The sequence below is a fragment of the Enorma shizhengliae genome (genome assembly GCF_009676995.1).
GTDB lineage: Bacteria > Actinomycetota > Coriobacteriia > Coriobacteriales > Coriobacteriaceae > Enorma > Enorma massiliensis.
Window position 1 is genome coordinate 1 of record NZ_VTFZ01000011.1, and the last position, 57671, is coordinate 57671.

Annotated in this window: 52 protein-coding genes and 1 pseudogene (1 of these 53 running past the window's edge); 17 read left to right on the plus strand and 36 right to left on the minus strand. The window is 57.3% G+C overall.

What is annotated here, in order from left to right:
- The first annotated feature begins 314 nt into the window (after positions 1-314).
- Entirely contained in the window at positions 315-1586 is a 1272-nt protein-coding gene (locus GJE22_RS08105) for an ATP-binding protein (protein WP_144688712.1), read from the plus strand.
- Positions 1587-1654: 68 nt separating this feature from the next.
- Here GJE22_RS08105 and GJE22_RS08110 read toward each other — a convergent pair whose 3' ends face one another.
- Both GJE22_RS08110 and GJE22_RS08115 read right to left on the minus strand, forming a co-directional pair.
- Positions 1655-1930, minus strand: coding sequence for a DUF4160 domain-containing protein (locus tag GJE22_RS08110; protein WP_144688713.1), 276 nt, complete (start codon positions 1928-1930; stop codon positions 1655-1657).
- The gene (locus tag GJE22_RS08115; protein WP_144688714.1) at positions 1923-2183 is read right to left on the minus strand and encodes a hypothetical protein; all 261 of its coding nucleotides are present in this window, start codon (positions 2181-2183) and stop codon (positions 1923-1925) included. The genes GJE22_RS08110 and GJE22_RS08115 overlap by 8 nt, the downstream gene beginning before the upstream one ends.
- A 127-nt stretch (positions 2184-2310) precedes the next feature.
- Between GJE22_RS08115 and GJE22_RS08120 the strand changes: the two genes are divergently transcribed.
- On the plus strand, positions 2311-3021 hold the full coding sequence (locus GJE22_RS08120; RefSeq protein ID WP_144688715.1) for a hypothetical protein: 711 nt from the start codon (positions 2311-2313) through the stop codon (positions 3019-3021).
- A gap of 24 nt (positions 3022-3045) precedes the next feature.
- Here GJE22_RS08120 and GJE22_RS08125 read toward each other — a convergent pair.
- The 11 genes and pseudogenes from GJE22_RS08125 to GJE22_RS08175 form a co-directional block, all read right to left on the minus strand.
- Positions 3046-3354, minus strand: a pseudogene (locus GJE22_RS08125) (peptide chain release factor-like protein); the annotation flags it as partial.
- Between the two features lie 179 nt (positions 3355-3533).
- Positions 3534-5696 carry a Tex family protein gene (locus GJE22_RS08130; protein ID WP_144688717.1) on the minus strand — a complete coding sequence of 721 codons (2163 nt, stop codon included), beginning with the start codon at positions 5694-5696 and terminating at the stop codon, positions 3534-3536.
- A 108-nt stretch (positions 5697-5804) separates the two neighbouring features.
- Positions 5805-6761: a tRNA dihydrouridine synthase gene (locus GJE22_RS08135; protein WP_144688718.1), complete on the minus strand. Its 957-nt coding sequence runs from the start codon at positions 6759-6761 to the stop codon at positions 5805-5807.
- 292 nt (positions 6762-7053) lie between these two features.
- Positions 7054-7593 carry an InlB B-repeat-containing protein gene (locus tag GJE22_RS08140; protein ID WP_144688719.1) on the minus strand — a complete coding sequence of 180 codons (540 nt, stop codon included), beginning with the start codon at positions 7591-7593 and terminating at the stop codon, positions 7054-7056.
- Complete coding sequence (locus tag GJE22_RS08145; RefSeq protein WP_144688720.1) at positions 7550-8065, minus strand: hypothetical protein; 516 nt, start codon at positions 8063-8065, stop codon at positions 7550-7552. The genes GJE22_RS08140 and GJE22_RS08145 overlap by 44 nt, the downstream gene beginning before the upstream one ends.
- A gap of 9 nt (positions 8066-8074) precedes the next feature.
- Complete coding sequence (locus tag GJE22_RS08150) at positions 8075-8236, minus strand: MerR family transcriptional regulator (RefSeq protein WP_154324157.1); 162 nt, start codon at positions 8234-8236, stop codon at positions 8075-8077.
- An 81-nt stretch (positions 8237-8317) separates the two neighbouring features.
- The gene (locus GJE22_RS08155) at positions 8318-8680 is read right to left on the minus strand and encodes a NifB/NifX family molybdenum-iron cluster-binding protein (RefSeq protein WP_144688721.1); all 363 of its coding nucleotides are present in this window, start codon (positions 8678-8680) and stop codon (positions 8318-8320) included.
- Positions 8681-8751: 71 nt separating this feature from the next.
- Positions 8752-9420, minus strand: coding sequence for a DUF4867 family protein (locus tag GJE22_RS08160; protein ID WP_144688722.1), 669 nt, complete (start codon positions 9418-9420; stop codon positions 8752-8754).
- 228 nt (positions 9421-9648) lie between these two features.
- Positions 9649-11445, minus strand: a complete 1797-nt coding sequence (locus GJE22_RS08165) for a HAMP domain-containing sensor histidine kinase (RefSeq protein WP_186297448.1) — start codon at positions 11443-11445, stop codon at positions 9649-9651.
- Between the two features lie 132 nt (positions 11446-11577).
- Positions 11578-12267, minus strand: a complete 690-nt coding sequence (locus GJE22_RS08170) for a response regulator transcription factor (RefSeq protein WP_218957903.1) — start codon at positions 12265-12267, stop codon at positions 11578-11580.
- Positions 12268-12425: 158 nt separating this feature from the next.
- Positions 12426-12947: a hypothetical protein gene (locus GJE22_RS08175; RefSeq protein WP_144688724.1), complete on the minus strand. Its 522-nt coding sequence runs from the start codon at positions 12945-12947 to the stop codon at positions 12426-12428.
- Positions 12948-13134: 187 nt separating this feature from the next.
- Here GJE22_RS08175 and GJE22_RS08180 point away from each other — a divergent pair, with 187 nt between their 5' ends.
- Complete coding sequence (locus tag GJE22_RS08180; protein WP_144688725.1) at positions 13135-13803, plus strand: MBL fold metallo-hydrolase; 669 nt, start codon at positions 13135-13137, stop codon at positions 13801-13803.
- A gap of 50 nt (positions 13804-13853) precedes the next feature.
- Here GJE22_RS08180 and GJE22_RS08185 read toward each other — a convergent pair whose 3' ends face one another.
- The 4 genes from GJE22_RS08185 to GJE22_RS08200 all read right to left on the minus strand — a co-directional run bounded on the left by GJE22_RS08185 (position 13854) and on the right by GJE22_RS08200 (position 16279).
- Positions 13854-14339 carry a hypothetical protein gene (locus GJE22_RS08185; RefSeq protein ID WP_144688726.1) on the minus strand — a complete coding sequence of 162 codons (486 nt, stop codon included), beginning with the start codon at positions 14337-14339 and terminating at the stop codon, positions 13854-13856.
- Between the two features lie 74 nt (positions 14340-14413).
- Complete coding sequence (locus GJE22_RS08190) at positions 14414-14728, minus strand: hypothetical protein (protein WP_144688727.1); 315 nt, start codon at positions 14726-14728, stop codon at positions 14414-14416.
- Between the two features lie 182 nt (positions 14729-14910).
- Complete coding sequence (locus tag GJE22_RS08195) at positions 14911-15468, minus strand: hypothetical protein (protein ID WP_144688728.1); 558 nt, start codon at positions 15466-15468, stop codon at positions 14911-14913.
- Between the two features lie 145 nt (positions 15469-15613).
- Positions 15614-16279, minus strand: coding sequence for a hypothetical protein (locus GJE22_RS08200; RefSeq protein ID WP_144688729.1), 666 nt, complete (start codon positions 16277-16279; stop codon positions 15614-15616).
- Positions 16280-16474: 195 nt separating this feature from the next.
- Between GJE22_RS08200 and GJE22_RS08205 the strand changes: the two genes are divergently transcribed.
- The 4 genes from GJE22_RS08205 (at position 16475) to GJE22_RS08220 (ending at position 20157) form a co-directional block, all read left to right on the plus strand.
- The gene (locus GJE22_RS08205; protein WP_144688730.1) at positions 16475-16912 is read left to right on the plus strand and encodes a hypothetical protein; all 438 of its coding nucleotides are present in this window, start codon (positions 16475-16477) and stop codon (positions 16910-16912) included.
- 29 nt (positions 16913-16941) lie between these two features.
- Positions 16942-17547: a hypothetical protein gene (locus GJE22_RS08210; protein WP_144688731.1), complete on the plus strand. Its 606-nt coding sequence runs from the start codon at positions 16942-16944 to the stop codon at positions 17545-17547.
- A gap of 320 nt (positions 17548-17867) precedes the next feature.
- Positions 17868-18845 carry a DUF4268 domain-containing protein gene (locus GJE22_RS08215; RefSeq protein ID WP_144688732.1) on the plus strand — a complete coding sequence of 326 codons (978 nt, stop codon included), beginning with the start codon at positions 17868-17870 and terminating at the stop codon, positions 18843-18845.
- Between the two features lie 187 nt (positions 18846-19032).
- Positions 19033-20157, plus strand: coding sequence for a hypothetical protein (locus GJE22_RS08220; RefSeq protein ID WP_144688733.1), 1125 nt, complete (start codon positions 19033-19035; stop codon positions 20155-20157).
- Between the two features lie 467 nt (positions 20158-20624).
- Here GJE22_RS08220 and GJE22_RS08225 read toward each other — a convergent pair whose 3' ends face one another.
- From GJE22_RS08225 to GJE22_RS08250, 6 genes are all read right to left on the minus strand, one after another.
- Positions 20625-21785 (minus strand): IS256 family transposase, encoded by a 1161-nt coding sequence (locus GJE22_RS08225; RefSeq protein ID WP_144688734.1) that lies wholly within the window; start codon positions 21783-21785, stop codon positions 20625-20627.
- Positions 21786-22271: 486 nt separating this feature from the next.
- A complete protein-coding gene (locus GJE22_RS08230; protein ID WP_144688735.1) occupies positions 22272-25337 on the minus strand; it encodes a metallophosphoesterase in 3066 nt (1021 codons plus the stop codon).
- A gap of 624 nt (positions 25338-25961) precedes the next feature.
- On the minus strand, positions 25962-29225 hold the full coding sequence (locus tag GJE22_RS08235; protein WP_144688736.1) for an N-6 DNA methylase: 3264 nt from the start codon (positions 29223-29225) through the stop codon (positions 25962-25964).
- A gap of 5 nt (positions 29226-29230) precedes the next feature.
- Positions 29231-31093 carry an Eco57I restriction-modification methylase domain-containing protein gene (locus GJE22_RS08240; protein WP_144688737.1) on the minus strand — a complete coding sequence of 621 codons (1863 nt, stop codon included), beginning with the start codon at positions 31091-31093 and terminating at the stop codon, positions 29231-29233.
- Between the two features lie 6 nt (positions 31094-31099).
- Positions 31100-32860 (minus strand): DNA methyltransferase, encoded by a 1761-nt coding sequence (locus GJE22_RS08245; protein ID WP_154324158.1) that lies wholly within the window; start codon positions 32858-32860, stop codon positions 31100-31102.
- Between the two features lie 225 nt (positions 32861-33085).
- Complete coding sequence (locus tag GJE22_RS08250) at positions 33086-34789, minus strand: ATP-dependent nuclease (protein WP_144688739.1); 1704 nt, start codon at positions 34787-34789, stop codon at positions 33086-33088.
- A gap of 385 nt (positions 34790-35174) precedes the next feature.
- Here GJE22_RS08250 and GJE22_RS08255 point away from each other — a divergent pair, with 385 nt between their 5' ends.
- From GJE22_RS08255 to GJE22_RS08285, 7 genes are all read left to right on the plus strand, one after another.
- Positions 35175-35411, plus strand: coding sequence for a hypothetical protein (locus GJE22_RS08255; protein ID WP_144688740.1), 237 nt, complete (start codon positions 35175-35177; stop codon positions 35409-35411).
- A 185-nt stretch (positions 35412-35596) separates the two neighbouring features.
- Positions 35597-36196: a hypothetical protein gene (locus GJE22_RS08260; protein WP_144688741.1), complete on the plus strand. Its 600-nt coding sequence runs from the start codon at positions 35597-35599 to the stop codon at positions 36194-36196.
- Between the two features lie 165 nt (positions 36197-36361).
- Entirely contained in the window at positions 36362-36697 is a 336-nt protein-coding gene (locus GJE22_RS08265; RefSeq protein WP_144688742.1) for a type II toxin-antitoxin system RelE/ParE family toxin, read from the plus strand.
- Positions 36698-36757: 60 nt separating this feature from the next.
- Positions 36758-37879: a HigA family addiction module antitoxin gene (locus GJE22_RS08270; protein ID WP_144688743.1), complete on the plus strand. Its 1122-nt coding sequence runs from the start codon at positions 36758-36760 to the stop codon at positions 37877-37879.
- Positions 37880-38029: 150 nt separating this feature from the next.
- Entirely contained in the window at positions 38030-38377 is a 348-nt protein-coding gene (locus GJE22_RS08275) for a type II toxin-antitoxin system RelB/DinJ family antitoxin (protein ID WP_144688744.1), read from the plus strand.
- Positions 38374-38895 (plus strand): type II toxin-antitoxin system VapC family toxin, encoded by a 522-nt coding sequence (locus GJE22_RS08280; protein WP_144688745.1) that lies wholly within the window; start codon positions 38374-38376, stop codon positions 38893-38895. The genes GJE22_RS08275 and GJE22_RS08280 overlap by 4 nt, the downstream gene beginning before the upstream one ends.
- Before the next feature lie 216 nt (positions 38896-39111).
- The gene (locus GJE22_RS08285) at positions 39112-40494 is read left to right on the plus strand and encodes an ATP-binding protein (protein WP_144688746.1); all 1383 of its coding nucleotides are present in this window, start codon (positions 39112-39114) and stop codon (positions 40492-40494) included.
- A gap of 108 nt (positions 40495-40602) precedes the next feature.
- Here the strand turns inward: GJE22_RS08285 and GJE22_RS08290 are convergent, their stop codons facing one another.
- The 6 genes from GJE22_RS08290 to GJE22_RS10105 all read right to left on the minus strand — a co-directional run bounded on the left by GJE22_RS08290 (position 40603) and on the right by GJE22_RS10105 (position 45614).
- Positions 40603-42033, minus strand: a complete 1431-nt coding sequence (locus GJE22_RS08290; RefSeq protein ID WP_144688747.1) for an alanine/glycine:cation symporter family protein — start codon at positions 42031-42033, stop codon at positions 40603-40605.
- A gap of 167 nt (positions 42034-42200) precedes the next feature.
- On the minus strand, positions 42201-42998 hold the full coding sequence (locus GJE22_RS08295; protein ID WP_144688748.1) for an ABC transporter permease subunit: 798 nt from the start codon (positions 42996-42998) through the stop codon (positions 42201-42203).
- A gap of 9 nt (positions 42999-43007) precedes the next feature.
- Positions 43008-43925, minus strand: a complete 918-nt coding sequence (locus GJE22_RS08300) for an ABC transporter ATP-binding protein (protein WP_144688791.1) — start codon at positions 43923-43925, stop codon at positions 43008-43010.
- Positions 43925-44554 carry a TetR/AcrR family transcriptional regulator gene (locus tag GJE22_RS08305; RefSeq protein ID WP_218957904.1) on the minus strand — a complete coding sequence of 210 codons (630 nt, stop codon included), beginning with the start codon at positions 44552-44554 and terminating at the stop codon, positions 43925-43927. The genes GJE22_RS08300 and GJE22_RS08305 overlap by 1 nt, the downstream gene beginning before the upstream one ends.
- 235 nt (positions 44555-44789) lie before the next feature.
- Complete coding sequence (locus GJE22_RS10100) at positions 44790-45116, minus strand: hypothetical protein (RefSeq protein ID WP_235895862.1); 327 nt, start codon at positions 45114-45116, stop codon at positions 44790-44792.
- A gap of 30 nt (positions 45117-45146) precedes the next feature.
- The gene (locus tag GJE22_RS10105; protein ID WP_235895863.1) at positions 45147-45614 is read right to left on the minus strand and encodes a helix-turn-helix transcriptional regulator; all 468 of its coding nucleotides are present in this window, start codon (positions 45612-45614) and stop codon (positions 45147-45149) included.
- A gap of 251 nt (positions 45615-45865) precedes the next feature.
- Here GJE22_RS10105 and GJE22_RS08315 point away from each other — a divergent pair, with 251 nt between their 5' ends.
- Both GJE22_RS08315 and GJE22_RS08320 read left to right on the plus strand, forming a co-directional pair.
- Complete coding sequence (locus GJE22_RS08315) at positions 45866-46480, plus strand: TetR-like C-terminal domain-containing protein (RefSeq protein WP_144688749.1); 615 nt, start codon at positions 45866-45868, stop codon at positions 46478-46480.
- Positions 46481-46651: 171 nt separating this feature from the next.
- Positions 46652-48547, plus strand: a complete 1896-nt coding sequence (locus GJE22_RS08320; RefSeq protein ID WP_144688750.1) for an oleate hydratase — start codon at positions 46652-46654, stop codon at positions 48545-48547.
- Positions 48548-48786: 239 nt separating this feature from the next.
- On the opposite strand, the gene GJE22_RS08325 is transcribed toward GJE22_RS08320, so the two are convergent.
- On the minus strand, positions 48787-49266 hold the full coding sequence (locus GJE22_RS08325; RefSeq protein ID WP_144688751.1) for a hypothetical protein: 480 nt from the start codon (positions 49264-49266) through the stop codon (positions 48787-48789).
- Positions 49267-49482: 216 nt separating this feature from the next.
- Here GJE22_RS08325 and GJE22_RS08330 point away from each other — a divergent pair, with 216 nt between their 5' ends.
- Complete coding sequence (locus GJE22_RS08330; protein ID WP_019129019.1) at positions 49483-49869, plus strand: helix-turn-helix domain-containing protein; 387 nt, start codon at positions 49483-49485, stop codon at positions 49867-49869.
- A 97-nt stretch (positions 49870-49966) separates the two neighbouring features.
- Here the strand turns inward: GJE22_RS08330 and GJE22_RS08335 are convergent, their stop codons facing one another.
- The 6 genes from GJE22_RS08335 to GJE22_RS08360 all read right to left on the minus strand — a co-directional run.
- The gene (locus GJE22_RS08335) at positions 49967-51376 is read right to left on the minus strand and encodes a DHA2 family efflux MFS transporter permease subunit (protein ID WP_019129018.1); all 1410 of its coding nucleotides are present in this window, start codon (positions 51374-51376) and stop codon (positions 49967-49969) included.
- 2 nt (positions 51377-51378) lie between these two features.
- On the minus strand, positions 51379-51906 hold the full coding sequence (locus GJE22_RS08340) for a MarR family winged helix-turn-helix transcriptional regulator (RefSeq protein ID WP_019129017.1): 528 nt from the start codon (positions 51904-51906) through the stop codon (positions 51379-51381).
- A 608-nt stretch (positions 51907-52514) separates the two neighbouring features.
- Positions 52515-53996, minus strand: coding sequence for an RNA-binding domain-containing protein (locus GJE22_RS08345; protein WP_144688752.1), 1482 nt, complete (start codon positions 53994-53996; stop codon positions 52515-52517).
- Positions 53997-54523: 527 nt separating this feature from the next.
- The gene (locus tag GJE22_RS08350) at positions 54524-54904 is read right to left on the minus strand and encodes a hypothetical protein (protein WP_144688753.1); all 381 of its coding nucleotides are present in this window, start codon (positions 54902-54904) and stop codon (positions 54524-54526) included.
- Entirely contained in the window at positions 54882-56009 is a 1128-nt protein-coding gene (locus GJE22_RS08355; RefSeq protein WP_144688754.1) for a hypothetical protein, read from the minus strand. Before GJE22_RS08355 ends, GJE22_RS08350 begins: the two co-directional genes overlap by 23 nt.
- 658 nt (positions 56010-56667) lie before the next feature.
- Positions 56668-57671, minus strand: the 3' portion of a protein-coding gene (locus GJE22_RS08360; protein ID WP_144688755.1) for an ATP-binding protein. It continues 289 nt past the right edge of the window; 1004 of the gene's 1293 nt are visible here — the last part of the coding sequence; the start codon falls outside the window, past its right edge — the gene reads right to left on this strand; the stop codon is at positions 56668-56670.

Consider the following 57671-nt stretch of genomic DNA (forward strand, 5'->3'; position numbering starts at 1 on the left):
GCCGGGCATCTCCCCGGTCACCTCTCGCAGAAGAGGTGACCGTTCGCGCCCTTTATCCCATATCCGGTTTTCAAGGTTCCTATCAAAAGTCTCCGGAATTACCCTTGACTCCTAATAGCAGGTCTCTTGACACTCGATTATACCCAGCAGACTCCTTGCTGACCCTGACAGGGCGATGATTTAGGGCGAACAAACAAAGGGATTGATTTCCAACGAGGGCGAAAGCCGCAGACGCTCGACCTAGCTTCATCGCTTTTGCTATAATCCTCTCAAATCCGGAATTGATTCCGGATTTGAGAGGATTTGAGGCCAGCATGTATATTACCCGCGCGCTAGAACCGCTTGTTCGCAGATACTCAGAGCACTTCAAAGTTGTTGTAGTCACCGGTCCACGCCAAGTGGGCAAGACAACTATGCTTAAACACCTCATGGAAGAAGACGCTCACGCTGGCCACGAGCGAGCCTACGTGACTCTCGACAACACCGCCATCCTGCAAACGGCAAAGGAGGACCCTGCGCTCTTTCTCCAGCGCTATCGTCCGCCCGTTCTCATCGACGAAATCCAGAAGGCGCCGGAACTTCTCCCCTACATCAAGGAAATCGTCGACGCATCCGACCAGACCGGAACCGTCTGGCTCACCGGTTCCCAGCCATTCCATCTCATGAAGGAAGTCTCTGAATCGCTTGCGGGGCGCGTCGGCGTCATCGAGATGCTCGGCCTCTCCGGTGCTGAGATTTCTGGCGTTCCCTCTGAGCCATTCTCTCCTGGCAGGGATTACTTCGTGCGCCGTGCAACCGCATCTATGCAATATGACGTGATGGAAGCATACGATCGCATCTGCGCCGGCTCGCTTCCGGGCATTCGTTCCCTGCCGGAAGATCTGCGCGCAGGCGCTTACGAGTCATATCTCGACACATACATCATGCGCGATATCCGCGACCTCTCACGGATTGGCGACGAGTTGAAGTTTCGCCGCTTCATGACCGCCTGCGCCGCGCTCACCTCGAAGCCCGTGGTCTATGCAGAACTCGCGCGCATCGCAGACATCGACGAGAAAACGGCCAAAACATGGATCTCTTTGCTCGTAAGCTCGTATATCGTGAAGATTGTCGAACCGTATGCGAACAACTTGCTAAAGCGTCTATCCAAACAGCCGATCATGCATTTTCTCGACACCGGCTTGGCAGCGTATCTCACCGGCTGGACCAGTCCACAGGCTCTTGAAGCTGGCGCCATGAGCGGGCAGATCTTCGAGACCCATGCCTTTGGAGAGATCTACAAGAGCTTTCTCAACGCTGGGCAGCGAGCGCCACTCTACTTCTTCCGCAACAACGATAAGAAGGAAATCGACCTGCTTATGGAGCGTGACGGGACGCTCTTCCCCATCGAGGTGAAGAAAACGGCGTCGCCCTCGCGTAAAGACGCGCGCAACCTAAACGTCTTAGACCCAGTCACCGCACCCGACGTGGCACCAGAACTCTCGATGTTCAAACGCGAAATTGGGACAGGTGTCATCGTCTGCATGGTTCAGGACACATTCCCCGTAAGCGAACGGGCGTGGGCATTTCCGGCTTGGGCGATTTAGTGCACGCTGTTCCTCGCTGCGGGTGCACCCGATAACGAAGCACGCCATAGCACATCATGTGACATGAGCTACTTATAGAACGAGATAACCCCATGAAAGTAGTCGCACCAACGCCGGCAGATATCGGCATGGTTCGCCATGACGAAGTCCATTACATCGGCAAGCTCGCGCTTTGTAAGTTTGCTTCCATTACTTGCAAGCAAGCATCCACCGTTGCGAGTAAGCCATATCTTCGTGGCATGTGCTGAAGGATGCCCCTTTGCAACATGAACATGAACCGGCTCGCCATCTTCGCCAGTCCAGAAAAAGATTGCAAAGCCCTGGAACAGGAATAGCCTAGGCATAGGTCTTCGACGCCTCGCGTGCCAATCGAAGAATGAGTGGGGCATTGTTATGGATAAAAGAATCGAGGTACGCCAGATCCTCATCGTCGAAGCCATCGATGTCTGACCACTCAAACGCTGGAAGCATGCATCGCGCCGAATCGAAGCCAAGCTCAATCGGTCGCTCGATCGACACTTCGACTATACCGCCATCCAGCACATTGGAATATGCGACCTGTGTTCCATCTTCAAGTTCAACATAGTTGTAGAACATGGTGCACCTCCTTAGCGCATCGATAATTATACCCGTACATGGCTGTAGCTACGGAGCGCACCTTTTACACAGACCGCCCGGCCATTCTAGTCGGGACGGTATACCATCACATCAGGGAGGTTAGGCCATGAAAATACGCTACGTCGGCTCCCGCGCTGGGCTTAACCCAGATCGGGACGTCGAAATCGGACAGGTGTTTACCGTTCTCCAGGTTGGAGAGTCTTACTTCCTCGCAATCGACGAAGGCGGAGCCCCTACTACGCTCTATGAGGACGAAGTTGCACTCGTCAACCCGCCCCTGAATCCTCCGACGCCGGGAAAACCGGAGTGGATGGGGGTAGACGCCCGAGATTACTTCACCGATACGGTATATGCAAGCGCACAAACCATTAACCAAAGAATAGAAACTCGTGGCCAAATCCATGAACTCAGGCATGCGACGCCGGAAGATTTCGAACGAGATGACCCAGCCTACGTGGGACGTATAGAAATCTGGGCAAGCAGCCTTATTGGTGGAGGGCCAATCGAAACCGCCTATCTACTTGCCATGAATTCTGTCGGCGTTGGGGACAAGTTGTTCGCACACTTCGAATCCAATCCGAATGGAACTAAATACGTTCAATTCCGCGATGCCGACGGAACATTGCTTCCGTTCTCTCCCTACTACGATTTCAACAGCCTCACGCTTGAGCGCGCGTTCCTGCGCCTTAGGCGAGGCCAGCGCATTGTCTGCGAAGTAACCGAAATAAAGGCAATGACGGGCACCTGCGCACCGGCTTCACCAGACACGACATGGACCGTATACGACTTTGTTACCGATGCGCGCATTGTTGGATAGCACATGGAATGAGCCTGTCCGCTCCTACCACTCATCCCCGGCGCGGCCGCGCTGCCGCTTCAACTGGGACCGATGGTGCTTATCCGCCAGCCGGCGTTCGCGCGCGGCCTTGGACACCTTGGTCTTCTTGCGCACGCGCGGCGGCTGGGCGCGGCGCTTGAGGATCGACGCAATCTTCTGCAGGCAAAGCTGGCGGTTCTGGAACTGGCTGCGCGTCTCGCGCGCGGTCACGGTGATGCCCGTGGGGACATGCGTCATGCGCACCGCGGAATCCGTGGTGTTCACGCCCTGACCGCCCGGGCCCTTCGCCCGGAACACCTGCACCTCGCAGTCGCGCGCGAGCTCGTCGGCACTCTGTCGAGCGTAGCGCGCGTAATCTTGCCAGTTCACGATGCGCCCCCTCTCAGAAATGAGAAAACGAGCCCGGTTCGATTGATAAAACGAACCCGGTTCGTTTTATCACGCCCAAGCAACCGAGTGAGAAAACGAACCGGGTTCGTTTTATCACTCTGCTACTTCCCCTGCACCATGGTGAGCGAGATCTTGCCGCGGTCGCGATCGACCTTTTCCACCCACACCTTCACGGTGTCGCCCACGGCCACCACGTCGCTCGGGTGCTTTACGAAGCGCTTCGCCAGCTTGGAGATGTGCACGAGGCCGTCCTGGTGCACGCCCACATCCACGAAGGCTCCGAAGTCGACCACATTGCGCACGGTGCCGGTGAGCTCCATACCCGGCTGCAGGTCGTCGATGGAGAGCGCCGCGCGGCTGAACACGACCTCGGGCGCATCGTCGCGCGGGTCGCGGCCGGGCTTCTTGAGCTCGTCGACGATATCGATGAGCGTCATGAAGCCGCAGCCCAGCTCGCCCGCGAGCGCGCCCACGTTGCCCACGCGCTTATCGATGTCCGGGATGCCGCCCGCCGCGAGGTCCGCCGCCGTCACGCCGGCACGCTCGAGCACCTGCGTGGCAACCGCATAGCTCTCCGGGTGCACGCTCGTCGCATCGAGCGGGTTCTTACCGCCCGAGATGCGCAAGAACCCCGCGCACTGCTCGAAGGCCTTCGGCCCAAGCTTGGGCACCTTCTTGAGCTGGTTGCGGTCGGTGAACACGCCGTTCTCCTCGCGGTACGCCACGATGTTCTTCGCCACCGGCTGCGTGATGCCGGAAACGTAGCTCAGCAGGCTCGCGCTCGCTGTGTTCACGTCCACGCCCACGCGGTTCACCACGTCCTCCACCACGTTGCCAAGCGTGCGCGAGAGCTCGGCCTGATCGAGGTCGTGCTGGTACTGGCCCACGCCGATGGACTGCGGCGGAATCTTCACGAGCTCGGCCAGCGGGTCTTGCAGGCGGCGGCCCAGGCTCATGGCACCACGCGTGGTCACATCGAGCTCCGGATACTCCGCACTCGCCAGCTCGCTCGCCGAATACACGGACGCGCCGGCCTCGTTCACGATGGTATAGCGCAGATCGGGCGCCTGCTCGGCGATGAACTCGGAGACAACTTCCTCGGTCTCGCGGCTCGCCGTACCGTTGCCGATCACGATGGTGTTGATATGGTGCTTCTTCACCAGACGCGCCAGCTCGCGCTTGGTGCCCGCTACGTCATGGCGCGGCTTGGTAGGGTACACGACACCGTGATCGAGCAACTTGCCCGTCTCGTCCAGCACTGCGACCTTGCAGCCCGTGCGGAAACCAGGGTCAAGCGCGATCACGCGCGCGCCGCGCACCGGACGGGCCGAGAGCAGGCTCTCGAGGTTCTTGCCGAAGACCTTGATAGCGTCCGTCTGCGCACGGACCGTGAGCTTAGCGCGGAGCTCGCGCTCGAGCGAGGGCGCCATGAGGCGCTTGTAGCCGTCGGCGATGGCGGCGTCGAGCACCGGGGCGAAGGGGCCCTGACGGCGCGGCCAGCGGGAACCGAGGCGCGTAACGGCAACTTGCGCGTCCACGCCCACGCGCACGCGAAGCTTGCCCTCGCGCTCGCCGCGGTCGATGGCGAGGATGCGATGGTTGGGAATCTTGCGCGCCGGCTCGGAGAAATCGTAGTAGGGCTCGTACGGCGTCTTCTCGTCCGCATCCACCGCAGCCGCGACGATTTCACCCGTGCCCTCGGTGAAGGAACGCAGGTCGGCAACATTCTCCGGGTCCTCGGCAACCGTCTCGGCCACGATGTCCTGAGCACCCGCAAGGGCCTTTTCGGGCGTGTCGTAACCGGCCTCGGCCGCCTCGGCGGTAACGTATGCGGCGGCCGCGTCGATCGGAGTCGCACCGCCCTTGGGCGTGACCTGCATGATGATCATGTTGGCGAGCGGTTCGAGCCCCGCCTCGCGGGCCTTCTGCGCGCGCGTCTGGCGCTTCTTGCGGTAGGGCTTGTAGAGGTCCTCGACGCGCTGGAGCTGTGTGGCAGAGCGAATCTCGGCCTCGAGCTCGGGCGTGAGCTTGCCCTGGGCGTTGATGAGGATGATCACGTCCTCTTTGCGCTGCTCGAGATTGCGCAGGTAGGTGAGGCGGTCGCCCAGCGTGCGGAGCGCGACGTCGTCCATACCGCCCGTGGCTTCCTTGCGGTAGCGCGCGATGAAGGGAATCGTGTTGCCCTCGTCGATAAGGTCGATGGCCGCCTGAACGGCAGCAGGCTTGAGGTTCAGCTCTTCTGCGAGCGTGAGGGTTATGTCCATGCAATGACTCCAGACCATTCGATGTTGGAGTGACTAGGATACCCGCCCACGCGGACAGGGGCAACCGGACGGGACCGGTCGCCGGGATGCCCGGCAGGAAGCATCCGCCTAGAACCCCCCGAAGCGCGGCTCCGCGCTCAGCCCCTGCGTCTGGAACACGCGCTCGACCGCTTCCTCGTACTCCCCCACCTTGCGAGCTTTCCGCACCGCGCGATGCACGACCTGCGGGTCTGCGAAGGAATATTTGGCGTAGAACCACCATTCCTTCATGCGAAACACCGCGTTGCCGCCGATCTCTTCCTCATAGGCGCAGAAGAGCTTGTCGTGGAAGTGCTTGAGCTCGGCTGCTGTGGCAGCCTGCCCGCCGTTGAGCATGCGCGCCAGCGCGGGGTTGGAGAGGGTGCCGCGGCCGAGCATCACGTGGCGCGTCTCCGGATACGCCTCGAGTAACGCCGCCATGTCATCGGTCCCAAAGATGTCCCCGTTATACGCCACTGGAAACGGGGCCCGTCTGAGCGTCTCGCCGTAGAGCTCCAGGCGCGGAACGCCCTGGTAGCGATCTTTCTGAACACGAGGATGGACGATGAGCTCCTGGAGCGGGAAGCGGCAGTACAGCTCGAGGATCTTCTCGTATTCAGTGTCTTCCAGCACACCGACCCGCGTCTTGACCGAAATCGGAAGACGCGACCGGTCGCATACCTCCTGCAGGAACCCTTCGAGTTCCCCGAGGTTTCTGAGAAAGCCGGCACCCCTCCCCTTGGCAACGACCGTCCCGGAAGGGCACCCCAGGTTCAAGTTCACCTCCGCATAGCCCATATCGGCAAGCACCTGCGTCGCCCACACGAACTTGTCTGCATCGTTGGTGAGCAGCTGCGGAACTACGTCGAGACCTTGGTTGCGCTCCGGGTCGACCTCTTTATACGCCTTGCCGCCAAACGAAGAGCTTACCTGCGGCGGAGCGAGGAACGGAGTGTAGTAGCGGTCGAGGGCGCCGAAGCACTCCGCGTGGACCCTGCGAAATACGCTTCCCGTGATCCCCTCCATGGGGGCAAGCGAGAATAACATCGGCGTCGGCTCCCCTTTCCCTCCTGCCGCGGCACCTAAGCCGCATCGAGGGCGGCTACCATCAAATGGAGACATTGTAGCGCGGACTGCATACGGCGAAGAAGCGCTCGCCGCCTTGCCTAAACCGAAACCGGTTCAATGGCCCAGCATAGAGAGGCACGATGGAGCGTCTTGCGGAGAGTCTTGAAGTGAGACTTGGCATGCAGCGCACGGCAGACAATAAGGGCGGATGCCCGTTACCCAAGCATCCGCCCTAAAGTCTCATCTAGATAAAGGTTGTCGTACCGTCGCGTTAGCTCCTGTGCCGCCTTGCGAGCAGCCCGCCTGCGAGCACCGCAGCGCCAACAACCGCCGCCGCAGCCACCGCGAGCATGCTCATATCACCCGTAGCCGGAATGGCGGCCGCATCCTGCTCTAGCCCTTCAGACGAGCCGGGCTCGCTGGGTTCAGCCGGGCGCTCAGGATTGACGGGGGTCGTCTGGTCCGGATCCTGACTCGACTCCTTCTCGCCGCACACGGTGCAGACGCCGTCTACGAAGCTATGGCCGGCAGCAGGGATCTCCTGATAGGTCGAGTAGCCGCAGGCGCACTCGTCATAGGCAGCCCAGCCAGGGTCGGTGCAGGTGGGATCCTGTCCGTCGTGGTGCGCCAGACTATGCGCATCGTAGTTCGCAGTGAGCTCGACGGCACCCGCCGGCATCGTGAAGGTGGTCTGAGCTGCGGAGGGATCGTCGAAGGAGCCCACCGCAGCACCGTTCTGCGTCCAGCCGGAGAAATGCCCGTTCGCATCACGCGAACGCCCGCAGCCCGGGCGGCAGCACGTCCTGCGCATGAGGCAGTCCCTCGGGCGCAGGCAGATGCAGAAGCACGCTCGCGGCCTGGGCGATGAACGCCTCCGCGGCGCGGAGCTGTGGAGCCCCTTCCGATTCCGCCGCGATGGCGCCGCGCGCCGCCTCGAGCGCATCCTTCGCCCGGTCGATGTGTCCGAGCGGCAGGTTCGCATATGCGCAGATGAGGCAGGCTGAAAGGCGCGTGTCGAAATCCTCGCTCTCAAGGTGGCGCGTCGCCGCGGCGACGGCCTCTTCCGGCCTGCCGCTGAAGTAGCAGAGCTCTGCCCGCGCGATATCGCGGCGCGGTCCGGGCGCGAGTGAATCGACGAACTCCGCGCACGTCCCCGGCGCAAACGGCGTGTTCATGAGCGGCATGAGGTTCGCATGGGAACCGGGCACGCGACGTGGGCGGGGCATGGCGGCTTGCGGAGCGGAATCGGCGCGGCGCGGATCGTTCGGCTTGCGCGCGTTCACGGGAACGCCTCACGAGCGGCCGAACTTCACCGCGCCGTCGACGCGCCCCTCCGCGCAGAGCCGCTGCACGAGCCGCTCCGTCACATTCCACCGCTGGGCGGCATCCTTCACCGTCATGTATTCCACGGCAAGCCCTCCCTGCTGTCCCTGGGCGCGGGGTTCGTTCGCCACGCGCGCAAACCATTCGTTATTGCGAACACTATGGCACAGGAAGGGCGTTGATTCTATTCGCCTAACCGTACAGTTTGCAGGCTAGTGGTGACAGGCGTGCTCCTCGCCCATGACGGACAGGGTGCCTGCGGCGGCCATGTTCGCGACCTCGCCCACATTCGGGGTCTCGCTCTCGAAGTAAACCGTAATGCCCGCCTGAGCGAACCCCATCATGGGACGCATACCCATGCCTGCGGCAACGATCGCGTCGACGCCGTGCTCGGCAAGCAGGGAGACGGGTCGCATGCAGCCGCCTTCTTCGTGCGGCGGGTTGTCGATGACCTCCGTCGCGGTAATCGTGCCGTCTTCGACCGTCACCACGGTAAAGCAGTCGCAGTGGCCAAAATGACCCGAGCGATCGCACTCGAGCCCGCCCGCACCCATGGTTGGAATAGCGATCTTCATGAGGTTGCCCTCTTTCTTCTTGCAGGCACTTCGCTTTTGCGCCCGCACCCGTACCTTATGCTACTTGGCTACTACGCGATATCCTCCGCGATATCGATGCTCTCGCCCAGAAGACCCACGTGGGCGCCGGCGGCAGCCTTGTTGCTCTCCGCGTGCACGATGAGCCATTTATCGGCAGCCCACAGGAGCGGGGCATCGCCGGCGTTGGCAAGCGCAGAATCGAGCTCCGGCAGAGGGCCGTTCGTGCCCTGGGGCAACGCGACGAGCGTGCGGAAGCCCTCATCGCCTGTCTGACAAGGCGCGTAGTGCAGGGTGTCGGCAAAGACTTCGACGAGCACACCGGCGGGCACGCGGAACGCGCGCACGAGCGACATGTCGAGCGTGGCGTCGACGCCCATCCCCTCTATCTGGTGCTGCTTCGCAAGGAGCAGGATGAAGTCGTTCGCACCGAGGTTGAACTCGCTGGAGCGGTGGTACTCCAAGGCGTTGAGACGCGTGTTATGACCGCAGCACCAACCCAGTTGAGTGGGACGACCGCCGAAGAGAAGCCCCTTGAACGCAGGCGCGACCTCGAGCTCTTCGAGTGCGGTGGCGCTGGCCTCGTACTTCGTGCCGTCCTCCGGGCAAGGTGCGTACTCGGCGAGCGCGTGGACCACGGGCTCGGTGAACGCGGCGGGAACATCTGCCCACACGCGACCATAGTTGCGGAATGATTCGTCATAGATAGATTCGATGAGCATGGTGTCCCCCTTCTTCTGCTGGGATTCGACTGACATGCAGCGCGGACGGCGCACCCGCGCCGGCAACGTCGCATGCGTCGATTATCACACGATTCGCATGCACAGATTCACTCTACATCCCCGTTTATCGTCGATGTAGGTCAAATTCCTGTAAGTTATGCTTCTCAATGTCAGCTTTGGTGGCGCAGTTCAAAACAGATAGAGAGGAGGCGTCGAAGGGGCTCTCGGTTACGCCTCGATGCGAATCGCGATGCTCGCGCCGCCGAGTTCGGGGTCGATAAAGCGCGCATCGCCGCCATGCTGCCGCGCGATCGTCCGCACCACAGAAAGACCCAGCCCGGTACTGCCGCTCTTGCGTGAACGACCCTCTTCCAGGCGTACGAACCGACCGAACACGCGCTCGCGATCCTGTTCCGGGATACCCGGCCCATCATCGCTCACAACGATCTCGACGAATTCGCCGTCCGCGTTCTCAACATTGCGGCACGAGATCGCCACGCGACTTCGTGCATAGCGCGCTGCGTTGTCGAGCACGTTGCGCACCGCATGCGAAAGCGCCTCGTGATCTGCCGTGCACACCACCGGCTCCACACCGGAAACATCGACCTCGCACGACGCCCTCGCTTTCAAAGACGAGGCCTCTTCATAGAGCAGGTCGCACAGGTCGAGCTGCTGCTTGTCCAAACGCGACACGCCCTCATCCTGGCGCGCGAGCAACAGCAGGTTGCTCACAATACCGCCCAGACGCTCGTTTTCAGAGAGCAGGTCGTTTGCAAGCGTATCCGCGTCAACCGCGTCCGGATGGTCGCGCATGGTCTCGAGCATGACGCGAATAGCCGCCACCGGGCTCTTGAGCTCGTGCGATGCATCGGAGACGAAACGGCGCTGCTCCGCGACGGCAGCCTCGAGGCGCGCGAGCATATCATTGAACGTGGTTGCCAGCGGTTCCAGGTCGCGATCGTGCTCCGGCACGGGCAAGCGGCGGCTCAAGTCGCCGATGGATATCGTCGCGGCCTCCGCGCGCATGCGCTCGACCGGCGCGAGCGTGCGCGCGACGGCGAACCACGAGAGCACCGCGACTGCGCACAGGGAGCCAAGCATGGCGACGGCAAGTACGATGGCGACCGTCCTCATTGCCTCGCGCGCGGGAGCGAGCGACGTCAGCGCGGCGATGGTAACCACGCCATCGGGCGTCTGGACGCCGCGCTCCACCACGAGGATCGGTGCTTCGATACCGAGTGCCGTAGTGGCGTCGATGTGCATCTCCTCGACCGATACCGAAAGTTCCTGGGCAGACGATGCGCCCGCCTGCTCCGCCACGAAGGGAAGCCGCTGCTGTACGAAATGGCGTGCATGTGCATGGATGCGGCCGCGCGCCGAGGCGTCGCCGTCGTAGCCGGAGTCGCCCCCGTCGTCGTAGCCGGAGTTGCCCCCGTCGTCGTAGCCGGAAGCACCTCCGTCGTCGTAATTCGAGGCAGCTTGTTGCGGCTGCGACGGAGCGGGAGCAGACGAATACCCGCTGTTATAGTTCGAAGAGGCTGCCGGCGCGGAAGCTTGCGGACGTGACGGGCTACTTTGCGGCGTTGCCGAGGGATCCGCCTGCTCGCGCTCCTCTGCCTGCGGCACCACGTCGTCGGCATCGTCCTCGGCAGGCTGCTCATCAGCCATATCAAACGTCAGAGAGACGCGCTCACGCTCGCCGCGGCGCTCCTCTCCCGGCGCCAGGCCACCCTCCGAGATGGGTGCCACGTCGCTCGCCCAATCGCTCGACGCCACCACGTTTCCAGACTCATCGATGATCTGTACAAGATCGGCGCCGGTCCCGCGCAGTTCGTCGGGCATCTGGCCGGCAGCGACCTGCGCTTCGATCTCGTCGAGGCGCTGATCAAGACTGCCCGAGATGGTGGCGCTGATCGCCCAGCCCGTCGCCAGCGCAACGGCGGCCGTAATGGCGACCATGGCAGCCGCGCACACCGCGACGGTGATTACCGAAACCTTCCCTCGAATGCTTTTGAAAAGATGCATGGTCTCTCCCTGGTTTCTGGCCAATGTGTCCCGCGGCGTCATGCACGCTGGCGCGCCCGTGCGACATCGCGTTTCCACGCGGCAGCACGTCCCAGCGGCATCACCCGTACCGGACACCGGCCTTGCGTCGCCCTACGCCGGCTCGGACATCCGATACCCCACCCCGCGCACGGTGTGGATGAGACGCTGCCCAAACGCCGCGTCAACTTTCTTCCGCAGGTAGCCCACGTACACCTCGACGACGTTATCGCCGCCCATGTACCCCGGCGACCACACGTGGTCGAGGATCTGCGTCTTGGTGAGCACCTGCCCCGCGTTGTACATGAGGTATTCCAGCAAGGCGAACTCGCGCGGCGTGAGCTCGATCGCCGTGCCGCCGCGTTCGACGGCCTTGGAAGCCGGATCGAGCGTGAGGTCACCCACCTGCAGCTTCGCCGAACCCTTGCTCGCCCCGCGCCGCAGCAGCGCTCGCAGGCGCGCTACCAGCACCACAAGCGAAAAGGGTTTCCGAAGAAAGTCGTCGGCACCAATATCGAGCGCATCCGCCTCGTCGTACTCGCCATCCTTGGCAGTGAGCATGAGCACCGGCGTCGTGATGCCCGCGCCTCGCAGCTCGCCGCACACGTTGTAGCCGTTCATGCCGGGGAGCATGATGTCGAGGGTGATGACGTCGTACGCCTCGGTGAGCGCCATCTCCAGACCCGTGTTGCCGTCGCAGGCGATATCGACGGTGAAACCCTCGTCTTCCAAGCTCGCCTTGAGGTATGCGACGATGTTCTCCTCGTCTTCAACGACCAAGACGCGCATATGAATCCCATCCATTCCGCTCCGAGCGCACCGTGCAAGTCGATTCTACGGAGAAGGGCGCTCGCCCTTGCAGCGTAGCGCCCCTCCTTCGGCAAGTGGTAGCTCTATCCGAAAAGCCTTACCGTTTCCTTACAGCATGTAAAATAACCCCAGGGGTTTTTAACATCGCCGCGCTAGTCGTCGTAGCCGCTGTCGGAGTCGTAGCCACTGTCCGAGTCGTAGCCGCTGTCGGAGTCGTAGTTGCTGTAGCCGCTATTGCCCGTAGCGGGAGCAGAGACCGCGGGTGCCGAAGCCGCAGGGGCGGGCGCGGGTGCGACGTAGGCGGAAGCGCCGTCATCGTAGCCGCTGTTTCCGTCATCCCAAGAATCGTCGTAGAGGCTGTCGCCCGATTCGTACACGCTGTTGCCGTCGTAGTCTGTGGCACCGTCGTAGTCCGTAGCGCCGTCGTCGTAGTTGGTGTTGCCATCGTCGTAGTCCGTAGCGCCTGGGGCGGGAGCCTGCATGGTCGCGGGAGCCTGGTTCGCGCCATTGGCGTCGTCGCCGCCTGCTACCACGCTCTGTCCCTTCGTCGCACCTGAAACCAGAGCGCTTGCCGCCGACGTGTCGCATCCGGTCAGGAAGAGCATGCCGCACAGGCCAATCATGCACAGGGGAACGAGGGCGAGCTTGGGGTTGGCGAGGTCGAGCTTCTTCATGGTGTCCTCCTTCTCTTGCGTTCCGCTTCGAGCGGCTTTCGCTAATCCGTGCGCCTTCCTCTGGGCGCATGGTCATAATGCCGAAGGAACCTGAGAAAAAGCTGAGAGAATCTGCCGCGGCTCTGAGCGCGCAAATGGGGTAAGAACGGGGTATGCCCGGCGCAGAACAACCCAAGGAGGAACGCCCATGACCAGCCTCGAGAACGTCCGCGTGTTCACGCAAAGCGCCATCCGCATCCAGAGCAAGGACGGCGTGGTCATCTACCTTGACCCCTTCAGCCTCACGGATGCCGAGGCGGCGCACGACGCGGACTACGTGTTCATAACCCACGCGCACTTCGACCACTTCTCGCCGGAGGACATCGCGCGCGTAGCGGGCGACCACACCGAACTCGTGGCGCCGGCGAGCATGGGTGCCGAAGTGGCCGGCGTGGCGGACGAGATCGGGACGACGGCCGTGCACCTGTTGCAAGCAGGCGGGCGGCTCGAGCTGCCCGGCGTTGCCGTCGAGGCCGTGCCCGCGTACAACGTGGAGCCGGAGCGCCTGGAGATGCATCCGCAGACGAACGGCTGGCTGGGCTATGTGCTCACCGTCGACGGCGTGCGCTGCTACGCGGCGGGCGACACCGACCAGAACCCGGATAACGAGCAGGTGGCGTGCGACGTGGCGCTCGTGCCCATCGGCGGGACGTACACGTGCGACCCGCATCAGGCCGCGGTGTTCGTGAACGCGCTGCGCCCGAAGGCCGTGGTGCCCATCCATTACGGCAGCATCGTGGGCGCGCAGGAGAACTTCGACGAGTTCACCGCCGAGGTCGCGCCCGGGATTGAGGTCGTGCGGAAGGTTGAACGATAAAGTTCAACAAGCGGCACAACCGAATAATCCTGCATGCGGACGAGATGCACCTATCCCCGATAGCTTGTCATCCGCTCCGCAAACAACTGAGCCACACGCTCTTCGGATGCTTCGTGCCACGGGTCGTACAAGTCGACAAGCACATCGAACGACAGCACATCGAAAACCGTACGGTACGTAAGCGCAAACCGCCATTGGAGGTATGCCGCGATCCATCCCGCCCAATACTCCGGCGTCCTATCTGGCCGAAAGCCCTGCTCGATCATCGCCTGTTCATCGTCGTAACCAAGCTCGCGACACATGTCCCAAAAGAGCTCGATGCCGGATCGCCCGGAAACCACCCAGGGTGCACCCGCTTCGAACTGTCTGGCAAGCTGGCTTGACGCGAAGAGGTTCGCGACTTCACGTCCCTCGGCGCCGTAATCCCAGACCGCATAGTCGAAGAAACATGCAAGGCAGGACATGGCGTCTTCTAGGTAGAGGATATCGTATGCACGAACGGCGGCACCGTGGCTTTTAGAAGAGACGTGGGCCATGGGGATCGACCTCCTCGAGCTAAAAATCGCGAACGAACAAGCCACTGCAATCGAACTGCGTGCGAGGCAAATACCTACTCCTCACACCAGGACACCTCACCGGCCTTGATTTCTATCGAGCCGTTATCCAGCGAAAAGTACAGCTCTCCCGGGTGGTCTTCCTCAACCTCGAAAATCCATGCGCCCATTACCAAATCAAGCGAGAGCTTGAACGATTCGATCTTCTGAAAGCGGAAGGCACCGACTCGCTTTGCATCCGAAACGGATTTAGCCCCGTCGTGATCCTCGATGGTTAACAAGGTGCCGCTTTGATCCATCTCGAGGCATCCAAGCCGGTAATCATGAAAAGCGCCGAAACGGTTTATCACGTCCATCATTGAATCCGCCATGATTGCTCACTCCACCCTAATAGCTACGTCCAGAGTTAAGGTAACAAGCCCCCTCTTCCTGGCCAGCGATCAATTTCCACCACATCCCGGCTTTCAACGCGAGCACAGTCCTGATGGCTCTTCTAAAAAAACCCGCAAGGCGCCCCAATTCACCCGTCCATTTTATCGAGTCGGATCTGCTCTTATTCTCCCTGTTCGTCGATGATGCGCTGTACCTCTATGCCGTTTTCGTCAAGCGCATTATTAATATTCAACCGGTGCGTGTCGAGAACAACGGAAGCGCCGCATAACAGACCGAAATTAATGTAGCGCGAATTCGCCTCCACCCGAGGCTCAATTCGATGAATCGTCTGCCCGATGAGTTCTGGCACTGGATATTCGCGCCACTCAACAGCCCAGTCAAAGGTGACAATCTCGCCTTCTCTCGCCCATTCGCACTCACGAGCCCAGTTCACAAAACCATTTTTTGGGTTAATGTCGTCAACCGAAATTGAAACCTCATCGAGTTTTGAGTTTAGAATTGCCACCCAATGCCCATTGGCACCGATGAGCACAGGCGGTATCCACTCCCATTCGTTGTCCCAACGATTGAAGGCAACAAGCACATGCTCCAACGGACATCCTGCAACAGCGCGATCAGCCAAGGCACATAGTTCGTCCAAATCCTCGGCTTCGTGGCAAAACTGTGGCTCGAAACCCACGAGCCCCATCCAGCCATATTGCCGTTCGTCAGAGTACATACCTCAGCCCGTTTCTCTCTAGTTGCGTTGGAGCACAAAACGCGCAAGCGAGCGAAGCTCACTTAAACCAACAGGGCATCCGATTCATCATCAAACATGTAAACCTCTCCCTTCGTTAGGCGTCATGTATAAATCGCAACGGCAGTTAATACGCTTCCACGCCACGCATCAAGGACTCGTCCATTGCAAAGAGCAAGAACTCATCATTGGCATCCTTTGTGATTCCAAGCCTCAACACATCGCCCTTATGCACCGCAAAATCGGAATACGGCTCGTTCATGAGCCAGCCATACGGATAGCCAGGCTCATCGATGCCCATAAGGCGAACCCAAACCTCCTCGTTTGGATAATCTTTGCCAGCCAGCAGCACCCTAACATCGTCTGGAAAGTCCCTGTTGCGGAGATGGTCGAGCGCTTCTGCCCTGCGCGTAGCAAGCACTCCTTCGTTATCGCGGTAATGCTCATCGATCATGGCGATATGCTCGGCATACGTCTCCGTTAGCGCGCCGACATCTCTGGGAATCTTTACAAGGGTCTCATCCGGAACACCGCCGCGGCGAAGCATCATCCTTCGGTTTTGCACCTGAAGAAGCGCCATGCCACCGAACACTCGCTCGTCATCAAAACGGGCGGGCGCCAGCACATCGAAAGTCAAGCCCGCCATCCTATCGATATAGGGATATGTCAACACAGCATCGAACCCATCGGGAGCTTTGAGATCCTCTACAAACAAGTCTTTGATGCCGGGAGCCTTCAAAAGCACAAGCCGATGAAAGAGCTGCCTGAAGCCTATATTGCCGAGCGTATCCATATGAACCTCCTCGCCCTGCAGCATCGCGAGCATAACTCACCTTATTGCAACCTTACCGTGCCGTGCGGACAAAAACACGGAGCGCGTTGATAGCAGGTCCACCAATAAAGGCAAGGCAAAGGGACGCTCTACTTTTTGTCCGGACGAGGGTGGATACTTTCAATAACGTAATCGCTCGAGAACAGGAGGAGTTTCATGGGCAGGGGCACAAGCGTTGTTTGCGAGAAATGCGGCTGGGAGGAGCAGTTCTCGTTTGGATCGGGTTTCCTTTCGTTCGATAACCCTGAAGACTTTGAAGACATTGCATCAGGAAAGCTCGGCGAGCTAGCTAAGCGCGCACTTGACGGAGCGAATCCAGAGCTCGTTCATCTCCGCTCCGAGCTCGAAACGTTCAGCTGCATGGGGTGCGGCGAGCTAATCCGGGGGCGAAAGATAACCGCGTACATTGAAGATGATTTACCGATTACGCTCTACGACTGCGACAAAACTTGCCCGAAATGCGGGGAGAGCCCCTTAGGGCCAGGAGGCGTTCTAAGGCCTGCCGATGTATCTGGCCATATTGAGCGCCTTGTAAAGCAAGGCTGCCCCAACTGCGGAGGCGAACTCAAGAAGTATTCCTACTTCTGGGATTAAGCAGGCTTCTTAAGAGAATGAAGAAGAACATGGACAATTCGAACAATCGAGGCGTTGATGAGTTCGGCCTTCCGCTGCCAAAGAAATACGATGCCTCGCCCTGGGATGCGCGCGAATACCTAACAGACACGTATGCAGAAACTAAAACGTTAGAAGACGCCATCGAGATGCGAGGCCAGGACGCATTTGCCCACGAGGTCGATCCCGCCGACTTCTCGGACGATGACGACCCTCGCGAAACGAGAATTGGCATCGCCGAGCTGTGGGCAGACTCTACGTGGCAAGTGGGAATATCAAAAAGGGATGTCGAGCTCGAACGCACCGTGGCTGCCATACAGGCAGGTGATCTTCTTGAAATCCGCGTATGCCCGATGTCGCGGGACGAACTTGGCTACCAATTCTGCCTGCCAAATGGGAACCCGCTACCCTACTCTCCCTACCATGATTATGACGCGCAATTTCTTGACCGCGCGCTCAAAGCTTGCAGGGCTCACGAGTACCTGGTATGTCGCGTGAGAAGCGTTGAATGCTACGGCGGGAACAATGACGTGCCCGTTGATCCCTTATTTTGCTGGCGAGTGTACACATGCAAGGTGACCGTGTTTAGACGAAATTGGGCGCCTGAGCTCAACTGAGGGCGCAAGGGAGTATTGCACACGAACGATCTTCCGCATCTGGAGCGCATTCCAGATATGGGTGAATGCCGCACGATTTGCTAGGCATCTATCGCGCTCCTTTGTGCGCGCCCCTCAGCCCACCAGCCCCGCAATCGCATCGAGCTGCGCGGTGATGCCGGCGTCGAATTGCCGTTCAAGACGTCGGCAAACCGTGTCTACTTTTCTCAGGCGATACACGTCAACGAAGTGCCCCGCTGGCGAGCAAATTGAACCCCTCCCCAGCACCCTCGTGGTACAGTAATCCCAATTCATAACCGCGCCGCACAGAAAGCAAAACCATGGCAAATCAGCCCAAACTTGGAAAGATCGAAAAGGTAAATGTTCGCGATGTCTGGCCACACGAAGCGCTTAACTTTACTAAGTGGCTCGCACAAGAAGACAGTCTCTCCATGCTTGGCGATGCCTGTTCCATTGAGCTCGAGCTCAAAGATACAGAAAGCTCTGTCGGATCGTTTGCAGTAGACATCTTCGCCCAAGAAGTCGGCTCGGAGCGTAAGGTGGTCATCGAGAACCAGCTCGAAGATACCAACCATGATCACTTGGGGAAAATCATTACATATGCCGCGGGTAAAGGCGCGGGCGTGGTGATTTGGGTCGTTGCGCATGCGCGCGACGAACATCGCAACGCAATCGAATGGCTCAATGAGCACACAGACAGTGACTGCGCGTTCTTCTTGGTTGAAATCGAGGTGTGGCGCATTGGCGACTCACCCATGGCTCCTCGTTTCAACGTCGTAGAATCGCCCAACGAGTGGGCGCGAGCAGAAAAAGCCAAGTCGGGTCTCTCGGAAACAGGGCGCATCAAACTCGAATACTGGCAGACGTACGTCGATCGTGCCGCCCAGAACGAAACCTTTTCAAAATTGTTTAAACCACGCAAGCCACAGGCGCAGCATTGGACAGATTTGGGAGCGAGCTCAACGAGATACCATCTAGTACTTTTGATTAATACGCAGAAGAAGCAGATTGGTGTTGAGACATGTGTTCACGATGCCGATTTTGGCGACTATGTCCTCTCTCGCCGTAAAGAGCTTGAACAAGCACTCGGTATTGCCGGAACACCATATAACAAGAAAAGCAAAGGCATTCGTTTCTATAAGGGCGGCCATGACATCAAAGCCAACCGTGAGAAGTGGCCGGAATTCATAGATTTGCAGCTTAGCATGATTTTGACTCTTCAAAATGAGATGGTTCGTCTGGAGAATGAGTTCGAGATGGTCGAAAGTAAAGCAAGCGCTCTGGCGATTGATGGCTAAACACAAGACTCGTTTTTGAGAACAGATGACCGACCCATAAGTCTTCCTCATGATGCATAGCGCATGATCATCAAGCGAGACTATGCGACAGTGCCGCCACATTCACGACCAGCCCTCGTGTCAAGCTCGCGTTCATCATCTCGGGATATAGCACAATAGCAGAATGAGGCGTTCAAAGGAGAAAACCATGTTGCTGATTCGCCGCGTGGACAAAGAAGAACATGCGCAACAGATTAACGATGGTACTTTTGGCTGCCGCGACTTGTTGAGTCACTTGTTCTCGCAATCGGGGGGATCATACAAATACGTTGATTACTACGAAAGGCTGTTCGAGCAGGTAAGAAGCGATTCACAACCGAATTACCTGGGCATAAATGATTTATCCGAGCGCAATCAGCAGATACTTAAGTACATTCTTGACCCCATGATTGTGGACTCATTTATGACCTTTTTCCACGTCTTTGATCCACAGATAACTCCTCAGTGGCTCGATGAGCAGGACGACCATGGCTTTTATTTCTTCGTAGAGCCCCGCTGCGAGCTCGGTTTCTGCGCGTGTGGGGAAAACGCAGACTGCTACTATGCTGGAGCCCCGATTAGATATTTGAACGCACCCGAAGAAGTCTCTATAAACGAGACCGGTCTCAGAGTCCCTGCTCTAGCATGCGTTTTCGCGAACCGAGAAATCGGCTGCGACCTAACTCAAATCCAAAAGGCTACTTATGCTAGCGAAATGCTCTGCTCCTATGCCCCTCTCTTCAATCGTGTTCTTGGGGAAGGAACATCTCCTGTTGAAAACGAGTATAGATACGTTATCCGAACCAAACGAACAATTCACCGTGATCTGACCGTTGGCAATCTTGGCAAGCACTGCATTATCAAGCTGGATGGGCGAAGGTGTGGCATCGAGATTCCCACTTACCAAGCGATACCGGCACAAGCGAACTATTATGTTTTGCATCCGCTTGATAGCCCAAGAGAGTGCCTGGACTTAATCGCGATGATGCGCGAAGGTCATCAAATTGATATCGAAATGAATTTCTACGACATCGACATTAGTGCCACCTCGAAGCGCTGGGGCTATATCGGAAACAAAAAAGACTGCATTAAGTTTGTGAGAGAAGAGGTGCGCGGCGTCAAGCGCAGGAAGGAAACGGCAAACTATCATTTCCATAAAGGACCATGGGATCACTTGATGAATAGCGCAATCCATCCTTGGAGTGACGTGGCTGAAGTCATTGCCTTGCCCGAGGAAGGCTACTATTCCCTTCAGCCAAACGCACATGCGCCTTCCGATAATGGCGTTTCTTGAAAAAGTAGGTTTAACAGAGGTCCTGTAAGAAACAATTGTTTACGGCGTCGTAAACAGCAGATGGCCATCTATTTCCTTTGCGATACCACACGTGCCATAAATTGGGATCGCCGCGACCTTCAAGGAGCACGCGCTGAGTATCTTGCATAACGATTTCACACGGAAGCACGATCTTGAGAACGGGACCACTCTTTTCGTTCTCTACCCTTACAAACTCGTCAACTTTATTAATGAGTTCATTGTAGTCAAATTGCTCAATTCCGATCTCGCCATCGGGAATCAGCTGCACCATCAAATTATATGAGGGCATTTTAATGTCAATTTTAGCAAGATGTACTAGTGGAATCCCATCCGAACAATTTTCTAATCGAATGGCCTTCCATCATACAAAAGCGGCTCGATCCCTAGGTACCGTCAAGATTCTTGCGCACTTTCCGACAGCCCCATAGGCCCGCCGTCCGGTGCGGCTACCCCTCCAGCAGAGTCACGTCCAGGTAGCGACGAGAGCCCCACTCGCTCTCGGCCACGTACTTGAGCCTGGCGGTCACGAGCATGAGGGCGCTCCTCCCGTCGGGGAAGGTGCCCACGACCCTCGTCCTGCGCCGGATCTCGCGGTTGAGCCTCTCGATGGCGTTGTTGGTGCGTATGCGCCGCCAGTGCTCGCGTGGGAACCGCGTGTAGGCCAGGGTCTCGGCGTATCCGTCGCGCACGACCTTGGCCGCCTCCCCGAGCTTGGACTTCTCGAGCTCGGATGCGACCTCGAGGGCCTTGGCCTCGGCAGCCTCGCGGGACTCCATGGCGTGGATGGCCTTGAGCATGGCGGCGACCCTCGGCCTCTTCGATTTCGGAACCTTCGAGAGCACGTTGCGGTAGAAGTGCACGGTGCAGCGCTGGTAGGCCGCGCCGGGGAAGACCTCCGCGATGGAGCCGACCATGCCGGCCGCCTTGTCGCCGACGAGCATCCTCACGCCGCGCAGCCCGCGCGACTTGAGCCACGAGAGGAACTCCCGCCAGCACTCCGCCGACTCCGTGAACCCCTCGGCGGCGCCTATGACCTCGCGGTAGCCGTCGTCGTTCACACCTATGGCCACCATCACGGCCACGTTCTCGTAGCTCCCGCCCCAGGACCTCTTGAGGTATATCCCGTCGACGTAGACGTAGGGGTAGGCGCGCTCGAGGGGTCGGTTACGCCACTCCTCGATCGAAGCGAACGCCTTCTCGTTCAGGTTCGAGACGGTGGCCGCGGACACGCTCGAGCCCCAGAGGATCTCGGAGACGTCCTCGATGCGCCTGGTGGAGACGCCCGCGAGGTACATCTCTATCATGGCCTCCTCGACGCTCGTCTCGCGGCGCCGGTAGCGCTCGATGATCGCCGTGGTGAACCGCATGCCCTTGAGCTTGGGCATGCGGATCGTGACCTCGCCGGACGTCGTCGTGAGCTTTCGCTCGTAGTGGCCGGCGCGGTACGCCTCGCGCCCTGCCGTCCGCTCGTAGCGCTCGGCGCCCACGAGGTCGTCGGCCTCCTCGTCCAGGAGGCCGTTCAGCATCTCCTCGACGGTACCCCTGACGAGCTCGCGAAGGTCGGTCTTCAGGCTCTCCTCGTTGAATGTTACGATTGGCTCGGGCATGGTCTACCTCCAGCATGTTTCTTGTCTAGGCAACTCGAATCATACCGGGGCGGGCCGTGCCCTCCTTCCTATCTGGACGCTATTCCGCTGTCAAAGTGCGCAAGAAATTGTACGTTACCGATCCCTATCGATTAACCCAGAAACCGTAATCCAACAAAATGCGCCCGGAAGTTCGTTGGCTACAGCTTCAAACAGCAAAGATAGAGCCTCGACGGCGATGCCGACGAGGATTTCCGAACCAGCTGTCGGTGCTCTGAAGCAGCTTGTATAAACAGCGAAATGGTTAGATAGACCCTGCCCTATTTGCTGCTCAAGGTCTGAACTGAACTCTAACCCGGTTATTTCCAGACGGAGGCTTATAGGACAGAAAGTGTGCCAGGAATCGTAATGGACCCGCAGATAGATGGCTGAAAACCGATCCGCTAAAATTCATTAGAGCTTCTCAACGGAAGAACAGCCGGGAAAGACCGGGCGATCCGTTGGTTATCATCGCCTTCTTGCTGTCGAGAGTTCCCTAAATAGAGCAGCTCGCGCCTTCTTCTCGTTCCCTCCCAGACACGAAAAAACATCTCGTATCAACTTATCCATATTGCGCTGTAAAATATTACGGTGCCTAAGAACATAGGAGGATGCCATCGCTGAGACGATAATGCCCTCCACTAGATTATTTTCTTTTTTTGCAGCGAGCGCCCAATTACAAGCCTCGATACAAAACTCGTCTTCGCGTCCAGCATAGTCCAGGAAATTGAGCTTCAGCATCCGGTCAATGGGGCCAGATCCGCATTTTTTGACAAGACGATCCACTGTATTGTCTTCTGTTGCGTGCACAGCAATTATTTCTGAGTAAGAGAGGCAGATTGCTAAGGCATATAGCGACACTAATCTTTTAAAATTAATCTGTGCCCCGTGATCCGAAAATAAGGTACCGAAGTCGGTACTAATCGAGTCAACAATTTCATCGTATCGTTCATCGATGCTTGATATTAGTATATTTAGAGCTCGAGGGGTTACGTCGATAATAGCCGATCGAATCTTTTCTTTATCTTCAGAAAGAAGGGTAGTCTCTTGCTTCACCAAACAAGACCCAGCGATTTCAACGTACTTTAGTGCAAGAAATGCCCGAGGAACGTCTCCACCCACAATATTTGGGTCGTAGTCATATAACGCAGCATACTCAAACTCGCTTTGCTTATCTGCTGTCTTTTCCTCAAACTGAGCAGTAGAGCCTTCAATAGCTTTTCGTGTGTCGGCTTCTGGGAGAGCGATCTTCAAGCCCTGCAATCCCGACAGTGAAACATGGCCTGTAGGGCCGGAAAACGAGAGGGGGCTAGCATTCATCACGAGTTCGCAGGCCCGATTGACTAGACTCTTCTGTAATTCTGGCGTGGCTCTTATTTTAGTTAGAAGCGCTATGATATCCTCATTGATTGAAAACAAAATCTCATCTAAGAGTCTCTCAACATGAGGCCAAGACTCGTTAAGATTGATATCTAGTTTTGCATCAATTCCCCTCGCAACAAAAAATGCATGGTATCGCTTCGAAGAAAAGCAGACGCTGTATCCATCTGGACAGCGAGTAATTAGCCGACTATCCTCCAGCAAACAAATGAGATCCTTGGGCTTGAGGTCAAGTTCCCTTTCTTCTGAAAAAACATTGATCAATGTGCTGAGGTCTTTCAAATTAATTGAATCTCTTCTGCGCTCATGAAGGTTTAGGGCAAGCTGATCGAGAACCGCCAGCGCACGATTAACATTTTTCTCAACGTTCTTGATACTATTTTTGGACGCAGCCCGCCCTATCGATCGACGGACATAATCTTCAAGAATATCCTCAAAGGGAATTTCTTCTTGAGAGAGCATCTCATGTGGATTCGCAATAAAGTAATCCAAGTAACTTAATATGAATGTTGGCGTCATTTCAAACAGAGCAACGTGCCAGTGCGCAGCCCTATCAATCGTGGAAATGAGTCTATCCGTCTGTCGAGAATCTATACCCTTGCATTCGCACCTTTTTCTAACTAGAGAATCTCTCTCAAGCTTTGTAAACGGACAAATTCGGAAGCTCTTAGCCAGAACTCCAACATCACCAAAATCTGTCCAATCTGAGTAATCGCCTGTAGAAACGACAATTAAGCCGAATTGGTCAAGTAAATCTCTAACGTAGTCTAGGGCGCTCTTCTTCCTCTTAATCTGATCGAAGTCGTCGATATAGATTATCTTATTATCTACTGGGAGAGAGGTAAACTCCTGTAGTCTTTCGGGATAATCTCCATACTGCCAGCGAACCATATTGTCAACTGTCCTGCTGACCGAATGAGTGGAATCGTCGGGAGTCAGAAGAATGGGCGAATAGCCTCTCCTGATTGACTGAAGATATAGATATTTAATTAGAGAGGTTTTTCCAATACCACTTGCACCTTTTATTTCTATACAACGAGCACCAGTGGACTCACTGAAAAAGTCCTCCATACAATTGATTGTTTTACTATACTGGCTCTGTTTCGCATCATTTAAGATACTGTATGGAGAGTCTTCCCTTATTCTCGGAAATGTATAACAGCGTTCAAATTGACCAATCTCACCATTCTCGTCAGCAGTAATCCTCATTCTAAATTCATTTAGTGGAGCTAGCGAGGGGCTCTTCAGAATACCCGTTCTTGTACACCCGCTTCCCAACTGGACATACTTTCTTGCAGACGCATTCCACTGAAAGGAGAACTCTCTCAATTCGAAGTTGCAAGATTCCGCCTGACTATATTGAATCATTTTAAAAGTGCTTACAGAATCATCATATACTGAATAGGTGCCGCCTCGAATTACCTGCAAGGAAGAATCGGTCTTTTCATCGATCAGTGAGTATGACTCTCCATGGTGTTCATGACCATATAACAGAATGTCAGCAGAACGTTGAAGAGCTAATTCGAAGCCTAATCTAGATTCATCTTGAAACCACTCAGGACTATGGTGTACTACCACAAATTGAGGATCATCATTGTCGTTTTTGCTTATCAATTTAAGTTGGTCGCTCGGTATATAGTGCATCCCCTTGTCATCATGAAGCCTAGAGAACGGAGCACTGTTGCATAACGTAAACGTCGCATAATGTTCGACATCATTAGATACGTACGGAACTTTATATTTTGAAACAACGTTGTATTTGTCCCATATTTCATATTTTGAAACGAAATTAAAGAAATTTGGAATTCGCTTTATTTCTTCTAAAAGCGTCTCTTCCTTCAGCTCCACATCCGGACGCTGTGGCGGTTGATACACATCATGATTACCTGGAACAATCAAAACTGTCGGTTGCCCCTGGATAAGCTCAATTATTCTATCTACAAGCAAGTCAATAAACTGACCTGCAATACGGTACTCTTCCTCTTTTCCCGACCAGGCCACATCGCCAGAAAACAACAAGACGATAGGTTCTCCACCGTTGAGAGAAGATATTCTATCTGCCAGCTCTTTTGCTCTGTTTCGAACAATGTCCACTGGTTCGTTTTCACGAAAATGCAAATCGGAGAGCTGAACAATTGTAAGGTCGCTAGTCATTTGCTCTACCCCTCTTGGCAATTAAAGTGGATCAAATAACTTTGCATTACTATTCTAATATGCATAAACAGATATATCATTCTGAGCAAACGCCTTCGCTCGCGCAATCGCCTCTTCTGCTTTCGCTTAGTATCGTACCTTGTGAACGCATTGAGGCTTACAACTGGTTATTATTCGTTTGATTTTGCCTACTATGCCGAACCGATATTATGCAGAAAGAGACGATGTACCTAAGCATGATACGCCTCTATAGTGTTACCTCGCTCATGGGACCCAGCGAATCCTTCACGTGTCAGTTGTCCTCGAGCGTGGCGGACAGGCGGAATCCCCTCACCCGAACTCGTGCCAGTCGCACATTCTAAACACGTCCTCAAACTCAGTATCGCTTGGCATGCGCCGAACCCCCTGCGCCCGCTCGACCATGGCCTACACCTGCGACCATCGTTCCGCCACCCATGAAAAGTCTCTTCTCTTCAAGGAGCAGAGGAAACGCCCACGCCCAAACGTTGCGCACAGGCTAAACGTACGCCACAAGAACTCATCGAGACACATTGACCTCAGAATCTAGGCAGTAATTTTAGTTTCAATTGCTGTCTTTTCGTAAGTCACTAGTACCTAATCTGCCTAGATAACGAGATTGCAAGCGTCATTTAGATCCTGAAACTCTGGCAAACCGAGAAGTAGTCCCTTCAGACGTTTTCTTCTTGAAGAAAGTCCCCTATTAGGATCCGACAATTCAGCAAGAGAGGGACTATCGGACAGCATTCGATCCAATCTCAGCATAACCCTCTCTGTAGCTAGCGCGATTGCACCGTGTCTCTCATCATTCGGATCATATTCGCTGATAAATCCGAGTGGGAGAGTGTGAATATGGCGTTCTCCGAAATTGCCAGAAGGCTGGAAAGCCTTAATCGCATCGTTAATTCTGGTTGAATTAAGGAGGCCTACATAATACATTGCCTCCTGTTTTGTTTGGGCACCGCGCCAATAAAGAGTTTGATCAATCAGCAACTTGTGCGGTCGGCTTATTTCAGACACCTCAATAAGAGTTGCAGCTATATTGGAGCCACCAGCTCCATAGAGCACTCGCCAAGGGGCGTCGTCGGAAATGGTCATCGTCAATTTCCTACGTTTGTCCACATACTCGAGATAGCCTCCACGGCCGTTGTAAAACTTACCACCCGATTCATCGGTGCACTGCAGAATTTTGGATGCAAGCAAGCTGTTTGAAGGCCCAGCAAGCCGTAGTTCTGCATCGTTTAGCAGCTTAATCTGATCGGGGGCTTCGAATTTTATCGGAAGGAAAGCCTTGACTGGATCAATCCTCATGAATGGCATGAGCTGCTTTGAGAGAACAGCATCGAATATAAAGGCATCGTCTATGTTGGCAACACTCCCTATTGTGAAAGACTTGCACTGTTTGGCATCGGAAACCGCAAATGAAGAGGCGTCTCCAGTTCGGGGAATCGACGAAACCGTCCATGACCCATTTTGCTGCTTCGATGCGTTGAAATACACTGCGGTTCGGGGCATGCCGTCAAAGCCCTGGTTAAAACTTACGACATCGAGAGCCCTTGAGACGTGACGGGCAGTGGCAGAATAGGCAGTAGCGGAGCCATTGGTTAAATAGTGAAATGTGACATGTTCGTCTTTGGTCTGTCTGTGAACGATAAGTCCGGGAACATCGCTGTCAATCTTGCTCTTGATTCCCTTTGTGGCAAACACAACAGCGGCATGAGCCTTGAAGGTGTCTTTTGGAAGATCCCAGATTTCATCGACACTAAAGATTACAGGAGTTGCCGCGTTGAGATATTTTCCTTGGCGGAAAGGCTCTTCATGCCTGCCGGTAAGAATCGTGTGAGGCATCACGCACGCAATGCTACCACCATCAGATAGATAGTCTCGGACAGAAGAGACGAAAAAGACAGAAGAGACTTCTGCATGAAGAAATGAGCTCCCAGGGGGCATGATGCCAAAACGTTCTGCAAGGTTGACGATGGCGTCTTTATATGGATTTGCCTGAAGTCTGCTGAGGGCAAGCCATGGCGGATTCGAAACAATTCCGTTGAACTGTCCACGAGTAAGAGAAGGCTTAAAGGCATTATTCAATACAAAGGGCCAGATTCCATTACGATTTCTTGTCCTAAGATCGGCAAGAGCGGAGGTGAGCTCCAAAAAGCAGGTTTCGGTAGATTCCCTCAATTCTCGACTGAGATTCATGTCAAGCTCAGCGCAAATCGCATCAACCTGTTGACGAGCATCGCTCTTCGTCAAAACGGAGCTCATTTGGGAGCAACTCCCCGCAAGAACATCAGCTTTGTAAACAAACTGGTCATAGAAGCGACGATATGAGCTTGAGAGCAGAACCGAAGGAATGGAGACCATCCTGTCATAAAGAAATACCTTATATGAGCTCGATTCGCTACTGGCGCCACCTCCGACAGGAGTCCGCACAAACAATGAGTCAGCATGATAGATGGGCACAAATACGCCACTTTTTGGAAAGCCGCCTATGTATTTTCTCAGAACAAAAATCCAGTTAATCTTAGAGAGTAAAACAGCGAGGGGATCGACGTCAAAACCGTAGATTGCCTCATTAAGCATTTGAATCTCTGTCTCGGATAACGTGTCAGGATGACCCAAGCGCTCCAGCAGAAAACGAAGAGCTTCAACGATAAATATGCCAGAGCCACAGCACATATCCAGAAGGTGAGGGCGAGCATCCCCCAAACGTGAAAATGCCTCATCGACCATCTTGCGAGCGAGCCATTTTGGAGTTGGAGCCTGACCGAGAAGGATTCTCCTATCGGTTTCCGCCATCTGGGAAATTAGCCTACCAAAAAGATCAGTGGTTTCGACGCTTGTGTAGTCATACACCATAAGATCCCGCTGCATATCAAGGGCAAACGGCACAAGCTGATCAAGATACTTTCCCTCGTTAAGCCAGCCAAAGTAATCGTACTCGACCAGATTAACGACTGCATGCCTTACAAAGTAATCTCCATTGAGAATATCTTTAATTTCATCACAGGATCGAAGGGGACAATCAGCGTCGATAATATTTGCAGCGATTAGTTTTGCCAGTGTTACAACATAAAATTCATGCGGGTAATCTCTCTCAAAATTACCCATACTCCCACCAACGCTCTCAACGAAACCTGACCAAAGCTTTCGGATAAGACCAGCGTAGCCAGGGTTCTCTTCAAGCGCGCTGGCGACAAGCGTCGAAATACCTTCACAATAAGCTCGAGAAGTCTCGCTTTGAAGTCCGAAGTCGGCGGCAAGAGCCCCGGGGGTAAGAGGCAAAGAGCCAAGTCGCCCAAAGTAGCGATTAACAAATCGTTCGAAATGAAGGAGGTTTTCTTCATCTGGAATGGAAAGGTCAACATAATCGATCTGCTGCAGAACAAGATCGTCACGTCCCCAGCGTATAGGAAGAGAGGCTTCACGGTCACATGCTAATACCTCCACACGGTATGCGTACCATCTAACCGTATCCGAAAGAACGCCGATGACTCTTTCTACATCAACACCTTTATTTAATAGACCAGCGCAGTAGTCCTTTACCTGAGAATATCCAGTATCGAAAATAGTTTTAACCGTGAGGTTCTTCTCATACTCTACGGCCGTGCAACCAATGAGCACATCAGCGAATCCGTAGCGGGTGATTCCACCGGTTACATACGTTTCCGATTCTTCTGCACCAAGAGCGTGTTCCCTAATCCACCAAGGGTTCGAAGGGAACATCCTTGGGAGGGATGAGCACAAAAGGTAACGTAGAGGATCCTCTTTGCTGCCCTGGGAAATTCTCTCGTTTGCGCGTTTGAAAAATTCAATAGCCGCATCATGGTCGAGGTTGGCGACAAATTGCTCGGCTAACCGTTCCAAAGCAACTACCCCCTCATTGTGAGCCTATATTGCAGCTCCGCTTGTTGGCACTCAACAAGATCCTGAAGCTCTTCAACATCATTCCCAAGAAAAGTTCTTGCGCCTATTACTAGGTCAATTTTATTAATAATCTCAGTCTCATCTCTGCCGTTAGCGACCTCAAGAAGCTGAGCCCCTAAATTTCCAAGATCATTGACTAGGGAATCATCCCTGAAAGGAAGGCTTATTTTTTTCACTGCCGACGCGTCGCATTTGAGAGCCCCTCCACCCAAGACGCAGCATAAGTTCTCCAATGCAAGTTTGACCATAGTTGAATTAAGGAGAGCGAGAACAGCGCGTGAGTATCTATCGGAGACATCTTTCAAACAGAATGTAAGGAAGTTGGCGTCCACGACTAAATCGCCCGGCTCAGAAACGAGAGTCGACTTCGGTGAGCCGCCATTGACACGAGGCATAAGCAAAGTAGGAAGATGTCTCGACTGCAAACGAGGAAGCATATACCAGTAAGACTCAGAGTCGACAATATCGCTGGCGGGGCCGTTGGTACGTACCGCCGATAGCGAAGGAATCAGCCTACTATGCCCGCCAATTCGAAAAGGCGTCCCTTCAGCATGTTTGATGTAACTCTCGAGCGAAACCAGAGCAGTATGATCGATAACGCCACGGAGAGAGTCGAGCGGCCGTCTAATGTAAAGGAGCCTGTTGCATACATCCTTAGAAGAAATGGCATAAGATCCCTTGAGATCATGCTGGTATCGAAGCGCAGGCAGCAGGACGGACGAGAGCGGCAATGCAAGCAACTTCTGCCCAGACGAATCTAGGACTTCATTGTGAAGCTCTCCAAAGCTGTTGGCAATAAGATAGAAAAAGGAGTTGGCGCCCGTGCGAAGCCCCTGCCCAACTTTTACTTCCCAATCGGCAAGCGTGGGAGCTCTGTTTGTGGCAACGCTGACTACAGATTCTGAAGCAACGCCAATGGACGCCTGAGTTTCCGTTCGAGCCCAATACAGTTCATTAACAACAGAATCATCAACGGAACACAGCTTCTCGAACGCCTCTTTTCCGTAGAGAGAAGAGAACTTGATATTCTCGATTAGGGACGTCGTAGAAGAAACACGATTTGTCAAACCGATATGTCGAAAAGTCTGAGTATTAAGTTGGGTTAAACTGCTCTCGGTTTTCTTCGCAACTAGCAAGTTAGTTTTAACCTGAGCCTCGGGAAACCAATCGCGACTTTCGTCCTCGACGACGAACTTAAGCTCGAATGATCTGGTCAGTAGCGTTCGAATGATGGAGGCATACTCTCTTGTCAACCAAGAACCAGGCACGACCATCGCCAATGTTCCGCCCGGCTTGACCAAGTACGCGCACAATATCCACGCGGGAACCGCAAGGTCGGACAAACCAGAATAAGACTCTGCGGCTTCGAGATACATAGACTTATCATCGCGCTCGGGCAAAGCCTGCAACAGTGAGATCAAGCTGTGGCGCACCTTGTCAACGGCTCCATCTCCATACATCTTATTCAGAGTTTGGTACCGAACATAAGGAGGATTTGTAATCACAAGATCCCACTCGTTGCTCGCGTAGAGAGACGACAGGTCTGTGGAAAACGCGTCATTTTTGACAAAGGACGCTAAGGGGATAGCCTCCTTAGCCATTGCGAGGGCATCTGCGTCAATGTCTATGCCGTACAATGACGAATCGTCGACTCCGGCTTCCTTTAGGGCGACAAGCATGTCGCCCTTTCCGACCATAGGGTCAATTGCGGAGGCAATGCTCTCTCGACCGACAAGGCTAACCAGGCTAACGAGAAGGTTTGCAACGAGGGGCCCGGAAAAGAATTGACCCGTGGTCTTGTTGCCCATTACCTATCAGCCTTTCGTAGGAACTAGCTTGTACGCCTCGCTGGCATCAAGAGAAATCTCTATGCCATGCTTCAGGCAATAACTTGCATACTCTGAATACGCAAGCTCTGGACTTGCTTGGTTGCGGAGACAGCGCAGCGCATCAAATTCACTACCAGTGACGATCGCATTCAAATCGGAGCGCTTCTTGGAAAGAAGAATTAGCGCGTCATTTTTAACTGAAGAACTAGAAACAACCTGCTTGAAGCTGCTTTGAGCTCTATCCAAATGCGAGGTGGCATCAACGTTAAACCCAGCATCGTCAATGGCACATGCCAGAGCATTCCACACCTTTGCCTTTGATGAGTGGAATATCAGCGTCATGAGCCCTTCATCTTTGAGCACGCGGCGAACTTCAGAGAAAGATTGTGTTAACAGGCGCTGATAGTCATCGACGTCTTTACCTTGAGAGGGGCTGATAATCGCCTCACCAGTACGATTGGTCACAGAGTCAAGCCAGAGCTCATTAATCTGATTGACTTCAGCGTAAGGAATGAAGTCACCGAAGGGAGGATCCGTGAAAACGTAAGAGATGCTGTCATCGGCTTCGAACATTTGGGAACTGCTGACGTTGTGAACCGAAACTTTACCAGAACAAGACCTGACGTATGAGAACGCCTTCAAGAAGGAGCCGACCTTTCGAGACAGACCTTTAAGGATGTTCTTCTCGACGGGCAAATTACTAATATACAGAACGCCACTCTGGGATCCTGTCAAGACAAAGTCTTTCGACCCGTGTTTGGCAACGACGCGAGTCATAAGGGTTGAGTGGGTCTCGTTGTAGCTCAGAATGAGAAGCCGCAACGCATCGCGAATCGCAGGGGTAAAGCGCTCGCATTCTTTCCAAAGATAGCTGAGTACAAGATAGTTTCTTTTTGTATAAAAATGATGCAGATGAGTTATTCCCTGATGGTAGCCAGAACGATAGAGTTCCCCCCACCTAATTGGTTTCGGGGAACAATAGCCAGGCATCTCCAAGCTGTTAATCTCTTCAATTGCGGAAAGGTCGGTGTCATTAATGCCCCTTCGCCACTTCCGACCATTTGTCTCGCCGTAAACGAGAACCGGAACCCGCTTGCGGAAAGTGACGTTATGGCCAAGCAGAGAATCCCAAACCACGTCGGTCGTATACTTGCAGTTCTGCGTTGTGACCTCTGCGCCGCAATGGGGGCAACGTCCGCTGGATTGAATCCTAAGAGGATTCCAATGCACCATTCCACTGTAAAATGAAAACTCTTCATCACAACAAGGGCAAGATAAAACACTTGACCAAACAAGGTGCCGCAAAGTTCCCTGTTCTCCACAGTCATCAAGAGTGTTATATAGCTGACCAAGCGCTGTCTCTGCCCGCGACAGGAGCTCATTGGCAGCGCGCGCAAACTCCGCCGATTCGGGAGGATTGGTCATGATCTGCGCGGCAAAGCAGCCATACGTGCTAATGTCGTAAAGAGATGCATTTCTTGGTCCCCACACGGGATTAACGCCGAGGTCACGAGCAATCCTAATCATGCTTTCAGTTGGATGTTCACACATTAATGCAGCAAGACCAGTTGCTCCGCTCCCTGCAAAAGCATCAAGCACCGTATCGCCCGGTTTAGTATGCGCCGCAATGTACACCGCGATAGATTCGGGAGCGATCTTGGTAGGGTAAGCGTATGTGTTGTAGAACAATCCTGAACGGAAGGTTGGAAGCGCCCTGGAATAGAGCGAGCTGATATCGGGATTCAAGCCACTCACCTTCGTCCGGACGAACAACAGTAACGCGAAATTATCGCATAGTGCTGACGTGAGTATAACCAGCACTCAAAAAAATGATAAGCTGAGGACGGCTCTCAACATGCCAACATAGATACCCAAGGCGTCGTCCACTGTATTAAAACACGGCGGATCGTTAGAAATGAGATCGTGTCCTCAATGGGAGAGACTCGAGCGGTCGAGATTGAGTCTCTGTATCTAAAGCCTAGAATGGCAGGTTCTCGTCATCGTCGGAATGCGCGTCGGCGTTTTCTGCACAAGAATCGATGAGGCTTCTGGCGGAATTGCGTCTACCGCTTGAGCCAAAAGGGATACCCATTGGGGAATCATCACCTTGCATGCGTTATAGGATTCCTTGAACTTCAGAAACAGCTTAAGACCTTTAGTATTTGAGCCCACGCTGCCGATATCCAAGGCGTCCTCCAGTGTAGTTTTAAAACCAAGATACCTCTCATGAACGTCGCCATCGGGAAAGTCTTCATGGCAGCCAAAGATGTTCAAGATTGTCCGATTTGCCTTGATGGTATGCTTCTCATCATCCGTTCCAAGATTTTGCATGTCCCCATCAAAGATTACAAAACACGGAATTCCGAACTCGCTATATAGCCTGTAAAACCTATCGAGCTCGTTCTTTCCCCCGCAGCGAACTATGCTGACCCCTTTTCCGACGTAGTCGTAGCCAATCTTGTCAAAGCAATACGGCAGAATGAGTGACTCGCTCTCTCCCTCAACAAGGATTACCTTGGAAGCAAAGAGTGCCTCGGCGGCCTTCTGCGAGTCCCCCGTGTTCTCGAAGGCATTCTGGTATGTAAGCATAAGCTGCTCGTCATCCGTTTGCACTCCAACCCGAATTTGGAGGTCATAGACAAAGTCAACGGGGTCGGCCGTCCTGACGTACGTGCCGCTAGTTTTGTCCTTACGGACTAGGAATATCTGGTCGAAGTGGCCGAGGTCCACGAACTCGGTCGAGTGGGTCGTAAGGAAGACCTGCGTCCCCGAATCGGCGAGCTCCTCGATTACCCTGTAGAACTTCCGGCGCGCCTGGGGATGCAGGTAGAGCTCGGGCTCGTCGATAAAGATCGGGGTATGGTTCTTCAGCTTCAGCTGGGAGTAGGCTCGCAGAATTGCGATGGTCAGGCTCGCTTGGACGCCCATTCCCATCTCGGATGCACGCATCTGGACACCGGAGCCCCGTTCGGTGACGAAGATCTGAAGGGTTCGATAGAGGTTCCACGGGTCGTAGGCGTTCAAATCGATCGAGAGGTCGCTGGGAGAGCAGTTGAGTTGACGCGCAGTCTCCTCCTGCAGAATCCTCTTGAGCTCCTGCATCAGGTTTGTCCCGTCGCCGTCAGTGATGGAGAAGAGCAGTTCGTCACGGATGAGTTCCATGCGACGCTTGAATTCCTCCGCTTTGGTAACGGTCGCGCCGTCACTTCCGACAATCATGTCTTCGTCAAGCCGGGCGTTGAATTCCTTGAGCATCCTCCCGAGGAGAGTCCACTGGTTAGAGGCGGGGTTATCAACAATCCGCCGATCGGCGCCAACGGAAGCAGCAATGTATTTCGAACGAACCTCGTCTTTGATATAGCCCCCGTTGAAGTTGAGGCCGTGCCTTTCTTTCCCGTAATAGTCATGCCATATGGAATCAAACGAAAGAATATTGCCATCATCGAACGAAAGCTCAATTTTCAGAGGTAAATCCTCGTCACCATTGAAAAAGTCCCATTTTTCAAGACGGTTTGGAGTTGGGTAGGTCGGTCCCATGAGCCATTCCATGGCGGAGAGGATGTTGCTCTTGCCGACATTGTTCGCGCCGATGAAGACATTGATTCTCGGAGACAAATCGAGATCAAGAGCCTGGATACTCTTGTAATTTAGGATTGAAATCCTATCAACGTTCATACGGCATCCGCTCCTTCAACAGCCAAATTAATACTTAATTGTTTTAATAGAATGCAATGAACACAAAGCATATCAATTCATCGGGACACGATTCATTTCCATTTAAAATGAGTATCTTGTTTTCCGGCGTTGATCCAAAGTGTGCTCCAGCCTAGGGATGCTTGATGGCTATCTTCACTTTCTTGAATTTCAAGACAGTGTAGGGTCTTTTCCGCGTCGGCATAATAAAGATGGACAGAAGGGTTGCCACGATCTTTCCTGATGATGATCAAAGCGATGCCCTGAAAAGGAGGGAAGAGATGACTAACACCGATGCCATTCGTGCGATCGTAAGAAGCGTGTGAAGACCAACGACGAGTGACAGACGGACGTCGAGAAGTGCTGGGTGGAGCTTATCAATGCCCTCACCGAAGATATCGACGTTGCGAGCAAGTTCTTACTTTACATAACATGCGGGGTGTCACGAGTTTCTGAGGTTTACGATGACATCGTCTACAAAACCCAGAGCCGCAAGCGCATCGCCCGACCAAGCAAATCGATTGAATGCTTCCCGAAGAACGAGCGGAACCACATATCCGGCGACCTCAATCCCACTGTGAAAACGATGCCGCTTGATAACTAGCAGACAAATCCTGCCGTAACGTAAAGAAGCGCCCGGGTATGCGACGCACACCCGGGCGTCATCACCGCCTCTCCGTTAGATACCTCAACCTCTCCCGTGCATCCTGCTGCAAGCGACACGGTTCCATGCCACGAGATAATGCCAAACAAGATCGACCCGCCCCCATCACCTCCAAGGAGCCTAGCATGGCACATATTGGCTGCATCTGCGGCAACGACGTCCGCGGCAACGGCGTCGAGACCATCTACCGCTTTGTCTCCGACGACCTCATGAATGAGTACGCGGAGACCGAGCCGTTCTTCCGCCTGCCCTACCTCCCCGGCGAAAAAGCGGAGGTCTGGCTTTGCAACGAATGCGGGCGCGCCATCTTCTTTGATGACGGCGGCCTGCGCGTAACGCGGTTTATGCGCCCCGCCGGACTGGCGGAATTCGGCCAGTGCCATGAACCGGCGAAGGCGGGCGTGTTCTACAACAATACGGTCTTCTTCGATGCCGTGGATGAGTATTTCACCATTGAAAGCGCGGCGGGACGGGAGCCGGATTACGAGTTCTTCTACAAGGAGTATGCGGAGGGCAGACCCTTGCTTTCGCCCAGCGTGATGCAAGAGAAGGTATTCGGCAATCCCAATCGGAGATTCCCGCGCTGGACGCGAGCCCTTCTTTCGGGCAGCTTCCTCGCGGTGTTCGACGACGCCAACGGGATCTCAGATGCTCCCTCGCGGCTTTGGCTTTTGAGCGAGGAGGATATGGCTGCGCTACGGCATTCAGATACTTCTACTGAGTAGCAGGCTTCCTTCAATGCACGTCATATGATATGAGTAACCTATTTCGTTACATCATTATAGACATGTACAATCAAAGCGCCTATACTATATGTAACTAATCAGGTTACATGAAAGGAGTGGCGTAAACATGACACACAATCATCCCCTCCTCATGGGCAGCGATCAATGAAAGTCTCGTTTCAAACCAAGAAGCTCCAGAAGCTTTGCGAGGACGAGCGCGAGATGCATAAGCGGCGACCAGACATCGAGCGAAAACTAAGGCTTCGAATTGCCGCGCTTAAAGCGAACAACACCATCGCAGAGCTAGAGGTGAACGACCCGTTAGGAAAATGGCATCGACTCAAGGAAAACAGGAAGGGTCAGTGGTCAGGTGCCGTCTCGTCTAACGAACGAATCATCATCGAGCCGCTCAAAGATGGCGTCCGGATTATCGATATCGAGGAGGAAAGGCGGTCGACCGAGGCGCGCGTTGTCGAAATAATCGATTATCACGAAGAGTAAGCAAGGCGAACTTAAACGCGATACCTGAAGATTAAACACTGGAAGAGGAGATGATAACTCATGCCTACCAACTATTCCGTAGCGCCGGGTGAGTTCCTCCAGGAATGGATTGAGGAGGAGGGCAACGGCATCACCCAGGCAGAACTTGCCCATCAGCTCGATGTGTCTAGGAAACTTGTTAACGAGATTATTAATGGAAAAGCGCCGATTACGCCAGACACCGCGATTAGGCTAGGCCGCGTCACCTCAATTCCAAGTGACGCATGGCTTCGCTACGAAGCACAGTATCAAAATGATTGTGCTCGCCTGCGAAACGATCGACAGCTGAAGCAGCATGAAGACATTGTCACGCCTCAGCTTGGCGCATACCTGCGTAAGTTGGGAGCCACCACGGCGACCATGTGGAATAAGACGCAGGTTCTATCAGACCTGCTCAGCTTTACCGGCTACGGCACCTTTGAATCCTTCTCTGCTGGTTGCTCCATTAAGCTCGGCGCGGCGCTTTCGACGCTCCGCGAGTCCAGCGCTACATACGACGAAGCGCTCATGATGACCTGGCTCGCAGCCGGGGAGCGCGCTGCCGCATACAAACGCGCCCACTGCCTCAAATACGATCGGAACGGGCTGGAGAAGCTCCTCCCTCAACTCAAGGAGCGTGTTCTGTCTGCCGACGACACTATGCTCGACGACATAATTCAGCTGCTCGATAGCGTTGGAGTGATATGCCAGTTCATCGAGCCGCCCGAAAAGTTCCCCATCTACGGCATTGTCATTTGGACGCGCAACGGTGTGCCCGTAATTCAGCTCACCGGTCGCCGCAAGAAAAACAACCATGTAATCTGGACGCTCTTCCATGAGCTCGGCCACATCCTGAACGATGAAACTCGCACAACGCAGCTCGAGTTCAATACGTCATCCAGCAAGCGAAAAAGCGAAGAGGTGGCTGCCAACCAATTTGCTCGCGATTGGCTATTCGGCGGAAGCGTAAGTGAGTATCGGGGTATGAACCGTGCCCACGACATCGAAGCGATGGCGCGACAGAAGGGTGACGTCCCCTGTATTGTCGTGCAGGAGCTGCATCGAAAACGGCTGCTCGATCGCAGCTACTGCAACCAGCTTATCTTCGACGTGCGCATTCCGTTCCAAGAGCAAGATTATTTCCCGCAGAATAATTCTATCTAGAATAATCTTGGGCTTGGCGTGGCTTCGCTTTACGAGGACGAAGCGGGAACGCAGAACAGCGCTCCCGCGCCCAAGGGGGATGAAACGAAACCGTCCCCAAGCAACCCGTTTGCTATACTTATTACAGAGTTCGTATAGCAGGAGGTTGCCATGGCCGCCGCACAGATGAACATCCGCATGGACTCCGCCCTCAAGGCATCCGGCAACGCCGTCATCGCCGAGCTTGGGTACACGCCGTCGCAGGTCGTGCGCGCGCTGTGGGAGTTCGCTACCGTGCAGGGCACGCTCCCGCCCGCCTTGACGCATCTGCTGCGCGGCGATCAAGCCGCCGGCGCAACGGACGGCGACACTCCCGGCCGCATGTCTGAAGGCGCTGCGATCGTCTCGACCTTCTACCAGGAGGTCGGCATCGAGGAGCCCGTGGACGGTGCCGTCGATTACGACGAACTCCGCGAGCTTGCCGCAGCCGAGCAGCTCGAGAAATGGGGGCTCGCATGACGAAGTCCCCGCGCGAAGGCGCTCGCCTCCCCATCAAGATCCTCGTCGACACCAACATCTGGCTTGATTACTTCCTCGCGCGCGGCGTGCATCACCATGCGGTGAGCGCGTTTATAGCGAAGGCCTACGAACGTGAGGACATCGCTCTCTATGTTCCATCGCTCTCGCTTAAGGATCTCGCGCATCAGCTGGCGAGCCTCATGAAACTCGACGCCCGGCGCGCCGGAAAGGACATTACGCCCGATATCGCCGCTGCCGCGCGTGAGGTTTCCTGGGGCTGCGTGCGCAGCGTGCTCGAAAAAGCCCTTGTCGCACCCGTTAGCCGCATGGAGGTGCTCGGCGCCTTCACCTACAAGCGCATCCACGACGACTTCGAAGACGACCTCGTCCTCGCCGCGCTCGACGCCGTCGACGCGAACTTCCTCATGACACACGACGACACGCTCAGACGGCACGTAGGCGATTTCTGCATTACCGCCGAGGAAGGGCTCGAGCTGCTCGCCGAACTCGATGGGTAGTTACCTGAACGGCGCATATTCGCAGCGGGAGTAAGCCGTAGCGCCCTGTGCCTGGGGGGGACGGCGAGCTCGGAGTCGAGCGCGTCAGCTTCGGTAATCCTCGTGCCTGGGAGGATGAAACGAACCCGTCCCCAAGCAACCCCTACCAAGCTAATCTGTTATACTTTACTCAAAAATTTTGACTCAACTTTTTTGAGTAAACTGAGGTGAGCAGAAATGACATTCATCGGCCGAACGAAAGAGCAGGAAAAGCTCCTGGCCCAGCTTTCCTCCCCCACCCAAAACGCAGCACTCCTCTATGGCAGACGCCGCGTTGGCAAGAGCGAACTCATTCTCCACACCATGCGGCAGGCGAGCGGCATTCGATCCATCTATTACGAATGCCGTCAGACCACCGCTGAGAACAACACGAGAAACCTCTCCGAGGTCATCGCGGAGGCCTTCGATATGCCGCCGCTCGCCTTCTCCGACATCGAGGCCGCCCTGCGCTTCGTCTTCGACCGGGCACTCAGCGAGAAGATCGCGCTCGCCATCGACGAGTATCCCTACCTCCGCGACGTCGTGAAGGGAATGGACAGCATCCTCCAGGTTCTTCTCGACGAGTATCGCGACCGCTCGCACCTCTCGCTTATCCTCTGCGGATCGTACGTAGAGGTCATGAAGTCCCTGCTGGAGCGAGACAACCCGCTCTATGGGCGCATCGACCTCAAGATCAACCTCCAGCCGATGGACTACTACGAGTCCGCGCAGTTCTATCCGGAGCGTTCCTGCGAGGACAAGGTTCGTCTCTTCAGCGTGTTCGGCGGCATTCCGTACTACAACCGCCTCATTGACAAGAACGCATCGGTTCGGGAGAACCTCATTCACCTGATTCTCGAGCCGGATGCGCGGCTTGAGGACGAGGTGCCCTCCTACCTGCTCTCCGAGATCTCAAAGATCGGCAACGCCCACGAGACCTTCTCCGCGCTCGTCGACGGGCATGCCCGCTACAGAGACATCCTGGCCCAGTCGCACGTCTCCAGCGGCGCGACGCTGGTCAACGTACTCAACAGGCTGATCGGGATGCAGCTTGTCCAGCGGCGCTCGCCCATCAACGATCCCAACAACAAGAAGCGTACCTCGTACGTTATTTCCGATGGACTCTCCAAGTTCTACTACCGCTACGTCTTCAGGTACCTGTCGCAGCGCAGCGTCCTTGACCCCGAGGTCTTCTACGACCGCTACGTGAACGACGACTTTGAGACCCAATTCGTCCCCCGCGCCTTCGAGGAGGTATGCCGCCAGTACCTCGTACGACAGAACCGCCTGGGTAATAGCGAGCCGCCCTTCGACCTGATAGGCACGTATTCCTACGACGATCCGGTGACAAGGACGAACGGAGAGTTCGACGTTGTAACCAAAGACCCGCTCGGATACTCCTTCTACGAGGCGAAATTCCGCACGACACCCATCACACAACGGATGATCGAGGATGAGATCGAGCAGGTACAGCGGACGGGGCTCACGTGCCACCGGTACGGGTTCTTCTCGCGCTCCGGGTTTGAGGCGCAGGCAGACGAGCGCACGGCGCTCATCGGGCTGGAGGAGCTGTATCGGTAGGCGCTCGCCATTGGTGTGCAGGCATTCCTCGCGTCCGAAGGGGATGAAACGAACCCGTCCCCAATCAACTCAAAAGGGGATGAAACAAACCCGTCCCCAATCAACCCATTACTTGTCCCTAAATACCAGCAGCCCGTCGTAGTCCGTGTCGCGCGGGCGCCGCACGTCGGGATCGCGGAAGAAATCCTGCGAGAGGCGCCTGATCACCGGTGCAAGCGCAATGAGCGCGATGAGGTTGGGAATCGCCATGAGGCCGTTGAAGCAGTCGGCGAACTCCCACACGGCATCGAGGTTCGCCACGCAGCCCGCGAATACCATGGCCACATAGGCCACCTGGTAGATGCGGATTGCCACACGGGCGCCCCGGCGCGCGCGGAACAGGTACTCCACGCATTTCTCGCCGTAGTAGTACCAGGCGATGAGCGTCGCGAAGGCGAAGAGCATGAGGCCCACCGTCACCACGTACTGGCCGCCCGGAATGCTCTGCCCGAACGCCGCCGAGCTCATGGCGCCCTCGGACATCATGGGGTCGGCGCACCAGAGCCCGGAAGTGATGATCACGAGCCCCGTGATGGTGCACATGACGATGCTGTCGAAGAACACCTCGAACGTGCCCCATAGGCCCTGGCGGGCGGGATGGTCGGTGTCGGCGGAAGCGTGTGCGATAGGCGCCGAGCCCATGCCCGCCTCGTGGGTGAACACGCCGCGCGACATGCCCACACGGCAGGCATACATGACCGTTGCCCCCACGAAGCCGCCCGTTGCCGCCGTACCGGTGAAGGCATCGCGGAAAATCATGCCGATGGCGGCTGGAATTTCGGCCGCGTTGAAAACGAGCACCACGAAGGCGGCGATGAGATAGAACACGGCGGCGAAGGGCACCAGCACCTCGGTGATCTGAGAGATACGCTTGATGCCACCGATGAGAACGAGCCCGGCGAGCGCCGCCACGACGGCGCCGATAGCGGGAAGCGGAATGCCAAAGGTCGCATTCACGCTGGTAGCAAGCGAGTTAGCCTGCACGCTCGCACCGATGCCGAACGATGCCAAGAAGCCGAAGATGGCAAAGAGCACCGCGAGCCAGCCGGTCCCCAGGCCGCGGGATATGTAGTACATGGGGCCGCCCACGATCTCGCCGCGCTCGTTGCGGGTTCGATAGGCCACCGACAAGGTGACCTCGCAATATTTGATGACCATGCCCGCAAGCGCGCTCAACCACAGCCAGAAGATAGCGCCTGGCCCGCCCGTTGCCACGGCGAGCGCCACGCCCACGATGTTGCCCGTGCCGAGCGTCGCCGCGAGCGCGGTGCATACCGCCTGGAACGGCGAGATGGCGCCATGCTCTAGCTCGGATTTGTTGGGGCGGTTGAAGAGCGTCTTGGTGGTGTAGCGCATCACGACGTTGAAACGCGTGAACACGGCTCCTTTGGTAACGATGAGCAGGAACACTCCCGTTCCGATCATCAGCACGACCATGGGAATGCCCCATAGCACGTTGTTATTCAGTGCGGCCAGCATGGACATAATCTGGTCAAGCATGGATTTCCCCTCGGCAAGTCTCTGGGCTATAGCTCACAGGCAACAAGGCCTAAAGGCCTAATGTACGCGCTCTGTGTTTCGAGGGTGTGAACGCGAACGGTTGGTCGCTCCTGCAAGGCAGGCGCGTTGGCTCGACGGCATCGGCCGGCAGGCCCTCGGGAGGACCCCTACATGCTCAGGTCGCGTCGCGAGAAGGCGGCGGTCCCCAGAGCGAAGAACGCAGCGCCCGAGATGCCAAGCGCGGCAGCACCTGCGAGAGCGCCTGTTTCCCCCGAGGCCACTCCGAGCGGATCGAACAGCGCAAGCGGCGTGACGTCGGCGAGCCAGGAGAGCTCGTCCCCCACCCCCGAGAGCATCTGTACAAGGACGAAAAGCGAGCACAGAGCGACACCCGCCCATCGTGCTGCCGTGACATTCGGTAGCGCACAGGCGCCCGCCCAGCACGCGCCGGAGAGAAACAGCAACAGGCAAAACATCGCCGCATTGACGGCGACGAGGTCGGAGACGGCGAGCTCGCCGGGGAACATGGCCTGGGCGGCAACCAGTTCAAACGCAGTCAGCACTACCATGAGAAGCACGAGGCAGAAAGCGAGAACACCCGCCTGCGAGAGCATGAGCCTCGTGCGGCCAATGGGCTGCGCGAGCAGGTAGGAAATGCTGCCGCGTTCGATGTGCCGAACCACGAGCCGGCTGGCGAGCACCGCCACAAGGACGAGGGGAAGCACCACGAGCAGAAAGCCGTACAGGTAGTTAACGACGAACTCCAAAAGCGTCGTCCCCTGGTCGGCCATGCCGAAGGCGGCAAAGAGCTCGGGCATGGCATCGCGCATGAGGGCGAGCGACTCGCCGAGCTTGGGGTCGTACATACCGATGATGACGCAGGTATAAAGGATTACCACCGCAGCAATGATGAAGGTCGGGAACAGGCAGAACCGAAGCTCGTGCTTGAAGAGAGGAAGGATCATCGTGGCCTCCTACCTTTGTCCTGAGGGCTCGTCGCCCTCGTACAGATGAAGGAACAGCTCCTCGAGCGTCTGCTCGCGGGACGTGACCGAGGCTACATCGTAGAAGGAAAGCTCCCGGATGAGCGCGTTCACGTCGCGCACATCGCGGAGCTCGACGCCGCGGGCCTCCCCCTTTGCAGGCTCATTCCCATGGGCGAGTTCCCAGCGCGAGCGCTCTCGTGCACTCGAGAACTCGATCGTGTAGCCGCGGCTGCGCATCGAGCGGACCTCGTCCATAGTGCAGGTCATAGCAACCCGCCCCGCGCGTATGAACGCCACGCGATCGCATGCACGCCCCACTTCCTCGAAGATGTGCGATGAAAGCAAGATCGCGACGCCACGAGTACGTTCCTCCTCGACCAGGTCGAGGAAGCGCTCCTGCATGAGCGGATCGAGGCCGCTCGTGGGCTCGTCGAGCAGAAGCACGTCTGGGCGTGCCATGAACGCAGCCACAATCGCAACCTTCTGCCTGTTGCCCTTGGACATCCCGCCGATTCGCGCCCCGAGGTCCAAGTCGAAGACATCGACAAGCTCACGCATCCGGGAACGGTCGCGCAGACCCCGCATCCCCGCCATGAGGTCAAGGAAGGAACGCGCAGTCATCTCCTTCATGCAGACGTTCTCACCAGGCAGGTAACCCAGGCGCGCCTGCACTCGCGGCCGCTCCCGGAAGCAATCGTGCCCGAGAATCTCGACCGTTCCTTTCTGCGGTTTGATGAACCCCATGAGATGGCGCATCGTCACCGTCTTCCCAGCCCCGTTGGGGCCGAGGAAGCCGAGCACTTCTCCCGCGGCCACCTCAAGGTTGACGTCGAAGACGCCGCGGCCCCGCCCATAGTCCTTTGTGAGTCCGCGCGCGCAGATCGCAGCCGCTGAGGCGTTCACCATCACAGATACTCCTCCTTGTACGTAGCCCTCTTGAGCCAGTCGAGCCAGACGAGAAACTCTGAAAGCATTGCCTCCATGTCGAGCTCCCCTCCTCCACGCAGCTGCTCGTGCAGGTAGCCGTCGCCGCACCACACGAGCATGCGCACCACGCGCATAGGATCGACGTCCTCCCGGAAGCGCTCCCAGCGCACGTGGCCCAGGTACGCCCGCACCATGGTTGGCACGGCGTCCGTCATGAACGCATCGAGCACCCCCGAGACGTCCCGATGCCCTGGGTAGAACGCGCGGACGAAAAAGTCCATGATGCGCGGGCTCAGCCCCGCGAAGGACGCCTTGCGAGTCGCGGCGTAGCGCATGACCTCGAAGAAGTCGTCGATCTCGTACCAGTGCTCGTCGACCACCGCGTCCGCCACGCGCCGCGTGAGCGCGCCGAGGACATAGAGGTAGAGCTCCCTCTTGTTCCTGAAGTAGAAGAAGAGCTGGCTTTTCGATACGCCCGCGAGCCTGGCTATGTCCGCCGTGGACGCGCGGGCGTAGTCCTCGTCGCCGAACACCTCGGCGGCCGCGTCCACGACGGCGCGCCTGCGGTCCTCGGGGAGGCACTCGAAGCGCTCGAACCTGTCTGACATGGAATATCTCTTTCCCTCGTCGCTCGGGAACAAGGCTACCTCGTTGACCAGGATATGGAAGGGGCTTTGAGCTCGCAAAACGATTCCTCGGGTGCGCTCTGACGCTCGGCATGCGATCCGGAGCCCAGTGGGCGGCCCCGGCGAGCCGATCCATCGGAAAGCGCAGCACCCCGCAGGAATCCTGCGGGGTGCACAATAGCTGATACCGATACACCTTCAGAGCCAAACGTCACGCCTACTTCCGGCGCCTCCGCCCGATCGCCCAGAACGCGAGGAGAACCACCGCGCCACCCGCAACGGCGAACCAATCCCGAGGAGAGCCGAGGCCGCCCGTCGCCGCACCGAGGGCAAGGGCGCCCGCGACCCAGAGCATGGGCAGAATGGCCACTGTCCACGCTGGGCGCGCAAAGCGCCCCAGGGCGAAGGAACCGGCGAGCGCGGCGGCAACGGCGAGCATCATCGCCAGCTTTCGGAACGGCGCGGGATCGAGAAGGACGTCGCCTACCACGAGCACGCCGATGCCGACTGCAAGACCGGTAAAGACCTGTAGGACGACCCGCATCCCCAGAGCGGCTCCGCTCGCGCGTGCCGCCTACACGGGCTCGCCCGTGGCCGCGCCGAGAAGCTCGGCCGCGCTTCTCACCTCGTCGGAGCCCTCGGAGCGGCGCGCCACGAGCATCGCGCCCGCGAACGCGAGCACCAGCACTGCAAGCAGCAGGCGCAGCACCGGCTCAAGGTAGTCGCGCCCCGCGACCGCCGTTACGGCGAGCGCCGTACCCACGACTACTTCGACTGCGGCGAGCGCCACCGCGAAAGTTTTCGTCCTCCGCTCGTTCTTCTCGACCATTTCGCGCATCTCGTCCACGTCCCCTCTCACCAGCTCGTCGATCGTGGTGCCGAAGAGGTTGGCGAGGAGCAGCATGCTCTGGACGTCGGGCAGGGTCTTCCCGGTCTCCCAGTGGCTCACCGTGACGCGGCTCACGTAGAGCCTTTGCGCGAGTTCCTCCTGGGAGAGCCCGAGCGCTTGCCTGCGCTCCCTAATCTGGTTGCCGACATCCATGTGCGCTTCCGTCCTCCCGCGGCCCCTCCTGCATCCCCAACGTAGCCGAAGGGCGTCCATGACGCAGTATAAAGTGCTTTACATGCCATCTGACCTGCGAAACAGGGATCTCTCGACGAGTTTGTGCTGCGAACGGCAGGGAGGGTCGCTCGGGAGGGCGCAGCCCCGTCGTCCACCCAAGAGTCGAAGTTGCCCGCACACCCATCCGCCTCGCACGGGTATACGGAGAGAAACGACCACTAGGAGGACCCATGCCAAGTCAGCTCACCAAGCGCGCGCTCGAGGAGTCGCTCAAGCGCCTCTTGCTTACGAAGCCTCTGAACAAGATCACCATCGCAGACATCACGAGCGACTGCGGCATCAGCCGCATGACGTTCTACTACCATTTCCAGGACATCTACAACCTGGTCGAATGGGCGTGCGAGGAGGACGCCGCGCGGGCCATAGCCGGCAACAAGACCGCCGACACCTGGCAGACCGGCCTCCTGGACACCTTTCTCGCCCTGCGCGAGAACAAACCCTTCATCGCGAGCATTTATCACGACATGAGCCGTGAACAGGTTGAACGGTTTCTTGTCCCCGTGGTGAGCGACCTGGTGAAAAGCGTGGTCGACGAGCACGCAGCACGAAGGCATGTGCGCGAGCAGGACAGGGATTTCATCGCACGCTTCTTCGCCCATGCGCTCATCGGGACGGTTCTGGACTGGATCGCCCGAGACATGCGCGACGACCCGCAGCAGCTGGTGCAGCGCGTGGCCACCATCGCAGACGGCGCCATCGAAACCGCGCTTGACCGGCTCGAGATCCCCGGCGGCTACATCGCCGGAAGCGAGGGGAGCGTTCCGGAAGGGTCTGCCGCTCCGTAGGAACGCGATACGGGCACTTCGCCCCCTTCTCGCCCATCTGTACAATCCGGCCGTATTGATAAGAAACCGTACAGAGGCACGGCACTGTTTATGGTGCGCCGCCCATCGTGGCTCCACCATGGAACGAGACGCACGGGACACGCCCGATGCGCACGTTAGAAAGGTGCTGCCATGTACTATTCAAGCGGCAACTACGAAGCATTTGCTCGCCCCAAGAAGCCCGCGGGCATCGATCACAAGAGCGCCTACATTGTGGGCACGGGCCTCGCGGCGCTCTCCGCGGCGTGCTACCTCGTTCGCGACGCCCAGATGCCGGGCAAGAACATCCACATCTTCGAGAAAGACAGCGTGCCCGGCGGCGCATGCGACGGCCTCGACATTCCGGGCCTCGGCTACGTCATGCGCGGCGGCCGCGAGATGGACAACCACTTCGAGGTGATGTGGGACCTCTTCCGCTCCATTCCCTCCATCGAGACCCCCGGTGTTTCCGTTTTGGACGAGTATTACTGGCTCAACAAGGAAGACCCCAACTACTCGCTCTGCCGCGCAACGAAGAACCGCGGGCAAGACGCGGGGTGCGCCGGGAAGTTCGGTCTCTCGGACAAGGCGGCCATGGAGATCATGGAGCTCTTCTTCACGCCCGACGAGAAGCTCTACGACCGTCCCATCACTGACTTCTTTGACGACGAGGTGCTCTCCTCTAACTTCTGGATGTACTGGCGCACCATGTTCGCGTTCGAGAACTGGCACTCCGCACTCGAAATGAAGCTCTATATCAAGCGCTACATCCACCACATCGCCGGGTTGCCGGACTTCTCGGCCCTGCGCTTCACCAGGTACAACCAGTACGAGTCGATGATCTTGCCCCTTATCGAATACCTTAAGGCAGCAGGCGTGCAGTTCCACTTCAACACGAAGGTCGAGGACATAAGGTTCTCCATCGGAGGCGGCGCGGGCCCGGTGCGACCGCACACCGGCACCGGCCAGGACACCATCCAGCGCATCCAGCAGGCAGCCTTCCCGCGCAACCCCTACAGCTCGCCCGCGAAGAAGGTGGCGACGCGCATCGTGCTGAGCCAAACTGCCGCGAGCGGCGAAGCCGAACCCGGCGCGACCACGGTCATCGACCTCACCGAAAACGACCTCGTCTTCATCACCAACGGCGGCTGCGTCGAAAACTCCACCATGGGCGCGCAGGACAAACCCGCTGCATGGAAGCCCGAGCTTGCCCCTGGCGGCGGTTGGGATATGTGGCGCCGCATCGCGGAACAGGACCCCAGCTTCGGTCATCCCGACACCTTCTGCGGCGACCCCGAGAAGACCAAGTGGATGAGCGCTACGGTGACGACCCTCGACGGCGAGATCCCGCCCTACATCCAGGCGATCTGCAAGCGCGACCCCTTCACCGGCCATGTGGTCACCGGTGGCATCGTGACCTGCACCGACTCAAACTGGCTCCTGAGCTGGACGCTCAACCGCCAGCAGCAGTTCCGCGACCAGCCCAAGAACGAGCTGTGCGTGTGGGTGTACGGCCTCTTCCCCGACGAGCCCGGCAACTACGTGAAAAAGCCCATGTGCGACTGCACCGGCGAGGAGATCTGCCAGGAGTGGCTCTATCACATGGGCGTTCCGGAGGCGCGCATCGCCGAGCTCGCCGCGAACCATGCCAACACGGTGCCCGTCATGATGCCCTACATCACGGCGTTCTTCATGCCGCGCGCCGCAGGCGACCGCCCCGACGTGGTACCCGACGGCGCGGTCAACTTCGCCTTCATCGGCCAGTTTGCCGAGACGCCGCGCGACACCATCTTCACCACGGAGTACTCCATGCGCACCGGTATGGAGGCCGTCTACACGCTCTGCAATGTTGACCGCGGCGTGCCCGAGGTATGGGGCAGCGTCTTTGACGTGCGCGACCTGCTCATGGCAAGTGTGAAACTGCGCGATGGCAAGCCGATCACCGATATGAAGCTCGGTTTGGTCGAGCGGTTCGCGCTCAAGGAGGCGCTCAAGAAGGTCAGGGGAACGGACATCGAGAAGGTGTTGAAGGAGTTCGAGGCGATCTAGCGGGGACGGGCACGGCGCGCGGCGAGAGCTTGCCGCGCGCCAGCCTACGCTTCCGATTTCCCCCGCCTCTTCAATGATCACGGCCCTGTTTTCGCGTTACTTGGAGAAAACAGGGCCGAAATACTCCATTGCCAGAGAACATAAGGCGGATATTGCTGCGACCGGAAAGCGGGAGCTGTCTTCAGCGTTCTCGCTTTCGTAGCGGATGAGTGCCGGCGCAGCTTCTTCTCTCCCTGCCCTTACGGGCGCGTCATACCCATGGCGCGATAGAGATCCTCGAAACCGAGCTCCTTACGGTCCCGACGGCGGTACCACGTCGCATAGGTATTCCAATCGGGCGCGAGAATGTGATTGCAGAGCAGAATCCACAGGGGAATGAACGGGATGAAGAGCAGCCCGGCAAACGAGAGCCACACAAGAACCCTGAGCTCCATATCCATGGAGAGCGGAAGTGCCAGAAGGATTACCAGGGCCAGCACTGCAGCCGCCGCATAGCCGATCATCCCGCGGATTTGCAGCTTCTTCGCTTTTTCGTATCCAGAGAGAATACGCCCGAGCAGCTGCGCGTGGCCGCGGCTGAAGGTCTGGAGCGCATAAGCCAGCATCTCGTTACGCTCCGCAGCCGAGGCGGCAACCCCCGCCGCAGTCGCCGCCTCTGAAAACCCGTCGGGCGCACGCAGCGGAGCATCGGACGCCCACTCGTAGAAATCGTGGTCCATGTACGTCTCTCCAAAATGTGAGGCGCTGACGTTCGCCAGCAGCAACCGTGCAGGTAGATTCAGATTCACGGCGACTACAGAGCTGTAACCGGGCCCGATGCCGCGCTAGATTGACGAATTGCCAACCGTTGTTGGTTGCTCCTGCGCCGCTCACGCAGTTCCATGGTCTCGCGCCCAAGCGGCGCGGACCGCGAAAACCGACCGAAAGGAACGGCCATGAACTTCAACGACCGACTCATCGACCTCAGGAGGAAACGGGGCCTCTCGCAGGAGCAGCTAGGGTACGAACTCGGCGTCTCGAGGCAGACAGTGTCGAAATGGGAGCTCGGGCAGTCGTACCCCGACTTCCAGCGGCTCGTCCTGCTATCGGACTACTACGGGATCGGCCTGGACGAGCTCGTGCGGGGAATCGACGTGGGCGATGTGCGCGCCCTCAACGAGTCCGACAAGCAGATCTCCTCAATCTACGCGGACGTGGAGCGGGGCAAGGAGGCGGTGCTTCGGGCCTGGCGGGCTTTCCTCGTCGTCGGGGGTGTCGTCCTGGCGCTCTTCGCCCTGGTCGTGATCTATGGGGTGTCTCAGGGCAGCCTCTTCGCAGGGTAGCCGGGTCGAGGGGCACGCATGACGACGGCGGGCGCGCTCCCGCCCGCCGCGCTCTTCTCGGCGCTTTGGAGGGCCCAGGGTCCGGCGGCAAGCCGGCCTATCGCACGGAACGCGTACGATTCTTGAAAGCGCCGAAGATTAGTGCCGCACAGACGGCTTCCGCCGCCGCAAAGACGACCACCAGCAGAAACGCCTGCTGGGTGCCCGCGGCCGTCGCGTTGGCCATGTGCGCAGGATCAATCGCCTGCGCGCTGGCGACGATCGTGGAGACGAACACCGTGCCGATCGCGCCCGCCAGCTGCTGCACCGTGTTGACGATCGCGTTTCCATCCGGGTTATGCTCGATGGGCAGGTGCGCCAGGCCGTTTGTCATGTTACCCGGCAGGTTCGCCCCCTTTCCCAACGAGTAGAGCACGAAGAAGAGAACGATGAGCGGCCCGGTAAGCGTGGGCGCGAACGCGAAGAACAGGATTGTGGACGCGAGCGTGACCACGCACCCGCCGATAATCGAAAGCCCTGCGCCAAAGCGATCGTAGACGATGCCCGAAAGCGGCGCCTGAAGGGCGCCCGCGATGCATCCGGGCACCAGCAGACAGCCCGCGGTAAACGCATCGATGCCAAGCGACAGCTGCGCGTAGTTGGGGATGAGGAACGCAAGCCCCAGTGTGCAGAACTGCACGAGGAGGATACCCGCGACCGAAAGGGCAAACACCGGGTCGCGCAGCACGCGCACATTGAGCAGGGCACCCGGCGTGGCAAGGGAGTGCCGGCAGAACAGCGCGATCGCGGCAGCTGCCACGACGAACAGGCCGAGCACAGACGGGCTCGCCCATCCGGCTGACGAGGCGCTGTTCGCGGCAAAGATGAAGCTGGCAAACCCGACAGCGAGCATGATGAGGCCGCAGACGTCGAGCGACGGGCGCCCCGACGTCGTCGACTGCCGAATGCAGGCGGCGCCCAGGGCAAACGACGCAGCCACCAGCGGCACGAGCACCCAGAACACCGCGCGCCAGCTTAGGACGCTCACGAGAAAGCCGCCGAGCGACGGGCCGATGGCGGGCGCCGTCGAGGTGATGAAGTTGGCGATACCGATCATAAGCCCCATGTTCTTGCGCGGCACCTGCTCCAAGATGATGTTGAACATGAGGGGCAGCGCTACGCCCGTGCCCACGCCCTGCACCAAGCGTCCGGCGAGCAGCACCGGAAAGGCGGGAGCCAGCGCCGCCGTCAGCGTTCCCGCCAGAAAGCAGGAGGCTCCCGCCACGAATAGCGCGCGCATGGTAAAGCGCCGACGCAGATACGAAGACATGGGGATGATGACCGACAGCACGAGCAGATAGCCCGTGGTAATCCACTGAACCGTCGCGGTATCGATGCCGAACTCCCGCATGAGAGACGGAAAGGTCACGTTCATAGAGCTCTCGACCACCACGCCCGAAAAGGACATGATGCCCGCCGCAATCACGGACGCGACGACGCGCCGCGGCAGCTTCCGGCTATCATCCACTCCTACTCCTCCGCACTTCCGCACGCCGCGGCCTTACGGCCCAAGCGCTCGTTCTGCCAGCGTGTGAGGTCGGCCTCCCCTACAACCTCAAGCAGCCGCTTGACAGTCCGAACCGTCACCTCGATGTCATGTTCGGTCACGCCCGCCTCGCCAAGAAGCAGGGCGGTGTACTCGTAGACCTCCTCGTACCAAACGCGATGCGTAGCGAGACCGTGTTCGGTCAGCTCAACCAACACCTCGCGGCCGTCCGTGGGGCTGGCAGACTTGTGCAGGTAACCATCCCGCTCGAGGTCGCACACCATGCGCGTCACGCCGGGACACGTGGTGCCCATATCGTCCGCGATGTCGCTCACGCGCACGGCGCGGCGCCTCGATGCATCTTCCTTGGCGTAGCCGCCCAGCTCATAGAGCGTGTCGAGCACGCGCGTCCTCCCGTTGGTGAGGTCAGGCGGCAGCTGCGGCATCATGCCGTCGATGCGACGCGCGCGCCGCAGCGTATCCATCAGCATCTTGAATGAGCGCCCGTTCATTTCTGTTCCTTCCGTCTCAAAAAATAATTATCTCTAGTAATTATCTTGAGTAATTATATACGGACGCACATAGGATGCGCCGACGAAGAAGTCTAGAGCGGCAGACAGTTCGATCGGTTCCTATCGGTCGGCCTTGCGACGAACGATCACTCGCCTCATGTGTTCAAACTGTCGCATGGCGAAGCCGGATTTCCCAACGAGGCCGGCGCAAGCATCCATCACAGATCGCCCTTGGCGCTCATCGCGCCACCTTCGGTCATTGGCTTAACCTTTTCCATGGCGGTTCCCGCGACCACAGAAGCGCACGCTGCTACCGTCAGTCCAAATGCACCTCACTTCGGCAGCCTTGCGCCCCCACAGCCATCGGTGAGCGAGGTTTTTGCAGTGGATTGTTTATAACCCACTTACTTCTGCTCGGTAATCAAACCGCGCATTTCCATGTTCTCTCGTCTGCGTGGTGTACCGTCGTCTCACCATTAAACGATGTCGAGCGCATTTCGCGTGTCCGAATTGAACTCAAAATGAACTCAACGCCCCTCTGCCAGACGGCGTTTTCCGACGGCAACCCGCATGCCGCGGAAAAACAGGCGTCTCTAGCAAGATAGCGCTCAGCAATCGCCACCGAGGCTGTCGGCCGAGTTGCCGCTCCGATAGGTCGTAGACCTGCCGCGTGGGGCACAAACAAGCTTGCCCTCCTTCACCATGTCGGAAAGATAGCGCCTCACCGTCCTCTCGCCCACACTCGTGACCTGCTCGCTAACGGCCGATGCGGGGAAAGACCCGTAGCGGGCAATGAGGTTATCGACCGCGCTCTCGACCTCCGCGCGCGTGCGGCTCCTTCTTGACCCACCAACGGCTCCGCTTCTCTCGGTCCCCTTCGCGGCTTCGCGATCGCCCCCGCTCCCCACCATGCTCGCCATGACAGGCGGCACCGGCACGAACGCGGTAAACCGATCGCCGTCCTCCAAGACAGGGTCCTTCCCTGTGTAGAGCCTCGAGAACTTGTAGAGGTTCCTCGTCCCGCTCCCCAGCTCCTCAGAACGTCCCATCTGGGTGAAGAAGTTGGCAATGATGGGGTTCTTGGGCGTTGGGTCGAGGCTCTCGAGCGTCACGGGACCGGCGAAGAGCGCGCGGCTCGCGTTGCTCGTGCGGATGCCCTCCCCATCGATGGTGATGCGGGCGATGTGCGGGCTGACGAACTCCCGGTGGATGAGGCAGTTGCACACGAGCTCGCGGACGATGACGTCGCGCGCGCTCTTGCGCTGCCCTCTGTCGAGCACGAAGGAGTCCGGCAACCACTTCTCGCAGAAGCCGACGAGCTCGTCGTATGCCCTGACGAGATTGCTCCTGCAGACAAGCCGGTCGTCGTAGCGGTCGGTCTCGACGCGTCTAAGGATCGCGTCGGTCCGATAGAGCGGCATAACGTCGAGGATCGCGTCCTCCTTCCCCAGCAACGCGACGGCGGCGAGATTAAAGCCTCGTTCCCCCGTCAGCTGGTCACGCCCATAGAGGCGGGCGGCACGGAGGAGCTCGCCGTCAGAGAGGGAGAGCCACGGGTGATCGGCATCGTTCGCACGCAGTGCATCTCGCACTGCGTCGAGAAGCTCCATCTCCAGATCGTCCTCGGTCACCCAAGAGTACACGGTCCGCTCCGAGTAGTAACTCTGCTTACGCGCCATCATCGAGGTGATTTGAGCATCGCTTTTCACGCGCACGTCGGCGTCTGCCACGCGGTCGTACACGATCCCCTTGAACGTATAGAGAGACGGTCCCATGGGGACCCAGACCCGTATGACGAGCTTGCCATCGACGTCGCGCAGCCGTTCGAACTCGACCAGCGGCGATACGTTGAACAGGCTCGGGTTGCTCGTGACGTTGGATATGTTCCGCTCGATGTTGAGCGCCGAGGCCTCGGGGACGCCCTCCACGGCGCCGTCGTCGCGGACGCCGAGGAGTATGCTGCCGCCCTGCCGGTTGGCGAACGAGCAGATGGTCTCGAACGTGTCTGCGCCCGGCTGGGACCCGCAGCGCTTGAACTCGACGCTTATGCCCTCGCTTGCTTGGATGTATCTGTCGAGCACGTCGCTCATGGGGTGCTCCGCTCTATTCTGGACATTATTCTGGACATCTTATCAGTATTGTCCAGATTATGTCCAGAGAATTTACCAGTCTATCTCGCTGATCCTCATAATTGCCGTCAGCAAACAATACGGGACATAGGCAGCTATAACCCCATCAGAGGGATACACGCTGAATCTAAGCGTAGAACAAGGGGCTCTCGCACGTGCCGCACCGGACTCAAGAACCTGTGCGCCACCCAGATCGCCGCCGCCCTGGACGCTTGGCCTCTTCTGCAAGCGCTCCTCAACCCGCAGCCGCCACGTCGCCAAGCTCGCATCCCTGCGGGTCTCGGTCGAGGGATCGCGCTTCTACGCAGGGCGCGAGCACCGGGACCAACATGGCGATCGTGTTGTCCCTCGACTTCCCCTGCAGGCTCGTTGACATCTGGGTCCCGAATCGGGCAGAATACCACCAGATGGAAAACCTTCGGGTTCTGTAAGAGCGGGGCCGCCTAGCGGAACCGCTCTAGTTTTTTATGCTGACCCATGGAAGCCCGCTAGGCATCTCGATTCAGCAATGCGATAAACGATTCGACAGCTCTTTTTGCCGCCCTCTGCTTTATCAAGCCTTCTTTAGAGTACGCGCCGAAAGAGATCTCGCTTTCAACAACAACGGCGACAAAAATCACGGGCGTTTTGCCGGCGATGCCTCCACCGAGCATCGCGACGACGATTCCATGTTCACGGTCTTCGGATAACACAGTCCCCATGTCGATTGCCGTATCGCGGGCAGCTTTGAACGGGTCTTCTTCCCGAACGGTCACCTTCGCGAAATATGAGCCTTTTTCGAAAGACCTCTCGCTCACATGCACGTCGAGCTCCCCAAGGGAAGGAGCATACTCGTCTGCGATTGTCTTAAGCAGGGCTTTGGTTTCCATGGTCTTCGCCTTCCGCCGCATCGTCGAGAACGCTTGCCAGGCCTTCAACGATTCTACTATCGATGTCCCCATCTATGACAGGACGCTCTCCCGCTATCGTTTCGACCTCTTCTTTCATGAGCGCCCTCACGAACTCTGGTCGGTCTTTGGACGCGAACATGTCCTTCAGGGTCTTCCCGTCGAGCCTCCCGTTCACGAACTCGACGAGACGCTTCACCTCGTCTTCATTCATGAGGTAATTCGTCGCCGTGATTTTAATCTCTTCCTCGATGACCAAGCACATCTGCTCTGCGTCGTCTTTGACGAATAGGCCGGTTATCGCTTTCGCCGCTGCTCCTGCGGCAGTTCCGCCGCCAAGCGAGCCGATTACGCCCCCTACGACCGTGCCGACGCCTGGGAGCACCACGGAGCCCAACGCAGCACCTCCGAGCCACCCGGCCGTTCCGCCTGCCACGGATGAGAGTGTGCTGGCGAGGTTTTTCGCGAGCTGGCCGGAAGATATTCTTCCGCGTACTATATCCGCTATGTCGAACGACGAAAGCACGACGACCGTGAGGCCGGCGACCACGGCGTTCCCGCGCAAGAGCTTTGCCGCGCTTTTCATCGCAGCGGCACCGTAGATGTTTCCGCCTGTTCTGAATGCGTTCACGATGACCGCGCATGCCTTCGGCCCCAACGCGGACGCAATGGCCTCCGTGCCTGAAACCATTGCGCTGTTGAGTCCTGCTTTTAGAAGCTGGCTCGAAACGACGGAGACGAGAAACGATGTTCCCCCTACCCGAAGTCCACATAGCGCCGCCTTCTTCGCGGCGACATCCGGCTTGTCACCATTCCAGATGCAGGTTCCAAAGGCTATGACGGCGCTCACGCCAAAGGCGGAAGCGGCCGTTACGGCTCCGTTGGTCGCATCGAATTTGAGCGAGTCGATGTTGCCCGCTTTGGCGATGTTTCTTGCCTGTTGGTAGGTGTAGTTGCCGCGCTTGACGAGTTTCTCTGCTTGAGCGGGGTCGCTTACCCCCTCTATCTGGCCGTTGGAAATCTTCTCTCGCATCGCCTTGACGGCTTGATCGTAGATAGCATCGTCTTTCGGCACTTCGATGACCATCGGTTCGCCATGCTTGCCTACGTAGCGAAACGCCCCTCTTCCGCTGTCCTCGAAGCATGCGTTCACGGCTTCGCGACCGTTGGCGTAGTACTTTGATTGAATCCATTGGCCGTCTACGATTCGATCCGGCCCATTCTTCGCGAAATCATCCCCGAGTACGCGCGCATCTTTGCCATGAATCCTGTCATACAGGTTATTCGCCTGTTCTGCCGCAAAGCCATGACCTTGCCGTGCGTGAAACTTTTCTTGGTCAAAGAGTTGGTTTACGGCGCGTTCTGCGCCGATACCCCTTCCCGCGGATTCAGCCGGTTCCAATCTCTCGTTTTGCTGGTTGGGCGATGTTCGATTGACGTCTTCCTTGCCCATAAGAAACACTTTCTCGAAATGGATGCTGCCTGGATTTTATTTTATCGGAGACGCTCGTTTCTACGTAGATTCGCTGCCAGTTCGAAGCCTTCCCATCTCGATTCGCACAGCTTTCCGAGCAGTTAACTCCCCTGTGAGCCATTGCGCGAAGTGACAAAACGCCACGATCCGCCCCCCAGCGGGAAGGCTGTTTGCGACCGTGGCAGACACTTCTCCCAAAGGACCGGGAATCACCGTCCGAAAGAGAGGTACGTGGCGAACATCGTTGCGATCATCCAAGCGAGCTCCTCCCCTATATCCCAGCAAGGCTGTTCTCATCGAGCAGGAAATCGAACACGCTCATCGTGACCACGCCCCGCTCGTCGCGCAGGGGCTTCACCACGTCGCGCACGAGCACGACCTTCTTGAAGCTGTCATTGATGCCGAGCAGGGAGGCCTTCTCCTGTGCGGCCTTCTCGGGAGTCCTCATCTCCAACGCCGATTGGATGTAGACGCGGTCGGAGCCCCTGTTCGCGACGAAGTCGACCTCGAGCTGCCTGCGAACGTCCCTGCCCTCCTCGCGGACGCGCTTCTCGACCACGCCGACGTCCACCGAGTACCCGCGCGCCCTGAGCTCGTTGTAGACCACGTTCTCCATGATGTGGCTCTCCTCGATCTGCCGAAAGCCGAGCCGCGCGTTTCGGAGCCCCACGTCCTCGAAGTAGTATTTCAGGGGGCCGCCGATGTAGCCCCTTCCCTTCACGTCGTAGCGCCGCGCCTCCTCGATGACGAAGGCGTCCTCGAGGTAGCCTATATAGCTGGAGATCGTGTTCGAGGAGATCTTGGAATGGAGCACGCTTCGGAACGTGTTCTCGAGCCTGCCCGGATTCGTGAGGGTCCCGATGCCGGAGGCGAGCACGTTCACGAGGTCATCGAGCTCGCCCCGCCTCCTGACGCCATATCTGTCCACGACGTCCCTCAGATACGTCTCCTCGAAGAGCCGCTCGAGGTAGCGCGCCTTCTGCTCGTCCGTGCGCATTGATGCCACAAGCGGCATGCCGCCGTACACCGTGTACTCGGCCCAGCCCTGGTAGCGGTCGCCGTCGAAGCCCTGCATGAACTCGGAGAAGGACAGCGGCCGCACGCGGACCTCGTCCCCGCGCCCCCGGAACTCCGTCACGACGTCATGCGAGAGGAGCTTCGAGTTGCTTCCCGTCACGCACACGTCGACGTTGCGCATGCGCAGGAGCCCGTTGAGCACGCCGTAGAGCCGGGGCGGGACGTCCGGGCTCTTGAGCTCCTCGCGCGAAATGGCAT

Excerpts from the sequence above, each read along its gene's own strand:
- GJE22_RS08355 (WP_144688754.1), bottom strand. The coding sequence starts at position 56,009 with ATGGTCATCGAAGTGCCGAAAGACGATGCTATCTACGATCAAGCCGTC.
- GJE22_RS08185 (WP_144688726.1), bottom strand. The coding sequence starts at position 14,339 with ATGGCCCACGTCTCTTCTAAAAGCCACGGTGCCGCCGTTCGTGCATAC.
- GJE22_RS08275 (WP_144688744.1), top strand. The coding sequence starts at position 38,030 with ATGGCCGCCGCACAGATGAACATCCGCATGGACTCCGCCCTCAAGGCA.
- GJE22_RS10100 (WP_235895862.1), bottom strand. The coding sequence starts at position 45,116 with ATGCGGGTCGTCCTACAGGTCTTTACCGGTCTTGCAGTCGGCATCGGC.
- GJE22_RS08300 (WP_144688791.1), bottom strand. The coding sequence starts at position 43,925 with ATGGTGAACGCCTCAGCGGCTGCGATCTGCGCGCGCGGACTCACAAAG.
- GJE22_RS08180 (WP_144688725.1), top strand. The coding sequence starts at position 13,135 with ATGACCAGCCTCGAGAACGTCCGCGTGTTCACGCAAAGCGCCATCCGC.
- GJE22_RS08225 (WP_144688734.1), bottom strand. The coding sequence starts at position 21,785 with ATGCCCGAGCCAATCGTAACATTCAACGAGGAGAGCCTGAAGACCGAC.
- GJE22_RS08110 (WP_144688713.1), bottom strand. The coding sequence starts at position 1,930 with ATGCCTAGGCTATTCCTGTTCCAGGGCTTTGCAATCTTTTTCTGGACT.
- GJE22_RS08115 (WP_144688714.1), bottom strand. The coding sequence starts at position 2,183 with ATGTTCTACAACTATGTTGAACTTGAAGATGGAACACAGGTCGCATAT.
- GJE22_RS08280 (WP_144688745.1), top strand. The coding sequence starts at position 38,374 with ATGACGAAGTCCCCGCGCGAAGGCGCTCGCCTCCCCATCAAGATCCTC.
- GJE22_RS08230 (WP_144688735.1), bottom strand. The coding sequence starts at position 25,337 with ATGACTAGCGACCTTACAATTGTTCAGCTCTCCGATTTGCATTTTCGT.
- GJE22_RS08205 (WP_144688730.1), top strand. The coding sequence starts at position 16,475 with ATGGGCAGGGGCACAAGCGTTGTTTGCGAGAAATGCGGCTGGGAGGAG.
- GJE22_RS08130 (WP_144688717.1), bottom strand. The coding sequence starts at position 5,696 with ATGGACATAACCCTCACGCTCGCAGAAGAGCTGAACCTCAAGCCTGCT.
- GJE22_RS08220 (WP_144688733.1), top strand. The coding sequence starts at position 19,033 with ATGTTGCTGATTCGCCGCGTGGACAAAGAAGAACATGCGCAACAGATT.
- GJE22_RS08305 (WP_218957904.1), bottom strand. The coding sequence starts at position 44,554 with ATGTCAGACAGGTTCGAGCGCTTCGAGTGCCTCCCCGAGGACCGCAGG.
- GJE22_RS08350 (WP_144688753.1), bottom strand. The coding sequence starts at position 54,904 with ATGGAAACCAAAGCCCTGCTTAAGACAATCGCAGACGAGTATGCTCCT.
- GJE22_RS08315 (WP_144688749.1), top strand. The coding sequence starts at position 45,866 with ATGCCAAGTCAGCTCACCAAGCGCGCGCTCGAGGAGTCGCTCAAGCGC.
- GJE22_RS08160 (WP_144688722.1), bottom strand. The coding sequence starts at position 9,420 with ATGCTCATCGAATCTATCTATGACGAATCATTCCGCAACTATGGTCGC.
- GJE22_RS08155 (WP_144688721.1), bottom strand. The coding sequence starts at position 8,680 with ATGAAGATCGCTATTCCAACCATGGGTGCGGGCGGGCTCGAGTGCGAT.
- GJE22_RS08320 (WP_144688750.1), top strand. The coding sequence starts at position 46,652 with ATGTACTATTCAAGCGGCAACTACGAAGCATTTGCTCGCCCCAAGAAG.
- GJE22_RS08215 (WP_144688732.1), top strand. The coding sequence starts at position 17,868 with ATGGCAAATCAGCCCAAACTTGGAAAGATCGAAAAGGTAAATGTTCGC.
- GJE22_RS08195 (WP_144688728.1), bottom strand. The coding sequence starts at position 15,468 with ATGTACTCTGACGAACGGCAATATGGCTGGATGGGGCTCGTGGGTTTC.
- GJE22_RS08270 (WP_144688743.1), top strand. The coding sequence starts at position 36,758 with ATGCCTACCAACTATTCCGTAGCGCCGGGTGAGTTCCTCCAGGAATGG.
- GJE22_RS08200 (WP_144688729.1), bottom strand. The coding sequence starts at position 16,279 with ATGGATACGCTCGGCAATATAGGCTTCAGGCAGCTCTTTCATCGGCTT.
- GJE22_RS08120 (WP_144688715.1), top strand. The coding sequence starts at position 2,311 with ATGAAAATACGCTACGTCGGCTCCCGCGCTGGGCTTAACCCAGATCGG.
- GJE22_RS08190 (WP_144688727.1), bottom strand. The coding sequence starts at position 14,728 with ATGGCGGATTCAATGATGGACGTGATAAACCGTTTCGGCGCTTTTCAT.
- GJE22_RS08260 (WP_144688741.1), top strand. The coding sequence starts at position 35,597 with ATGGCACATATTGGCTGCATCTGCGGCAACGACGTCCGCGGCAACGGC.
- GJE22_RS10105 (WP_235895863.1), bottom strand. The coding sequence starts at position 45,614 with ATGGATGTCGGCAACCAGATTAGGGAGCGCAGGCAAGCGCTCGGGCTC.
- GJE22_RS08330 (WP_019129019.1), top strand. The coding sequence starts at position 49,483 with ATGAACTTCAACGACCGACTCATCGACCTCAGGAGGAAACGGGGCCTC.
- GJE22_RS08250 (WP_144688739.1), bottom strand. The coding sequence starts at position 34,789 with ATGAACGTTGATAGGATTTCAATCCTAAATTACAAGAGTATCCAGGCT.
- GJE22_RS08210 (WP_144688731.1), top strand. The coding sequence starts at position 16,942 with ATGGACAATTCGAACAATCGAGGCGTTGATGAGTTCGGCCTTCCGCTG.
- GJE22_RS08345 (WP_144688752.1), bottom strand. The coding sequence starts at position 53,996 with ATGAGCGACGTGCTCGACAGATACATCCAAGCAAGCGAGGGCATAAGC.
- GJE22_RS08135 (WP_144688718.1), bottom strand. The coding sequence starts at position 6,761 with ATGTTATTCTCGCTTGCCCCCATGGAGGGGATCACGGGAAGCGTATTT.
- GJE22_RS08105 (WP_144688712.1), top strand. The coding sequence starts at position 315 with ATGTATATTACCCGCGCGCTAGAACCGCTTGTTCGCAGATACTCAGAG.
- GJE22_RS08175 (WP_144688724.1), bottom strand. The coding sequence starts at position 12,947 with ATGAAGAAGCTCGACCTCGCCAACCCCAAGCTCGCCCTCGTTCCCCTG.
- GJE22_RS08240 (WP_144688737.1), bottom strand. The coding sequence starts at position 31,093 with ATGGGCAACAAGACCACGGGTCAATTCTTTTCCGGGCCCCTCGTTGCA.
- GJE22_RS08295 (WP_144688748.1), bottom strand. The coding sequence starts at position 42,998 with ATGATCCTTCCTCTCTTCAAGCACGAGCTTCGGTTCTGCCTGTTCCCG.
- GJE22_RS08285 (WP_144688746.1), top strand. The coding sequence starts at position 39,112 with ATGACATTCATCGGCCGAACGAAAGAGCAGGAAAAGCTCCTGGCCCAG.
- GJE22_RS08140 (WP_144688719.1), bottom strand. The coding sequence starts at position 7,593 with ATGCGCAGGACGTGCTGCCGCCCGGGCTGCGGGCGTTCGCGTGATGCG.
- GJE22_RS08165 (WP_186297448.1), bottom strand. The coding sequence starts at position 11,445 with ATGCATCTTTTCAAAAGCATTCGAGGGAAGGTTTCGGTAATCACCGTC.
- GJE22_RS08290 (WP_144688747.1), bottom strand. The coding sequence starts at position 42,033 with ATGCTTGACCAGATTATGTCCATGCTGGCCGCACTGAATAACAACGTG.
- GJE22_RS08325 (WP_144688751.1), bottom strand. The coding sequence starts at position 49,266 with ATGGACCACGATTTCTACGAGTGGGCGTCCGATGCTCCGCTGCGTGCG.
- GJE22_RS08340 (WP_019129017.1), bottom strand. The coding sequence starts at position 51,906 with ATGAACGGGCGCTCATTCAAGATGCTGATGGATACGCTGCGGCGCGCG.
- GJE22_RS08265 (WP_144688742.1), top strand. The coding sequence starts at position 36,362 with ATGAAAGTCTCGTTTCAAACCAAGAAGCTCCAGAAGCTTTGCGAGGAC.
- GJE22_RS08170 (WP_218957903.1), bottom strand. The coding sequence starts at position 12,267 with ATGGATGGGATTCATATGCGCGTCTTGGTCGTTGAAGACGAGGAGAAC.